This window comes from Pectobacterium sp. IFB5596, from assembly GCF_021432585.1.
GTDB lineage: Bacteria > Pseudomonadota > Gammaproteobacteria > Enterobacterales > Enterobacteriaceae > Pectobacterium > Pectobacterium punjabense.
In genome coordinates this window covers 57,482-102,522 of record NZ_LXFY01000008.1, presented here as the reverse complement: position 1 = coordinate 102,522, position 45,041 = coordinate 57,482, and the positions used below count along the sequence as shown (strand labels likewise).

The 45,041-nt window shown below is 50.7% G+C and carries 52 protein-coding genes (1 of these 52 cut by a window edge); 26 read left to right on the top strand and 26 right to left on the bottom strand.

Features of this window, described 5'->3' with window-relative positions:
* Positions 1-397: 397 nt before the first annotated feature.
* From A6301_RS08730 to A6301_RS08705, 6 genes are all read right to left on the bottom strand, one after another.
* Positions 398-1,159, bottom strand: a complete 762-nt coding sequence (locus tag A6301_RS08730; protein ID WP_304622714.1) for an amino acid ABC transporter ATP-binding protein — start codon at positions 1,157-1,159, stop codon at positions 398-400.
* An 8-nt stretch (positions 1,160-1,167) separates the two neighbouring features.
* Entirely contained in the window at positions 1,168-2,262 is a 1,095-nt protein-coding gene (locus A6301_RS08725; RefSeq protein ID WP_234257578.1) for an amino acid ABC transporter permease, read from the bottom strand.
* Between the two features lie 9 nt (positions 2,263-2,271).
* Positions 2,272-3,450 (bottom strand): amino acid ABC transporter permease, encoded by a 1,179-nt coding sequence (locus A6301_RS08720; protein WP_234257577.1) that lies wholly within the window; start codon positions 3,448-3,450, stop codon positions 2,272-2,274.
* Between the two features lie 66 nt (positions 3,451-3,516).
* Complete coding sequence (locus A6301_RS08715) at positions 3,517-4,542, bottom strand: amino acid ABC transporter substrate-binding protein (RefSeq protein WP_005975324.1); 1,026 nt, start codon at positions 4,540-4,542, stop codon at positions 3,517-3,519.
* A 344-nt stretch (positions 4,543-4,886) separates the two neighbouring features.
* Positions 4,887-5,552, bottom strand: coding sequence for an amino acid ABC transporter permease (locus A6301_RS08710; protein WP_039498201.1), 666 nt, complete (start codon positions 5,550-5,552; stop codon positions 4,887-4,889).
* A gap of 214 nt (positions 5,553-5,766) precedes the next feature.
* A complete protein-coding gene (locus tag A6301_RS08705; RefSeq protein WP_234257576.1) occupies positions 5,767-6,534 on the bottom strand; it encodes an amino acid ABC transporter substrate-binding protein in 768 nt (255 codons plus the stop codon).
* Positions 6,535-6,828: 294 nt separating this feature from the next.
* On the opposite strand from A6301_RS08705, the gene A6301_RS08700 reads away from it, so the two are divergent.
* Both A6301_RS08700 and A6301_RS08695 read left to right on the top strand, forming a co-directional pair.
* On the top strand, positions 6,829-7,974 hold the full coding sequence (locus tag A6301_RS08700) for an endonuclease/exonuclease/phosphatase family protein (protein WP_234257575.1): 1,146 nt from the start codon (positions 6,829-6,831) through the stop codon (positions 7,972-7,974).
* Between the two features lie 67 nt (positions 7,975-8,041).
* The gene (locus A6301_RS08695) at positions 8,042-8,443 is read left to right on the top strand and encodes an ASCH domain-containing protein (RefSeq protein ID WP_234257584.1); all 402 of its coding nucleotides are present in this window, start codon (positions 8,042-8,044) and stop codon (positions 8,441-8,443) included.
* A 236-nt stretch (positions 8,444-8,679) separates the two neighbouring features.
* Here A6301_RS08695 and A6301_RS08690 read toward each other — a convergent pair whose 3' ends face one another.
* From A6301_RS08690 to A6301_RS08680, 3 genes are read right to left on the bottom strand one after another with little or no spacing between them, the layout of a single operon-like run.
* Entirely contained in the window at positions 8,680-8,904 is a 225-nt protein-coding gene (locus tag A6301_RS08690; protein ID WP_234257574.1) for a hypothetical protein, read from the bottom strand.
* The gene (locus A6301_RS08685) at positions 8,904-9,131 is read right to left on the bottom strand and encodes a type II toxin-antitoxin system death-on-curing family toxin (protein WP_234257582.1); all 228 of its coding nucleotides are present in this window, start codon (positions 9,129-9,131) and stop codon (positions 8,904-8,906) included. Before A6301_RS08685 ends, A6301_RS08690 begins: the two co-directional genes overlap by 1 nt.
* A gap of 17 nt (positions 9,132-9,148) precedes the next feature.
* Entirely contained in the window at positions 9,149-9,544 is a 396-nt protein-coding gene (locus tag A6301_RS08680; protein WP_234257573.1) for a type II toxin-antitoxin system Phd/YefM family antitoxin, read from the bottom strand.
* A gap of 571 nt (positions 9,545-10,115) precedes the next feature.
* Between A6301_RS08680 and A6301_RS08670 the strand changes: the two genes are divergently transcribed.
* The 5 genes from A6301_RS08670 to A6301_RS08650 all read left to right on the top strand — a co-directional run bounded on the left by A6301_RS08670 (position 10,116) and on the right by A6301_RS08650 (position 13,377).
* Positions 10,116-11,339 carry a site-specific integrase gene (locus A6301_RS08670; RefSeq protein ID WP_234257572.1) on the top strand — a complete coding sequence of 408 codons (1,224 nt, stop codon included), beginning with the start codon at positions 10,116-10,118 and terminating at the stop codon, positions 11,337-11,339.
* Entirely contained in the window at positions 11,336-12,064 is a 729-nt protein-coding gene (locus tag A6301_RS08665) for a hypothetical protein (RefSeq protein WP_234257571.1), read from the top strand. Before A6301_RS08670 ends, A6301_RS08665 begins: the two co-directional genes overlap by 4 nt.
* A gap of 90 nt (positions 12,065-12,154) precedes the next feature.
* Positions 12,155-12,379 carry an AlpA family transcriptional regulator gene (locus A6301_RS08660; protein WP_234257569.1) on the top strand — a complete coding sequence of 75 codons (225 nt, stop codon included), beginning with the start codon at positions 12,155-12,157 and terminating at the stop codon, positions 12,377-12,379.
* Position 12,380: 1 nt separating this feature from the next.
* Positions 12,381-12,761, top strand: a complete 381-nt coding sequence (locus A6301_RS08655; RefSeq protein WP_234257567.1) for a hypothetical protein — start codon at positions 12,381-12,383, stop codon at positions 12,759-12,761.
* Positions 12,762-12,774: 13 nt separating this feature from the next.
* Positions 12,775-13,377 carry a BRO family protein gene (locus tag A6301_RS08650; RefSeq protein ID WP_234257566.1) on the top strand — a complete coding sequence of 201 codons (603 nt, stop codon included), beginning with the start codon at positions 12,775-12,777 and terminating at the stop codon, positions 13,375-13,377.
* Positions 13,378-13,464: 87 nt separating this feature from the next.
* Here A6301_RS08650 and A6301_RS08645 read toward each other — a convergent pair whose 3' ends face one another.
* Positions 13,465-13,638 carry a YlcI/YnfO family protein gene (locus A6301_RS08645; RefSeq protein ID WP_005971433.1) on the bottom strand — a complete coding sequence of 58 codons (174 nt, stop codon included), beginning with the start codon at positions 13,636-13,638 and terminating at the stop codon, positions 13,465-13,467.
* 192 nt (positions 13,639-13,830) lie between these two features.
* On the opposite strand from A6301_RS08645, the gene A6301_RS08640 reads away from it, so the two are divergent.
* The 7 genes from A6301_RS08640 to A6301_RS08610 are packed head-to-tail and all read left to right on the top strand — an operon-like array spanning position 13,831 to position 18,101.
* Positions 13,831-14,022 (top strand): host cell division inhibitor Icd-like protein, encoded by a 192-nt coding sequence (locus A6301_RS08640; RefSeq protein ID WP_233961267.1) that lies wholly within the window; start codon positions 13,831-13,833, stop codon positions 14,020-14,022.
* Positions 14,012-14,197 carry a hypothetical protein gene (locus A6301_RS08635; protein ID WP_234257565.1) on the top strand — a complete coding sequence of 62 codons (186 nt, stop codon included), beginning with the start codon at positions 14,012-14,014 and terminating at the stop codon, positions 14,195-14,197. Before A6301_RS08640 ends, A6301_RS08635 begins: the two co-directional genes overlap by 11 nt.
* A complete protein-coding gene (locus A6301_RS08630) occupies positions 14,187-14,387 on the top strand; it encodes a hypothetical protein (protein WP_033071111.1) in 201 nt (66 codons plus the stop codon). Before A6301_RS08635 ends, A6301_RS08630 begins: the two co-directional genes overlap by 11 nt.
* Positions 14,380-14,565, top strand: coding sequence for a hypothetical protein (locus tag A6301_RS08625; protein ID WP_234257563.1), 186 nt, complete (start codon positions 14,380-14,382; stop codon positions 14,563-14,565). Before A6301_RS08630 ends, A6301_RS08625 begins: the two co-directional genes overlap by 8 nt.
* Positions 14,562-14,762 (top strand): hypothetical protein, encoded by a 201-nt coding sequence (locus tag A6301_RS08620; RefSeq protein WP_234257562.1) that lies wholly within the window; start codon positions 14,562-14,564, stop codon positions 14,760-14,762. The genes A6301_RS08625 and A6301_RS08620 overlap by 4 nt, the downstream gene beginning before the upstream one ends.
* Positions 14,759-15,388: a hypothetical protein gene (locus tag A6301_RS08615; protein WP_234257560.1), complete on the top strand. Its 630-nt coding sequence runs from the start codon at positions 14,759-14,761 to the stop codon at positions 15,386-15,388. Before A6301_RS08620 ends, A6301_RS08615 begins: the two co-directional genes overlap by 4 nt.
* Positions 15,389-15,398: 10 nt before the next feature.
* A complete protein-coding gene (locus tag A6301_RS08610; protein ID WP_234257558.1) occupies positions 15,399-18,101 on the top strand; it encodes a TOPRIM and DUF927 domain-containing protein in 2,703 nt (900 codons plus the stop codon).
* A gap of 46 nt (positions 18,102-18,147) precedes the next feature.
* On the opposite strand, the gene A6301_RS08605 is transcribed toward A6301_RS08610, so the two are convergent.
* Genes A6301_RS08605 through A6301_RS08595 form a run of 3 tightly spaced genes read right to left on the bottom strand, consistent with a single transcriptional unit; the run spans position 18,148 to position 19,216 of the window.
* Positions 18,148-18,432 (bottom strand): hypothetical protein, encoded by a 285-nt coding sequence (locus A6301_RS08605; RefSeq protein WP_234257556.1) that lies wholly within the window; start codon positions 18,430-18,432, stop codon positions 18,148-18,150.
* Positions 18,433-18,462: 30 nt separating this feature from the next.
* Positions 18,463-18,846: a transcriptional regulator gene (locus A6301_RS08600; RefSeq protein WP_234257554.1), complete on the bottom strand. Its 384-nt coding sequence runs from the start codon at positions 18,844-18,846 to the stop codon at positions 18,463-18,465.
* Between the two features lie 4 nt (positions 18,847-18,850).
* Positions 18,851-19,216, bottom strand: coding sequence for a DUF6516 family protein (locus tag A6301_RS08595; RefSeq protein ID WP_234257553.1), 366 nt, complete (start codon positions 19,214-19,216; stop codon positions 18,851-18,853).
* Positions 19,217-19,450: 234 nt separating this feature from the next.
* Between A6301_RS08595 and A6301_RS08590 the strand changes: the two genes are divergently transcribed.
* The 4 genes from A6301_RS08590 to A6301_RS08575 are packed head-to-tail and all read left to right on the top strand — an operon-like array spanning position 19,451 to position 24,675.
* On the top strand, positions 19,451-19,975 hold the full coding sequence (locus tag A6301_RS08590; RefSeq protein WP_234257552.1) for a hypothetical protein: 525 nt from the start codon (positions 19,451-19,453) through the stop codon (positions 19,973-19,975).
* Positions 19,972-20,256, top strand: a complete 285-nt coding sequence (locus A6301_RS08585) for an AlpA family transcriptional regulator (RefSeq protein ID WP_234257551.1) — start codon at positions 19,972-19,974, stop codon at positions 20,254-20,256. Before A6301_RS08590 ends, A6301_RS08585 begins: the two co-directional genes overlap by 4 nt.
* A 5-nt stretch (positions 20,257-20,261) precedes the next feature.
* A complete protein-coding gene (locus A6301_RS08580) occupies positions 20,262-20,558 on the top strand; it encodes a bacteriocin (RefSeq protein ID WP_234257550.1) in 297 nt (98 codons plus the stop codon).
* Positions 20,559-20,571: 13 nt separating this feature from the next.
* Complete coding sequence (locus tag A6301_RS08575) at positions 20,572-24,675, top strand: hypothetical protein (protein ID WP_234257549.1); 4,104 nt, start codon at positions 20,572-20,574, stop codon at positions 24,673-24,675.
* A 21-nt stretch (positions 24,676-24,696) separates the two neighbouring features.
* On the opposite strand, the gene A6301_RS08570 is transcribed toward A6301_RS08575, so the two are convergent.
* Positions 24,697-25,356 (bottom strand): hypothetical protein, encoded by a 660-nt coding sequence (locus A6301_RS08570; RefSeq protein ID WP_234257548.1) that lies wholly within the window; start codon positions 25,354-25,356, stop codon positions 24,697-24,699.
* A 221-nt stretch (positions 25,357-25,577) separates the two neighbouring features.
* Between A6301_RS08570 and A6301_RS08565 the strand changes: the two genes are divergently transcribed.
* Positions 25,578-26,372, top strand: a complete 795-nt coding sequence (locus A6301_RS08565) for a TIGR02642 family protein (protein WP_234257547.1) — start codon at positions 25,578-25,580, stop codon at positions 26,370-26,372.
* Positions 26,373-26,666: 294 nt separating this feature from the next.
* Complete coding sequence (locus A6301_RS08560) at positions 26,667-26,867, top strand: hypothetical protein (RefSeq protein WP_234257546.1); 201 nt, start codon at positions 26,667-26,669, stop codon at positions 26,865-26,867.
* A gap of 374 nt (positions 26,868-27,241) precedes the next feature.
* On the opposite strand, the gene fis is transcribed toward A6301_RS08560, so the two are convergent.
* The 6 genes from fis to A6301_RS08530 all read right to left on the bottom strand — a co-directional run bounded on the left by fis (position 27,242) and on the right by A6301_RS08530 (position 32,383).
* Complete coding sequence (fis, locus tag A6301_RS08555) at positions 27,242-27,538, bottom strand: DNA-binding transcriptional regulator Fis (RefSeq protein WP_005975342.1); 297 nt, start codon at positions 27,536-27,538, stop codon at positions 27,242-27,244.
* Between the two features lie 23 nt (positions 27,539-27,561).
* Positions 27,562-28,527 (bottom strand): tRNA dihydrouridine synthase DusB, encoded by a 966-nt coding sequence (gene dusB, locus A6301_RS08550; RefSeq protein ID WP_234257545.1) that lies wholly within the window; start codon positions 28,525-28,527, stop codon positions 27,562-27,564.
* Between the two features lie 357 nt (positions 28,528-28,884).
* Positions 28,885-29,619, bottom strand: a complete 735-nt coding sequence (locus A6301_RS08545) for a carbonic anhydrase (RefSeq protein ID WP_234257544.1) — start codon at positions 29,617-29,619, stop codon at positions 28,885-28,887.
* Positions 29,620-29,794: 175 nt separating this feature from the next.
* Positions 29,795-30,682: a 50S ribosomal protein L11 methyltransferase gene (gene prmA, locus A6301_RS08540; protein ID WP_234257543.1), complete on the bottom strand. Its 888-nt coding sequence runs from the start codon at positions 30,680-30,682 to the stop codon at positions 29,795-29,797.
* Positions 30,683-30,699: 17 nt separating this feature from the next.
* Positions 30,700-32,151, bottom strand: a complete 1,452-nt coding sequence (gene panF, locus A6301_RS08535; protein WP_107170703.1) for a sodium/pantothenate symporter — start codon at positions 32,149-32,151, stop codon at positions 30,700-30,702.
* Positions 32,141-32,383, bottom strand: a complete 243-nt coding sequence (locus tag A6301_RS08530) for a YhdT family protein (protein ID WP_005975355.1) — start codon at positions 32,381-32,383, stop codon at positions 32,141-32,143. Before A6301_RS08530 ends, panF begins: the two co-directional genes overlap by 11 nt.
* 674 nt (positions 32,384-33,057) lie before the next feature.
* Between A6301_RS08530 and A6301_RS08525 the strand changes: the two genes are divergently transcribed.
* Complete coding sequence (locus tag A6301_RS08525; RefSeq protein ID WP_234257542.1) at positions 33,058-33,486, top strand: molybdopterin-binding protein; 429 nt, start codon at positions 33,058-33,060, stop codon at positions 33,484-33,486.
* Positions 33,487-33,769: 283 nt separating this feature from the next.
* Here the strand turns inward: A6301_RS08525 and accC are convergent, their stop codons facing one another.
* The 6 genes from accC to A6301_RS08495 form a co-directional block, all read right to left on the bottom strand.
* Positions 33,770-35,113, bottom strand: a complete 1,344-nt coding sequence (accC, locus tag A6301_RS08520; RefSeq protein WP_234257541.1) for an acetyl-CoA carboxylase biotin carboxylase subunit — start codon at positions 35,111-35,113, stop codon at positions 33,770-33,772.
* Between the two features lie 11 nt (positions 35,114-35,124).
* Positions 35,125-35,592 carry an acetyl-CoA carboxylase biotin carboxyl carrier protein gene (gene accB, locus A6301_RS08515; RefSeq protein ID WP_107170711.1) on the bottom strand — a complete coding sequence of 156 codons (468 nt, stop codon included), beginning with the start codon at positions 35,590-35,592 and terminating at the stop codon, positions 35,125-35,127.
* 24 nt (positions 35,593-35,616) lie between these two features.
* The gene (gene aroQ, locus A6301_RS08510; protein WP_107170712.1) at positions 35,617-36,069 is read right to left on the bottom strand and encodes a type II 3-dehydroquinate dehydratase; all 453 of its coding nucleotides are present in this window, start codon (positions 36,067-36,069) and stop codon (positions 35,617-35,619) included.
* Positions 36,070-36,323: 254 nt separating this feature from the next.
* A complete protein-coding gene (gene msrQ / locus A6301_RS08505; RefSeq protein WP_107170713.1) occupies positions 36,324-36,923 on the bottom strand; it encodes a protein-methionine-sulfoxide reductase heme-binding subunit MsrQ in 600 nt (199 codons plus the stop codon).
* 36 nt (positions 36,924-36,959) lie between these two features.
* Positions 36,960-37,961, bottom strand: a complete 1,002-nt coding sequence (gene msrP / locus A6301_RS08500) for a protein-methionine-sulfoxide reductase catalytic subunit MsrP (protein WP_234257540.1) — start codon at positions 37,959-37,961, stop codon at positions 36,960-36,962.
* Between the two features lie 428 nt (positions 37,962-38,389).
* Positions 38,390-39,367 carry an MDR family oxidoreductase gene (locus tag A6301_RS08495; RefSeq protein WP_107170715.1) on the bottom strand — a complete coding sequence of 326 codons (978 nt, stop codon included), beginning with the start codon at positions 39,365-39,367 and terminating at the stop codon, positions 38,390-38,392.
* A gap of 285 nt (positions 39,368-39,652) precedes the next feature.
* Between A6301_RS08495 and csrD the strand changes: the two genes are divergently transcribed.
* The 5 genes from csrD to A6301_RS08470 all read left to right on the top strand — a co-directional run.
* Entirely contained in the window at positions 39,653-41,590 is a 1,938-nt protein-coding gene (gene csrD, locus A6301_RS08490; RefSeq protein ID WP_234257539.1) for an RNase E specificity factor CsrD, read from the top strand.
* A 316-nt stretch (positions 41,591-41,906) separates the two neighbouring features.
* Positions 41,907-42,950 (top strand): rod shape-determining protein MreB, encoded by a 1,044-nt coding sequence (gene mreB, locus A6301_RS08485; RefSeq protein ID WP_107170717.1) that lies wholly within the window; start codon positions 41,907-41,909, stop codon positions 42,948-42,950.
* Between the two features lie 163 nt (positions 42,951-43,113).
* Positions 43,114-44,097 carry a rod shape-determining protein MreC gene (gene mreC, locus A6301_RS08480; protein ID WP_107170718.1) on the top strand — a complete coding sequence of 328 codons (984 nt, stop codon included), beginning with the start codon at positions 43,114-43,116 and terminating at the stop codon, positions 44,095-44,097.
* On the top strand, positions 44,094-44,582 hold the full coding sequence (gene mreD, locus A6301_RS08475; RefSeq protein ID WP_107170719.1) for a rod shape-determining protein MreD: 489 nt from the start codon (positions 44,094-44,096) through the stop codon (positions 44,580-44,582). The genes mreC and mreD overlap by 4 nt, the downstream gene beginning before the upstream one ends.
* Positions 44,583-44,590: 8 nt before the next feature.
* Positions 44,591-45,041, top strand: the 5' portion of a protein-coding gene (locus tag A6301_RS08470) for a nucleoside triphosphate pyrophosphatase (protein ID WP_215483751.1). It continues 143 nt past the right edge of the window; 451 of the gene's 594 nt are visible here — the first part of the coding sequence; its start codon is at positions 44,591-44,593; the stop codon falls past the right edge of the window.

Here is a 45,041-nt window from a genome sequence, read left to right as displayed (position 1 = left end):
CTGTTGTTTGTCGGTGAGGGCTCTCTGGAGTAGGACAAATCTGCCGGGAGCGGATTTGCACGTTGCGTGGCAACGGCCCGGAGGGTGGCGGGCAGGACGCCCGGCATAAACTGCCAGGCATCAAATAAGTGGAAAGCCCCTGTCGAAAGACAGGGGCTTTTTGCTATGGGAATTTGGGATGTTATCTGTAACGATTTGCTCACCGTTGTGGATTTATTAGGGTGTATCAGGCAGATAGCCGCAGCAAATACGGGACATAGGGCAGCTTTTTGGATGAAGAAACCTTCCTGCCTCATCCAGTTTGCGTTAGTTATGCGATAACGCGAACTTTGAGATCCATGATAATGGCGATGCTGGGGGAAGGCCTGCGTAGGACACGCAGGCTGATTGTTCTGCATTAGTGCAGGATCTGCGAGAGAAATGACTGTGTGCGTTCTGATCGAGGGCTAGAAAAGAAGATATCCGGCGGCGCTTGTTCCACGATCTCGCCCTGATCCATAAAGATCACCCGATCAGCGACAGTTTTTGCAAACCCCATTTCATGCGTGACGCAGAGCATCGTCATTCCATCTTGTGCCAGTCCCAGCATGGTATCTAGCACTTCTTTCACCATCTCAGGGTCCAGTGCGGACGTCGGTTCGTCGAACAGCATAATCTTGGGCTTCATGCATAGAGAACGCGCAATTGCCACGCGCTGCTGTTGGCCTCCAGATAGCTGTCCCGGAAATTTATGGGCATGCGCTGCGATGCGTACTCGTTCCAGATAGTGCATTGCCAGTTCTTCCGCTTCTTTCTTCGGCATATGTCGTACCCAGCATGGCGCCAGTGTGCAGTTCTGCAATACGGTTAAGTGTGGGAATAGATTAAAGTGCTGAAACACCATGCCGACTTCAGTACGAATTTTTTCGACATTGCGTAAATCGTTATTCAATTCAATACCATCAACAACAATCCGCCCTTGCTGATGTTCTTCGAGATGATTAATACAGCGTATGGTGGTTGATTTCCCCGAGCCGGAAGGACCGCACAGCACAATGCGTTCCCCCTGCCTGACCTGAAGATTAATGTCTTTAAGCACATGAAATTGCCCGTACCACTTATTCACATTTTCTAAGGTAATCATGTGATCGGTTGATTGAGTGAATGCAGTCTGATTCATGGATGGCCTCAGTGTGACTTGTGTCCGGTGTTAAAACGACTTTCCAGATGTTGGCTATAGCGCGACATACTGAAACAGAAAATCCAATAGACCATGGCGGCGAAGACATAGCCTTCCGTTGACATGCCCAGCCAGGTGGGGTCGACCGTCGCCTGTTGGATGCTGCTGAAGAGATCGAAAAGGCCGATGATGATCACCAGACTCGTGTCTTTAAAGAGCGAAATAATGGTATTCACCAGTCCTGGAATAACCATTTTCAGCGCTTGGGGAAGGATGACCAGCCCCTGCATACGCCAATAGCCTAAGCCCAGAGATTCAGCGGCTTCATACTGTCCTTTTGGCAGCGCCTGCAAGCCGCCGCGAACCACCTCGGCGACATAAGCAGATTGGAATAAAATCACGCCAACTAATGCCCTTAGCAGCTTGTCGATCGAGGTACCTTCCGTTAAAAACAGCGGCAGCATCACAGATGACATAAAAAGCACGGTGATTAACGGTACGCCACGCCAGAATTCGATGAACACGACGGAAAGCATACGGACAATCGGCAGTGTGGAACGGCGGCCTAATGCGAGCAAGATACCAAGCGGCAGCGCACCGGCGATACCCACGGCGGCGATGATCAACGTCAACGTTAAGCCGCCCCACTGATAGGTTTCTACTCTGCTGAGCCCACCAAAACCACCGTAAAGCAACCACCAGGCGATGAGCGGGTACACTACCGCCCAGAGAGCAATGTAACGCCCGCGATAGGGAATGGTTTTCAGGAACATCGGCAGGATACTGAGCAGCCCGATAGCGAGTGCAAAGTTAATGCGCCAGATTTCCGTTGCCGGATACAGCCCATACATGAAATGACCGAATCTGGCATGAATGAAGACCCAACAGGCCCCCTCACGCGTACAGTCATTGCGAGTTGTGCCAATCCAGTTAGCCTGAAAGATTGCCCAATTGAGCAGCGGCGGTATGGCAACCCACAATAGCCAGAGGCAAAACAGCGTTAACAGGCTATTGCCAATACTGGAGAAGAGATTATGCCGCGCCCAGTGCATCGCCCTGAACAGAGAAGACTGACGGTCTTGCGTATAATGGTTCATCGTCATTACGTCCTCTTAGCGTTCGACTAACGCGATTCTTCGGTTATATAGATTCATCAGCAGCGAAATCAGCAGGCTGATAATGAGGTAGACCGACATGGTAATGGCTATGGTCTCAATAGCCTGTCCGGTCTGATTCAGCACCGTTCCTGCGAACAGCGACACCATATCGGGATAACCAATCGCCGCAGCTAGCGAGGAGTTCTTCACAATATTCAGATACTGGCTGGTCAGCGGTGGAATGATGACGCGTAGCGCCTGTGGGAGGATCACTTTGCGCAGCGTCACGGGATTTGGTAAGCCGAGAGAACGCGCGGCCTCATGCTGGCCGTGAGAAACCGATTGGATACCAGAACGAATAATCTCGGCGATAAACGATGAGGTGTAGACCGACAGGGCGACAGTCAATGCGGCTAGTTCAGGGATCAACACCATACCGCCGCGGAAATTAAACCCTTTTAATTCCGGCACATTCCAGTGGAAAGCTGGGCCGAAAATCAGATGGCTGAGTGTACACAGGACAAGCAACAAACCCAACGTCAGCGGCCAGGTTCTACGCACCTGACCAGTTAACGCGTGATAGCGCTGATTACGCCGAAAGACAACCCATGTCACCACGAGCGTGAGCAACAGAGAAAGCAAAAACGCAGCGGTGCCTGGCCCCATCTCAGGGGATGGCAGATAAAAACCTCGGTTGCTGAGGAACGCGATATCAAATGCACTGATGGACTGGCGCGGGCCCGGTAGATTTCGCAGTACGGCAAAATACCAGAAGAAGATTTGCAATAGCGGCGGGATATTACGAAATATCTCGATGTAAATGTTGGATATTTTCCGTAGTAGCCAGTTGTCGGATAGTCGTGCGAGACCAATGGTAAAGCCGAGAATAGAAGCGAATACGATGCACAATGCCGAAACCAAAAGCGTGTTGAATAGACCGACAAGAAACACGCGGGCGTAGGTATCGCCTTGTTGATAGTCAATCAGGTGTTGGACGATGCCAAAGCCCGCGCTTTTATTCAGAAAATCGAAGCCAGAGGTGATGCCCCTCTGTGCCAGATTGGTCACGGTGTTGTGCAGCAGGTAGGCTGCGACAGCCAATACCGCGATAACAACGATAATTTGATACAGCCAGGCGCGCACCGCTGGATTAGTCAGTGATAAATCACCTTTTACGGTTGGGCGTTGTAGCATGCTGAAACCTCGAAACGGGGGTACTGAGGGGCGCAGCGATCCACTGCGCCCGGTTTTTTCTGATAATTAACGTACCGCTGGCGCGTACTGAATCCCGCCTTTGTTCCACAGTTCGTTCAGGCCGCGCTTAATTTTCAGCTCGCTGCCCATACCGACATTACGCTCGAAGATTTCTCCGTAGTTGCCAACCTGTTTGATAATTTTGAACGCCCAATCGTTCGGTAATTTGAGATCTTTGCCGTAGCTGCCTTCATGACCCAGTAGATGAGACATATCTGGCGTGGTAGGTTTTGCTGCCAACTGGTCGACGTTTTTCGAGGTCACACCCATTTCTTCGGCATTCAACATAGCGAACAGCGTCCAGCGGACGATAGAGAACCACTCTTCATCGCCACGGCGTACTACCGGACCCAGAGGCTCTTTAGAGATGACTTCTGGCAGGACGATGAATTCGGCAGGTTTGCTCAGCTTGATGCGTAGTGCATACAGCTGTGACTGATCTGATGCCAGCGTATCGCAACGGCCAGACTCCAGCGCTTTGGCACTTTCATCAGAGCGATCGAACGTGACGGGGGTGTACTGCATCTTATGAGTCTTGAAGTAGTCTGCGACGTTCAGCTCGGTATCGGTACCCGCCTGAATACAAACGGTTGCACCATCCAGTTCTTTGGCGCTGGTTAAGCCCGCTTTGTTATGCGTCAGGAAGCCAATGCCGTCGTAGTAGGTGACGCCAGTAAAGAGCATACCCATGCCGCCGTCACGGGAAGAGGTCCAGGTGGTGTTGCGCGACAGCACATCCACTTCACCGGATTGCAGCGCGGTGAAGCGTTCTTTCGCCGTCAGCGGCGTGTATTTAACTTTATTGGCATCACCGAATACGGCGGCAGCAAGGCCGCGGCACACGTCAACATCAATACCGGAGTATTTGCCGCTGGCGTCTGCATAGGAAAAGCCGGGTAAGCCATCACTGATACCGCATTGTACAAATCCTTTCTTCTGAATCGCGTCTAGCGTTGCACCAGCATGGGCTTGATTGATTGCGGCAAAGAGCGACGCGCCAGCAACCAGAGTAGAAATCACTATTCTTTTCATAATCATCCTAGCGTCTAAAGTTATTTGCTGTTTTTGAAGTACACAATAAAGGTGCACCTTACCTGTCTGTCGGGATGCCGACGTGAGCAGAGCGAAGCAAATAAAATGCCAATTTTTTATTTGCTTGATAATGAAGACGAAAAGGAAGGGTTATTGATCTAAGTGGGTAATTCTAATTGGGTATGTGCGCACCGTAATAAATGCAAAGAGGCCGGTGCGCCCTCTTTTAGTGCGTCAAAATGGAGATCGTGAAGCGTCTTCAGGTTTGCCTGTTGAGCAGGGAGAGTCTGGGAACACGGTAATGTCATCAGCCCAGCGGATGGCGTGGGCTGATGCGGGAGGTGTTAGTGCGTGATGTGGCGCTGATAATACTTTTCGAGCTTAACCTGCAATTGGCTCAAGACAGTACTGAACATCAGATAAATCAGCGCAGCCTCGACATACAGAATCAGAGGTTCATAGGTCACAGAAACGATGCGCTGAGCGGATAAGAACATCTCCGGCACGGTAATGACAGCGGCCAGCGACGTATCTTTGATTAAGGAAATAAACGTATTGGAAAGCGGCGGCAGTGAAACGAAAACGGACTGCGGGAAGATGACCCAGCGAATCGCCTGTCTGCCATTCATGCCGAGAGAATAGGCGGCATTCCATTGGCCTTTCGGGACAGACAAGATTGCCCCGCGCACGATCTCTGAACTATAGGCACCCACGCTGATGGTGAAGCCAATGAGTGCAGCAGGGAAGGCATCCAGCGTAATCCCCGCACTGGGCAGCCCATAAAAAATCAGGAAAAGCTGCACCAGCAACGGTGTGCCACGGATAACCCAAACGTAGAAATCACCCAGCCATTTCAGCGGCTTGGGGCCATAGAGGCGAACCAGCGCGATGAGAATGCCGAGAGCTAGGCCAAAGATAAAAGACAGGATAGCCAGAGGGACGGTAAATTTCAGTCCCGCAGAGAGCAGGCTCCAAAAGGAGTCTGCCATGAGTTGTAGCCAAGGCGGCATGAAAACGAGCTCCGATAACGGTATGCGCTAATCACAGAGCGCGCTGATACCCGTCATACTTCAAGCTGCTTGTGCGTTGGCTGCCCTTACTCACCCCTGTCACTTACTTTTGTAAGCTCCTGGGGACTCGTGCGGTTGCCGCCTTCACGCAACTTGAATTATTTAGGGTATATAACAGTCCTGTTTATAACAACGCGCTCTGATAACAGTGCGATTATTGAGAAACATCCTCCCCGAAGTATCGCACAGATATCGTTTTATAGGTGCCGTCTGCTTTGATTTCATCCAGAGCTTTATTCAATGCTTCCACCAGTGGTGCCTGATTTTTACGAACCAGAATCGCGGAAGGTTCGCCGTCTTTTGAGGTCGCGGCAATCTTCACGTTGGCATCCGGCTTATGCTTTTTGAAATCCAGGAATGATAGATTGTCGTTCAATGTGGCGTCGGCGCGGCCGCTAAGAACCAGATCCAGCGACTGGTTAAAGCCGTCCGTTGGTACAATTTCAGCACCGTAGCTGGTGGCTTGTTTAGAGTAATTACTGGTCAGGCTTTGGGCTGATTTTTTGCCTTTCAGATCGCTGAAATCCTTGATGGCGGTATTGTCACCACGGACAACCAGCACGGCTTTGGAGTCAATATAAGGCTTGGAGAAATCATACTTAACCTGACGTTCTTTGGTTACGCCAACCTGATTGATGACCGCATCGTAGCGTTTGGCATCAATACCGGCGATTAAACCGTCCCAACGACCTTCAATAAACTGGGCTTTTACGCCGAGCTTTTCTGCCACTGCACGGCCAATATCCACATCGAAACCAACCAACTGGCCTGACTTATCATGATAGGTGTAAGGCGCATAGGTACCTTCTGTGCCGATCTTGAGAACGCCTGCGGACTTGATGTCGCTAAGGTCATCGGCATGAGCGAATACGCTGGTAGCAAGCAGGGCGCTGGTCAGTAAAGCAAAACGTATTTTTTTCATTATGAATTCCTGTGAGTGGAGTGCAGCGATGTGCTTATAACTTTTGTTAATAATGAATCTACGCGACAACACATCTGTTTATAAATCACGTTGTGTGATGATTTATATCAGAAGTGAATATAGTCTTGAACGTAGTTTGTAGTGAATATAGTGCTCTTGCTCGGTTTTAACCATCTTGTGCGAAAGAACGATAGAAAAAGTCTGCTGCTGCCGTAAATGTTACCCTGCTGTCACAATCGGCTTCTATCCTCAAAGGACATCATTGCTTTTGCCACTACCCAGCAGGAGACAACAATGAAGATCCGTATCGCCAGCTATAACGTCGAGAACCTGTTCCACCGTAGCGCGATTCTCAACCTCCCCGATTCCAAGCAGATTGACGCCTTGTTGCGGCAGATCAGGCAGCTTCAGCATCTTCTTGAACAGCCCCAATACGACGATGCCCTGAAAGATCAGGTGTTCCGCCTTTCTATCGCACTGCGCCCTTATATTGATATTCGCACCGACGCGGGCACGCTGGGGCGATGGAAAAAGGAGGACGCTGGCACTGGCTTCCGAATTAATAAAAGCTGCCGGGGACGCGGGGATTGGATCGGCGAAATCGTGTTTAAGGCACAGGAGTTCAGCAGTCAGCAGCGTAAGAATACGGGCAAGATTATCACCCTGCTTAACGCCGACATCCTGTGCGCCGTTGAAGTTGAAAACATGGATGTACTAAGGGATTTCAACAGTCAGGTACTCGGGAAAAAGAAATTTAGTCAGTTCGTTATGATAGACAGCCCAAATGACCCGCGCGGCATTGATGTGGCCTGCCTGACGCGCTATCGGATCGCTCAATTACGCACTCATATTTTCGATGCCGGAAAGCGTTTCGATCCCGTATTTAGTCGTGATTGTCTCGAAGTGACGCTGGATGCCGGTCTCAAACAGCCTATTTATATTCTATGTAACCATTTCAAAAGCCAGAGCGGTCAAACGGAAGAAGAGCGGCAGCGTGGAGCGGAGAAGCGCCGCGATCAGGCCGAACGCGTCGCGGAGATTGTGCAACAGACTTACGATCTCAAGAAGGATTACGTGGTCATTCTCGGTGATTTGAACGAGGATTCGTCAAACCCCTGGCACAGTTTGGCTCCGCTGTTTTCCCTGTCAGATTTGCATCCCGTTATTGACCCTGAACGCCCGGAAAAAGAGCGCTACACCTACTATTTCGCTGGCGGAAAGAAGGGCGCGCGGTTAAACCAACTGGACTACATATTTTTGTCTGCACCGCTGCATCAGGCGGTGGTGGAGTGGGACGTCGAGCGTCGGGGGATTTATAATATCGATAAGATTGCCGCCAAAGAGGGCGCGGAACCCGTTACGCCGCTACCGGAAGTCACCTCATGGGACACGGCGGCGTCCGACCATGCCGCGCTCTGGGTAGAAGTGGATATTACCTGATGGCCGCTTTATGGCTATCATGGTGTGAGAAAACAGAGCAATCATAGCCGTATAACAGAGGAAGATGATGAGCAAGCAAGGATTAGAGCAATACCCAGACGCGCTACGCTGGTCATTTGGCGACAGCCCCGCGCTGGCGGATGAGCTGCTGCAACTGGTACTCGAAGGGCATAAAACCGCAACCTGTAGCTCGTATCACGCGTTTAAAAACGAGGAAACGCCACAGGTCGGCGATTACAACATCGTTCTGGACGGTGCCGGAAAGCCCTCCTGCGTCATTCGCACGCGCTCGTTAACGCTGGTGCGCTACTGCGACGTTACTGCTGAGATGGCAGCGAAAGAAGGCGAAGGCGACAAAAGCCTGGCTTTCTGGCGTGAAGGCCATCAGACATTCTTCGAACGAGAAGGCACCTTCGCCCCAGATATGCTGCTGGTGTTTGAAGAATTTGAGCTGATTGAGGTGTTTTGATTCTGGGTCGGCGACTGCTTAGTCTGGCTGTGTTTTATTGATACATCTAGACTACCCGTGACAAACGACATATTAGGGGCGGTTCAGGCGTTTAATGGGTTAGCTAGCCAACATTGTATCAATCAAACGAAGTGTCTTTACACGCTTCGCTGCAACGTTCAAACAGAGAAGTACGCCGACTCAACAAACCGCCTAGGGGTAGTTGAGTCGGTGTGTTTCGTGAATTTTTGCGTACACTATTCTTCAGATAGTGGAGACTGTAAGGGAAGCAGGTAGTCAGAATCATAATCATCCATGAGATCATTTCTATAGGACGATAATAATCGTAATGCGAAACTGGTCTGTTCAAGGTTTGCTTCATCCATCGCGGCAAATACCGTGAGTTTTACCAGTTCATAAGACTGATTCAGATCGTACGATCTGGCTTCAGGATCGTCAGCAATTTCAGGATCTATGTTCATCAGCAAAAAAATAGCTGCGGCCTGAAATGCGTCCTTTTGTTTGCATCATTAAAAGCATGAGCTTTAGCAATGGCTATTAGGTAAAGAGCCGCAAGTTTAAAAATATCGTTGCATGACTCGTAGAAATGTAAGTTCTCGACTCTTGAAAGTGCTCCACCCAACCTGTTTCTGTCAGGAGGACCGCTACTAGCAAATGTATCTTGTTGAATTTCAATTACCTGGTCCATAGTGAGAAATTCAAACATTATTTATCTCCGAGTATTTTTATGACACCCGCATGTCGTTTTTGTGTTCTCGTTTTTGCCTCGACAAAACTTAATTTTTTGGGCTGCGATACTGTTTGTCTTTTTTCATAATGCTCAGTACTGCTACCTCGGCGGGTACTTCCACTTGTAGATACAAAGAGAGTCCTGGGCGTTGGGAATACCGGCACCTCTTCGCCAGTCTTAACTCGGCTACTCCCTCTGGGAGTAGAAGAATACGCACCAGCGCTTTCCTCTGGGAAGCCTGCGATCTGGTTCCCCTGCAACTTGAGATCAGGTTTACCTCGCTGAGTAACAATAAAATCTACACCATTACGAAGTTCATCAAGAACCTCGGTCAGATGTTCACGCATGTAGGTATAGGTTATCGATTTCATAAAAATTCCGACGCAGCAAATTTGTACATGTACAGATTAGCAAAAGGAATGCTCTTGCATAAGCTTGTGCCACCCAAAACGCACATTTACTACATTGAAATGGCCGCTGGCTTACGCCATTGTTGAATTGAACAACCCAGAATCAAAAGAGATTTTAACGTTCGTGTTAGCGGAACGGCTAGATAACCTGCACCGACTCTTTCATGAGTCGGAAACCGATAAAGCAGAAGGGATGAGTCATTAACAACGAATTTCTCATCTCGCAGACGCAATGGCTCAGACCGCCACGCTAAGGCTGCTGCTGCCCTGAAAAATGGCAAAGAAAAAGGCGCTTAACCAAAAGAGGTAAAGCGCCTTTTTTCAAATGCTTAACTGATTAGTATCAGTTCATGCCGTATTTTCAAAACCTACGTTTTTTATGGTTCGTGGTTTTTCATAACTGTCCATTCATGATTATGATATAAAACGATAATTATGTTTTATTGTTTGTCTTTGTTCGTTGCCATTCATGGAGTAACATTGATATGTGTAGTTAGTGGTGTAGTCAGTTATGGATATTAATTGAGGTTTTATGGCTGGTGGGACAAACAAATTAAGCGACACTGCGCTGCGCAAGATGATGGGAAGGGAAAGCCCTGGTGATAGCTTCTACGCTGATGGCGATGGGTTAAGTATCAAAGTCTCTAAAATTGGTGTAATGACATGGTATTTCACATTCCGGATCGGTGGCCGTTCTGCTACACCACAGCGAATAAAGTTGGGCAACTATCCTGAGTTATCCCTTAAAGCTGTTAGGGAAAAGCGGGAGCAGTGCCGCGCATGGCTTGCTGAAGGTAAGAACCCCAAGCACCAGTTAAGCATCGCTACCCAAGAAAGCCTCAAGCCGGTTACTGTCAAAGAGGCGCTGGAATACTGGATCAGAGAGTACGCGACCCATAAGCGAGCTAATGTTGGTAAGCACATTGAGCAACTAAAAAAGCATATTTACCCCTACATAGGTGATTATCCGCTTTCAATGTGTGAAACCCGCCACTGGTTGGAATGTTTCAGCCGTGTCAGATCTGAGGCGCCCGTTGCTGCCGGCTACCTTCTCCAGATGTGCAAACAAGCGCTTAAATTCTGCCGTGTGCATCGTTATGCAGAAAGTAACGCTCTTAGTGATTTGACTATTGACGATGTAGGCAGAAAACAGAATAAGCGTGATAGGGAGCATACGAGGCAGGAGCTTGCTGATATCTGGCGTGAGAGTACAGGACAAAAATTTAAGCCTTACTATGCTTCATTGTTACACCTGCTGGTGGTGTTTGGTTGTAGAACTCAGGAATTGCGTTTTTCTCGGATCAGCGAATGGGATTTGGAAGATTGGATTTGGACAGTACCGAGGGAGCACAGCAAGGGTGGAGAAAAGATACTACGCCCCATCCCTGAAGCTATTCGCCCATTTGTAGTGACGTTGCTCAATCAGAATAAAGACAGTGGTCTGCTGCTGGGTGAGATAAAGACGCCGGAAGCTGTCAGCCAGTGGGGAAGAGGTATCTACAAACGCCTAGGGCATTCAGAGCCGTGGACACTTCACGATCTACGCCGCACGTTCGCTACCACGCTAAACAATATGGGGATCGCTCCCCACGTTGTTGAACAACTGCTTGGGCATACGTTGGGTGGTGTTATGGCTGTATATAATCGTAGCCAGTATCTACCGGAAAAGATGGACGCGCTGAATAAATGGATGGATAGATTAACCCTGTTATCTGAAAACCACAAAAATGTGGTTTTGATGAAGGTGGCTAAATGAATTTCCCTAAACGAAAATATTATAACATAAGAGATGCGGCTAATTTATTATCGTGTGATGTAAACGATATCATTCATTTTGGTGCAAAAGAATGGCTAGATATTTATGCATATATAAATCACAAAAACCTCACAAACTATTTTCATTTTCAAATCAATATGCCTAGTTACACAGTTGATGAGATTGACTGCTTTGATAGTTTGTTTTTTGATGACTGGTGTGCAGATGGTGTTCAATTTCACGAAAAGACTGATTTTTTACCTTTCAATGGATACTATGCAAAGGAAGTAAAAGGCTTATTTTTCATTGATTCTTATGTGCTTACAGACTTGGAGTTTTCATCTGAAAAAAAAGCAACAATTGATTTCTTCTCTGATGTAAATAGTGTTAAAAATGAATTTGCAATAGAGTTCAACACGTTAGGGTTTAAGGTTGAAATTAATACTGATGCTTTATACATAAAGTATGAAGATCTTGATGAGTTAAATGAATTATGTTCTTCCCAAATTGGTGAGTCAGATAAAACATTAGCAAAAAAAGAAAATATCATAAGAGCTTTGCTTGAGCTTATTCCTGAACTTTCTGGGGTTAATGTTGATTCAACTCCGGTAAAAAAATTGAAGGAAATAATTGAAGCAACCGCATTAGATCGTGGCGTTGAATTTCCCAAAACAGATTTAGGCACATGGTCAAAGTACCTTGAAAGAGGAAGGCATAAAAAGTGATATCGCCTCACATGCAAAGTGATATCACCCAAATCAGACTCAAATTAACTTTAAATGCTCTCGAACATTAACGAACGAGAGCATTTTTTTATGAGCATAATTAAACAGTCTACAACACTGACAGATCGGATGATTCGAGAAGCTGAATGCCACCAACTCACAGGCATTTGTCGCACCACACGCTACATGATGGAGAAAGAAGGGGCATTTCCTGCACGCAGAAAACTTGGTGGTCGCTCTGTGGGGTGGATACTGTCTGAAATCTTGGAATGGCAACGCATGCAGCCAAAAGTTATTTATGAAAAAGTGGGTTGATATGAAAAATAACTCATCTGATCATACCGCCAGCACATCCATTAAAGCAGTACCGAAAAAACACCGCGCACGAATTTTCATGCTGCGTTCCGGTACTGGCGGCTTTACTGAGAATGACATTCTCCTACATTGCCGCCTTTCTTCTGGACGTAATTACGCCACCGAATTAGAGCGCCTGCTTGATATTCGGTTGGAGCGTATTGACGAACCAAACACGGACGGGATCGGCAGTCATTACCGCTATCGTTTTGCAAAGCGTGATGATATCTCCCGCGTCATTCGACTAGTAAATACCAATGCCGATATTAACGGCCACCAGCCGCTTACCCAGCAAGAAATTAACCATATCATGAGCCTGTACCCGGACTACGCCGCCAGCTAACGGAGCCTGATTTATGACATCAAAAAATAATGGCCGTAACGGTCAGAGACTCGCTCACCCTGAAAACAGCCAGAGCGATATTTTCAAAGCCAGCGAACAGGATATTTCTGTTATCAACTTTGAGGGCGTGAAGGTTCGGATCGTGAATATTTCTGGTGAACCGTGGTTTGTGGCTAAAGATGTTTGCCAGGCATTGCAGATAACCGATCACAAGGTTCCACTACGGCGGCTTGGTGAGCATGAAAAGTTGGGGTACTCAGTACCCACCCTTGGCGGTATCCAGAAGATGGCGATTATTTCAGAATCAGGCTTCTACAAACTTATTGCTCGCAGTCGTAAGGCTTCCGTTGAGGGAACGGCAGCCTATCGCTTTAGTGAATGGGTATTTGGTGAGGTTATCCCGTCTATTCGTAAAACAGGCTCTTACGGTGTGCCGTGGGCATTCCTGCATGACTTCACGCAACGTAAACAATCCTACCTCAAGCAAGCCAGTAAAAAAGGCCGTGATCTGCAAGCCTGCAAACAGCAGAAGCAACGCTTAAACGCAGAAGAAGAACAGCTATGGCGTGATTACCAACCGGATTTACCACTGGCGGGAGGTAGCGATCATGATTAATCGCCAGTATCTCATTGGCTCTGCACACACCGTATGTGAAAAACGCCCGTGTTATTTACTTGGCGCAATTGTGCGTGCGCTGGCTGGCTATTCTTTTGACTTCTTGCGTTGCCGGTATTTCACCTCACGCTGTAAAGCAGAAACAACGAATTGCCCAGTTGTTTCACCCTCTTCCTTCAGTGCTTCAACCTCTTTAACCACTTCATGTGGAACACGGGCGGCAATAGTTTGCGACCGGCCATTAACTGCTTTCGTTGCCATATCAGTGTTTCTCCGTTTTAGGTGTTCAACAGTATGGCATGAAAAAAGTGATTGTAAACGCTTGACGTGTTCAACACCTTACAATAGGCTGGTGTTCAACACCTTATCCACAGGTGTTACACAAATAACGAAGCCCAGCAGTGCGGGAACACTTACTGAGCTTCTCACCACACCGTTATTAGGAGTAACGCTATGGCTGATTCACAGTCTACCCAAACTCACCCCAAATTTATATGGCGCTTTCTGGCTCTGGGTATGTCGTCTCACCGCATTATTCGCATTGTTGCCACCACCGAGCGCGAAGCACGGGAAAAATCACCTGCTGGCTGTGTCATGGTTTTTGCTGGCCGCCTGCCCGTTCAGGAGGTGCGCTATGTTCGATAACACTCCGTTAGCACTGGAAGAAATCATTGACCAATGCCGCGCACTGGCCTACGCCGCTGTTAACACCGATGAGCCGCAAGCGCGTGAAATCCTGTTATTCATCCTGCAAGAGCGCATCGATCACTTGTACCGCGCCAGCCAGATAGAAACGGATGAGGTGAAACATGGCGCATAACCATTCACTGACACAGGCAGCCCAGCAGGCCGACAAGTTGGGCGTTCTGCTGATGATGCTCGAAATGACACACAGAGAGCTGGATGACGGCGATTTATCGACAGCGTTAGCACTGGCCTGCGATTTATCCGGCACCTCATCCTCATGGCTACTGGAAGAGCAAAAACAGCGAGGTCAAGACCATGAATAACGCTATTCCGCTGGATTTGGCGGCGTTTCGTGCAGGGCAAATTTCTGTCCTGTTTCACGTCATTCAGGAAATGGTGGAGAAAGAACACCTTTCCCCTCAGCTATCCGGCCTTATCGGGATCGCCAGCGATATGCACGCCGAAGTCCGCGAATCACTGGAACAGGAGGCGGGAAAATGAAGGGGGGGATCGAAACAAAACTGACCATGCTCAGCGGCATTCTTGACCTGATGACCTGCTGCGACGATTCAACCGAACTTGACACCCTCCGCAATGTCGCCTTAACCGCGCTGGTAGTGGTTGCCGAAATCAATGATGAGTATTGCCGTGCGCATTGCGGTGATAAACGTAACAAAGCCAAGAGAACCGCAGCATGAACAACATCATTTCTTTACCCCAGTCACCGGAACAAGAACGCGCCCCGTATATCGATGTTTCCCCTGATGGTGTCTGCCTGATGGCGCTGGACGATGAAGGCGAATATGAAGTAGCAACGTGCCACCCGTTTGATTATGCACTTTCCAGCCTGAATCGCGGCCATTATGACCATGACCCGTTAAATGGGGTGCGAGTGATCCATGCGCTGGCACAGGCTCAGGAAAAGGGCTATTTCCAGCCTAATGATCAGCAAAATTTGGAGATGTGGCGCTGGCTGGTGGCTTACGAATTCATGAAAGAGCAGCAGCGCAACGGTGCGCAAAGTACCACAGAGAACGGCGGCCATAGTGAGGTTATCTACCGAGGAAAACACGGCACGATGCGCATTTATCCCGATACGGAACGTTTTGCAATAGCGAACAATATCGAAGGCGCATTGATTGGGAAATTTGGCCGTGAACAAGGCACACGTAATGCCATTTTGTTTTATCAGGGAATGCTCGATCATCAAAGCACAGTGCCTGGACTGTCCGAAATGGGGCGGCAAACGCTGGCAGATATGCACGATGAATTTATTCAGATGTGTAATGCCAATGAATTACCACCCACACCAACAGCGCACTGAGGGCAAGTGAATGCGTAATATCGATTTTATCCGCAAGGTATCCGCCGCTGCTACTGGTCGCTGGCCTGATGTACTTTCTCAATTGGGGATCGAGGTTCCCCGTCACCCGACAACGCTAACCCCTTGCCCGGCCTGTGGCGGTACCGATCGCTTTCAGTTCGATAATCTGGAAGGGCGCGGAACATGGCATTGCCGCCACTGTGAGCCGGAAGCTGGTGACGGGCTGGCGCTGGTGATGAACGTTCGCCAGTGTGCCGCGATGGATGCGGCGCAACTGGTGGCGGAGGTGCTAGGTATCGATGCCCGGACATGGGAACAACCCACCCGCCAGAGTGAACCGCCAGCGGAAAATAACGGGCGTTCTCCTGCCGTTGACGAAAAAGCCCAACGCTTTACCCCGCGTCTGGCGAAGTTAACCACGCAGGCACAGTCGGGAGAGTCTGCATATCTGGCCGGAAAAGGGTTAATCGGCTTTTCGTATCCGCTACTGTCTGATGGCACCCTGCTGCTGACGTTACAGGACGCGAACGGTACCACCACCGCCGCACAGACGATAAAACCCGATGGCAGCAAGCGACTGGTGACCGATTCCGCTAAGCGTGGGGCGTATCACGCGGTTAACGCCCCTGAACAGCCCGACACAGTGATTATCGGTGAAGGGCTGGCGACGGCGTTAAGCACTCACCTGATGCGTCCTGAGGCGCTGACCATCGCGGCTATCGATGCGGGCAACATGGTGCCGGTAGCAAAGGCGATGCGCACGCAGTATCCCTACGCGCAAATCATCCTTGCTGCGGATAACGATATCGTGGCAGGTAAGCCGAACGCGGGGAAGGACTGGGCAGAGAAAGCCGCCCGTGAGGTGAACGGCTGGATAGCCCTGCCGCCTACCGATGAAAAAGCCGACTGGGACGATTACCGTCAGCAATTCGGATTAGATGCCGCGACACAGGCGTTTGCCGATTCGCTGTATCAGCGACAGGCCGATGTGTCGGCTGACGACAAACAGAATGGTGATGACCCGTTAAAGCCACGTGTCGAGAGCCGCAAAGATGGCGTTTTCTGGATCACGCCCAAAGTGGATAAGGTCAGCGGTGAGGTGATCAACAACGAAAGCTGGCTATGCTCACCGCTAGACGTGATCGGCAGTGGCCGTGACGACAGCGATCAGTTTTTGATACTGCGTTGGCATGTGGCTGGGCGTAAAACGCCTGTCACCGCTGGGTTACCACTGGCCGATGTTGGTGAACGGGAAGGATGGCGCACACTGAAAGCAGGTGGCGTGACCGTGACAACAAAAACCTTTCTACGCGCTATTCTGGCCGACTGGCTACAGAATCAGGGAAAGGCCGAACTCTGGCAGATCAGCCACACCACGGGCTGGCAATGTGGCGCTTACATCATGCCAGATGGGGATATTATCGGTTCACCGTTTCAACCCGTCTTGTTTCGGGGACGTAGTGCTGCCGCTGGCGGCTATGCGGTTAAAGGATCGGTGGCAAGCTGGCAGGACGGCGTAGCCAAACTGGCACAGGGTAACCCTTCCATGATGACCGCGATCGCCGCCGCCTTAGCCGCCCCCCTAATCGGCCTGTCTGAATCAGACGGTTTCGGCCTGCATTTCTATGAACAGTCCAGCGCAGGGAAAACGACTACCGCCAATGTCGCGACCAGCCTTTACGGTGATCCAGATGTGTTAAAACTCACCTGGTACGGCACAGCGTTGGGGATTGCTAACGAAGCTGAAGCGCACAATGACGGCCTGCTGCCACTCGATGAGGTGGGACAAGGCAGTGATGCGCGTTCTGTCTCCACCTCTGCCTATACGCTGTTTAACGGTGTCGGGAAGTTGCAAGGCGCACGGGAAGGCGGCAACCGTGAGCTAAAACGCTGGCGCACCGTAGCGATCAGCACAGGAGAAATGGACATGGAAACCTTTCTGACCAGTGCAGGTATAAAATCCAAAGCCGGTCAGTTGGTTCGCTTGCTTAATTTACCACTGGAAAAAGCACAACAGTTCCACGGATATAAAAGCGGTAAAGATCATGCCGATGCGCTGAAAGCGGCTTATCGCGTCAATCATGGCGCGGCTGGCCGTGAATGGATACGTTACCTTGCGCATCACCAGAAAGAGGCGATTCAGGCTGTCAGAGAGGCTGAAAGCCGCTGGCGATCGCTTATCCCTTCCAACTACGGTGAACAGGTTCACCGTGTAGCGGAGCGTTTCGCCATTCTCGAAGCGGCGTTGCTGGTGGGGAGAACGATCACGGGATGGAATGAGCAGGAATGCCGTGATGCCATACAGCACAGCTTTAACGCCTGGCTGCGAGAGTTTGGCACAGGCAACAAAGAGCATCGGCAAATTGTCGAACAGTGTGAAGCATTCCTGAATGCACATGGCCGGAGCCGGTTCGCCCCATACCCTTACGACCCTACCAGCCTGCCTATTCGGGATTTGGCCGGATACCGTGACGACAGAGGCAAGCACGAGGATGCGCCGATGATTTTCTATACCTTCCCCGCGGCGTTTGAGGGCGAGATCGCCAAAGGGTTTAATGCGAAGCAATTCGCAGAGGTATTAAAAACCACGGGGATGTTGACCCCGCCCACCAGCGGCAGAGGGTTTCAGCGTAAATCCCCCCGCATTGATGGACGGCAGTTTAACGTGTACGTGATCCACTACATGCCAGAGGAAGAAGCCACGCAGGAATAATCCCCTACGTGCGATAAAGTATGTTGGTTCAGTCAGTTCAGTTGGTTCAATCTGTTAGGTTCTTTGTTTTATAAGGGAAATATTTTCTGTTTTGAACCAACACTGAACCAACAAACGGGCAATTTGAACCAACACGGCGATGTATCCAATCATTTTCTGGCTGGATGGGTGAACCAACAAAAATCACGGCTGAACCAACGTAATAAGGGGTGTGTTGGTTCACATAAATCCAGTGCTGGCGAGGCTTAGAAGCCCGTGAACCAACTGAACCAACCGAACTAACACCTTTCTGCTGATCTATAAGGAAATTGGGCAGGAATAAAAAAGACAAGGAGCAGTAGCCCAGCTCGCTGGGCTACGTTCAGGCGGCTTTCGGTGAAAACTTCTCAATAAACTCTTGCTTCACTTGAATATCAAAATCTGTAAACATCGCGACTGGCTTAACACTTCTCCCTACTTTTTCAAGCTTTACAAAGCCATGCGAGTTCAATGTTTTGAGCGTCACGGATAAATTACTTTTCTGACGACCAGACATTCCCGCCAGTTCAGTGAGGGTTTCCGGCTTTTGTTCATCCATAAGCCGCAGCAAAGCGATATTTTCATTACTGAGAACCTGAGCCAGTGCGTTCATGGAGGTAAACCAGACTTTAGGTTCCCCTTCTTCCGGCTTATACTGACCTTTAACGATGGCAAGCATTCTCGCGCGGATCACGGCTTCTGGCATGACGCCAATCAGGGCTTTCATCGTATTAACCTCTCTTTTCACGTTCTGCGATAACTTCATCTATTTTGGTAAAGAAATCTTCAAGTAACTGTGCGACAGACACAAACTCATACGGATAACCTTTATCCGCAGGTGTTCGGTGTACATGGTCATATACCAGACGACCCGAAAACTTCCCTTTCTTGGGGGGCTTGATGGCGTGGGCGTTATCCATTCCGAATACCCGCGTATTGTGCTTATCATGCAGCGTCAGCGCATATCGGATGCCGTGGGGGATGGAAGCCGTCTGTTTAACCATCCAGGCATCCACTTTCCACCAATACCCATCTTCCCGATATACTGTCTCACCATGCAATGAAAGCAGATAATCCAAAGCACTATCACGTTCCATATGTAATCCTGTAAATGTTATGACCCAATCATAACAATAAACATGCTCATGTCAAATCCAGTTAGACAATAATCAACATCCTTCTTGCCCCATTCATCAATACGCGCTAGATTCGCGAAAGATACCGGAGTATGCCCAAAAAGCAGCTCCGGTATTTTTATGCCTAAAATCTGCCATAGTCCCCCTCTAAGCCTGCATGGTTCGCCCAGCAGGCTTTTTTCATGGATACATACGATGGAAGCTCACGAATTAGTTGAAGCATTACGCGAAGAAGAAAAGCACCAGGAAGAACAAGAAACCACGTTTGGCGGCACTGACCTAAGAATTGTCTACATCGGCGATAAGCCGGAAAAACGCATTGATTACAAAGGGCGTAAGTTTTTGTTTCGCCAGTCTACCCCCTCCGATGTTCCCCCCGTTGTTGCTGGATATTTGCTGGATAACTTCCCTCAAATGTTTGCCACACCGGAAAACGCCAAACGCAAGGCCGCGCAGGTGGAAGAAGCCGAACGCCAGCGGCAGATTATTGCTGACTATCGCCGTCAACAGGAACTGGTACAACAGCAAGCGGACGCGGCAGCAAACAGCTACGTGGTGAAAATCGGCAATGATGCTATCGATCTGGCAAAGCTCACCAGTCACCAGCTACGTGAATTAGCGGAAGAAAATGGCGTAAATCCTTACTCACTTCCCCCGAATCCCAACGATATGCGGCGCTATCTGGTCGATCACTTCAATCAACGGAAGATGCAGGCATGAGCGAAAAAATATTACGTGAAAAAGCGGTATGCGAAAAAGTGTCTCTTGATCGTGGAACCGTGCGCGTGATGTGGGAAAGCGGCCAATTCCCTGCACCATTCAGCATCACGGGAGGCCGCGCCGTTGGCTGGCGCGAAGCTGATATCGACGAGTGGATCGTTAAACAGTCCAGAGCGAAACGCCGTGCAGCCGTTATCGCCCGTCAAGTTTGTGAAAAACCAGAGCCGACCATGCCAGAAGCAATCAGCATGTTGGCACAGCCTCTTTTTGAGCAGGAGTAAACACGGTGGGATACGGCTTAATTGATATTGCGGCACAAACACGCCAGCAAGGGTTACAAGGTATGCAACAGGCAGCAGAGCTGGAGCAGCAGCGGGAATCGGCTAACGAACAACTCAAAACCCAGCAGAAAATGGCCGCCAACCAGATGAAAGGCACGATGGCGGGAATGGGCGCGGCTGGCGGTGCGGCTATTGGTGCCTCATCTGCCGCGATGGGTGCAACGTATGGTTCATGGGCTGGTCCGGTTGGCATGGGCGTAGGCGCAGCAGTTGGCTTGATTGCAGGCTCACTATTTTCATAATTTGGGGATTATTATGGCTGATGTAAGAGGATTAGCGGACGGCTTCCTTGCCGGATTCAATACGATGGATAACGCGCTACAGCGTCGTGAAGAATCAGAACTACGGCGCTTTATGTTGGATCAGCAGCAGAAAAATGCCGACAGAAACTATGACATGGCGGTCAATACCCAGAACTGGCAGAAGTCTACCGATGAGCGCGATTACAATAATCGGGTTCAACAACAGAAAATCGAGCAGGAAAATAAGGTTCAGGATCTCGCACTGGACAAACGCCGCGTCGATATCTCAGCGGGGAGTCTGGCCGTTTCTCAGGCGAGTGAGAAACGACAGCAGCGGCAGCAGCAACTACAGGAGATGACCACACGCTATGGGAATCTGGTTGAGGGCATTACGCTATCTGCCCGTGCCGGAGACAAAGACAGCGCCACCCGCCTGTGGTCACAGCTTCCCCCTGATGCGCAACAGTTTTACACCGCGTTGAATCCTGACTTCCTGACCAATTCCAACGCCGCACAGAGCGCCCTATACCTTAAATCACGTGCACCGGCGCTGATGTCCGGGCAAATCAACCCAGATGACCCGAAGGTGATTGCCGCCACAAACAGCATTCTTCAGCCGGAATTAACGATACGACCTGGTGAACTCGCCGACGATGGCAAGCCAATGAAAGCGCGGGAACTGACGCACATCATGCCCGATCCGCGCGGTGGTGATAATTTTTACTTTGGCGTGACCGTAACACGGGAAGATGGCTCCACGTATCAGGCTCCGATCACACGTAACCGCTCTACCGATCCCAACGACCCACCGTTACCGCTGTCCAGCGAACAAATCATGAGGACGTTATCACAGCGCTCCCATCTGCTGGGGATGGCACACCCCAATCTTGAAGAAACCGATCCTTATACCGAGCCAGACCCGAACGCGCCTTTTATGCCGGTACAAGACTACATGCAAGTGCCGCAACATATCCGTTTCCAGCAAATTACCGCAGGGAAAACGCCCGCTGATATTGTTAATGACTACAACGCTTCCGGTATGGAGCGGCAAAAGTATCTGGGCGAAGTGAAAAAACAGCAGCAAGCGTCTACTGATGGCAAGTTGCAAAGGCAAGACGTGGTTGAAACATATGACCAGCAAATCAAGACTATTGACGGCCTGCTTACCGATCCGGGCTTTAGTACCTCAGTCGGTGCCGGATTGGGTGTGGTTACCAAACATATTCCAGGCACCGAAGCAGCAAGCTGGGATACACGTTTTAAACAGTTTGGTGGGCAAAATTTTCTCAGCGCCATTCAGGCATTGCGTGGTATGGGGGCGCTGTCTAACGCTGAAGGGGAACAAGCTCGTATTGCCGTGTCGGGATTAAGTGCTAGCCAGTCCGAAGAAGAATTTATCCGCCGCGCCAATGACCTAAAAACCTTTCTGACGGATAAGCGAGATCGTTATGCGACTGCTTACGGGATGAACACCCATCAAGGGCAGGAGCAAGGCGAGCTGAAAACATTCGGCGGCAAACCCTTTTCTAATGAGCGTGTGGCCAACGCCAGCAAATGGGCGAAAATGCCAGGCGCGACGGTGGAAAAAGTGGAAGGTGGTTATGCTGTTCGCCTGCCGTCTGCTGGTGGTCAGCAACAACCTATTCCACCAAACCAGCCTGATAACACAACGGTAGCCGGCGCATCTGCACAACCCAACAATCCAGCAATACCGCAAACGGCGATCGACATGCTGCGCCAGCGACCAGATACCGCCCACCTGTTCGATCAGACCTTTGGACAAGGTGCCAGTCAGCACTATCTTGGAGGGCAACCTTCCCCAAAAGATGAAGGGCTGATCGGTGGTGGTCAGCCCGAATTTACCCCAGACGTGCCGCAATATGCCCAGAGTATGAAAAAATCCCCACAGCAGCCCATTCCCCCCACAGCAGAGCCGACCATTCAGGAACGCATCATGACGCAGGCCAGACAGTCGGGCATTCATCCTGAAATGGGCGCGGCCAGAGAATTCAGTACGGTTGACTGGAATTCGATGAAATCCAATCTGAAGCACCTGAGACCGGAGCAGCAACAGCAGATCGCCCAGCAGATAGCGAACAAGTTTGGCGGCAGCACCAGACAGGACGAGCAAGGGCGGCTCTTTGTGACTGTCCCTAGCGGGGAATACCTGCTTAACGGCGACGGTATGACGAGGGAGGCTGTAGAAGGGTTCGCCAGCACGTTACAGCCACAGCCACAGCCACAGCCAGCGAGTGTTGGCGATCCGGCAGAGGAAGCCAACCCTTACGCACAGTTTGTTACCCCTTCTTCTCCGCAAGACATACCAACCACCAGCCAAGAGGAAAATCCCTACGCGCAGTTTGTCCAGCAGACGCCAGAACCACGCAGCTTACTGCAAGAGGGCTTACTTGGTGTGTCTGAAGCGGGTGGCGCGATTGCACAGGCTGGCGTTAACGTTGCCAACATCATCCCTATGGCTGGCGATGCGGTACAAAGTGCGGCTGCATGGGCAGGTGAAAAAATAGGGATCGGCGACGGCACTTACACCCCTGCTGCCCGTTTCTCGCTCCCTGAGTCCATGCAGCCACAGACTGAAGCGGGACGAGTCGCCGCCGATGTGCTGCCCTATTTTATCAACCCTGCGTCACGCGCTCCGGCCGTAGCTGGTGGAGTGATGAAAAAAGCAGGGGATTTTGTCGCCCGAACAGCGGCAGAGAATGCCGTTGGCGCAATGGCAGAAAATAGCGGTAAAAATGATGTGGACGCGATACCGGAAGATTTAGCCATTGCAACTGCGATTGGTGGAACAGTCAAAATGGCAGGTAACGCGATTGGCGCTGGCTACAGGGCGGTGAAAGGCACAATCGCCCCAGAAGCACAGGCGGCTATCGATTATGCGAAACAAAATAACGCCCCGTTGATGACCAGCGACGTGATGCCGCCGCAAACCTTTGTCGGTCGCTCAATTCAGGCCAACGCAGAAAAAATCCCTGCCGTGGGTACAGGACAGATGCGTGCGGATCAGCAAATGGCACGCTCCCGACTAGTGGATGAGTTTTCACAGCGATACGGCGTTTACTCCGCTGCCGATGTGGTTCAGAGCATTAAAGGGCAGAATACGGCTCTTAAGCGTGCTGCTGGCGATCGCTTTAACGAAATCAGAAACAAGATGGATGGTGTTGGCAATGTTCAGCCTCAACGTGCAATTGATGCGATCGACCGAGAAATTACGCAGTTATCACGACTGGGAAAAACCAGCGATGAAGCGACTATTAGCCGTCTGAAAGATTATCGGAGCGAACTAGCAGGGGGAAACGTCAATTTTAGCCTGCTGGATGACTTGCGTACTCAATTCCGTATGGATGTGAAAGGGGAGCGCATGGCGATGCCGGATCGTTCCACAGTATCCGTTAACCGTGTCTATGAAGCCATGACCAAAGATCTTAATAGCGCAGTGAATGGCGCTCTGGGGGAACGGGAGGCATTTCGTTGGGTGCACGCCAAAGCGGTTTATGCCCAGGAAGCGGATAAGGTAAAAGGAACAAAACTAAAAGGCATTCTGGAGAAGGGACACATCACACCGGAAAGCGTCAACTCGATGTTATTTGACAGTAGAAAAAGCCAGATAGAAGCATTGTACAGTTCACTCAACAACAAGGGCAGGCAAGCCGCCCGCGCTGGACTAATCGCCAAAGCGTTAGAAGGCGAGGCTTCTCCTGATCGTTTCTTGCTAAGGCTTACCAAATACTCCGCGAATACAGGCATATTCTTTAAAGGTGAAGAGCGGCAATATCTTACTGGCCTGCAACGTTATTTGGAGAGTACACAACGTGCTTCTCAGGCGTCAGTGACCTTGCCTAATGGGCAGGTGGTGGCGCAAGCTGGTTCCGTTATGGGACCGGGGTTAGCGGGTGTGTTTGGTGGTCCCGTACTCGCCGCAAAGGTAATAGGCACAATGGGAGCCTATGGCGCGGTTGGGCGAATATACGAAAGCCAACCGGTACGGGATGCGCTACTAAGACTGGCGAACACACCCAAAGGAAGCACGGTATTTGAGCGCAACCTTGAAGCGGTAAACCGTGCGATTACGGCTACCGCTCAAGGGATGGTGGAATAACGGTTACAAGCCACGGATGGCTCAGAATATCGTTTTAAGGGAAAAACCAACTATGCAGGCGGCTATTATCGTCAACGCGGTTAATATCTTCTTTGATAACTCTGTTAATTCGTTCAGTTTCTTGTCTATTTCAGTGGGTTCGGCTTCATTATCAAACTCTGTAGGTGTATCTTCTATAACCTCAACTGGTTCAATCGTGAAATTATTTTTCTCTATATTCAGAGAGGAAATAAACGAAAGTCTTTTCTCCTCACTATTTGGATCAATAATAACATCTGGCAGCTCACGATATATAGGATGGCAAGGTATCCATAGACCGATAATTGCAGAGTTGTATCCCTTATCGACTTTATCAACAAGAAGGGAGAAATCTTTTTCTGGAATGTAGAAATTAAATCCAAGTATAAGGTGGTTCTCTGTGGATGAGCCCACATAGCTCATAGGTTGAAAATAACCAGAAAATTCATCGAAGTAACACCCTTTCTCTATGGGGAATATGCTAAACTCTATTTTTTCAATGAATTGCACGGAAAATCTATCTTCAGGAGAGTTGCTGTCTTGGTTATCAGTATAGATATTACAGTTAAAATCTTTACTATCCGCCTCTATTTTTATACAGCGTTCAGATTTTCCCCTAAGAGTCATTAGGTTATTGCTTTTTTCGCCAGCATCTAAATTCAATGTTTTTATTATCTTATTGCAATCATATGCTGATAAACCAGATACAGCCGTTAATTTTAATGAAGTTGCACGGAAATGAAATAGTTCACAAGCAAGAGGAACGCCTTTGTCGTCTAGTTCAGTAGTTATAATTGAGGCTGTTTTTCTATAAAAACGTCTCCATTGAAAGTCATTTTCATTCCTTATTGTTGAATAATATATCCAATAAAAATGAGGTCTTAATGTCCAGCATAATCGAACACACCTTACGTTTACACGAAGCCAGAAGCGCCAGCGCGTTTACCTCATCCTGCCGTGGTGGCGGTAAAATAGGCCGCGATCAGTATCTGGGAGCGTTATCTACCGCCAGCTTACACAATCCCGTAGGCTATGACCTGTTCATGCTCCGATACAAATCTGATACCCCAGCCAATGAAAGATTGCAAGCAGCGGTTAAAGAGTGGGTACATTTACAACGGAACACACCGGATCACGCTGTAGCAGCCTGCCTACTGGCTATCAATCTGGCAGTCTACCGCCCATTACCTCCACAACTCGCCCGACGCGCCAGCTTGTTACGCCGCTATGGTGCCAAAGCTGTTCGCACCAAGAACCTGATCGGCGGCCTCAGCGCAGAGAAAAAACGCCTTGAGAACAAAACCAGCAGCAAGATAGCGCAGGAACGCGCCGCCACGCTCGACAATCAGATAGTGTTGGAGAAGGCTTCACTCCGGCAGTGGTCAGAACAGGAAGCCGGTAATAGCGATGTATGCCCATGTTGTAAAGGTTCAGGCGAACAAGCAAAAAAGCCGGGCAGTCTCTGTCCTGAATGTGGTGGCGCTGGCCGACTGGTATCTACAATCGACGATATCAGAAAATCGCTATCTGTAACTGGCGTGAAAATTAATGAAGAAAGCTGGCGGGTTGACTATGTGCCGTTGGTCAATAGCTGCCTTCACTGGCTGGATGTGGAATATCACCAGGCTATCGAACAGTTGAAGAGAAAAATCCGGCAAGAAGAAAATGCGCTGGTGTAACTGCGAAAAAAACTGCGCAGCTCTGCGAATTGTGCGATTCGCAAAACGGAACGCACTGGAATTCGCAAACGGCCTGTAACCCTTGCCATGTCTGCATCTATCCATAACATGCAATTCGCCGTTGCGTAGGCGTTCGCAGATCTTTTCGTATTGATCATGGGGGAAAATTGCGAAACCGAACACGGCGTTACACCACATCACTTCCTTTCATTGAGCACGATACCCTCACCCTCCTGAAAGACGTTTCCGTTAACCTTCACATACCCATCATCCCCGCAACCTTCACACGGTGTGATGACGGTTTTACTGTTACCCTCAACGGAAACACGTTCCCCCTCTTTCTCGTCACTACACAAGCGAGTTACGGCACACGCTATTGGTATCAATGCCCCCAATGCGGAAAGCGTTCGACCAAGCTGTACGTTGATTCAGATAGGCTCACCTGCCGAACGTGCTCCGGCCTTTGCTATGCCAGCCAAAGTGAAAGCCAGTTAAAACGCTGGCGGCGGTTGGTACACATGGAAAATATGGCAAAGCTGGAACTGTGGCCGGATTACTGGAATCAGATAGCACGGGTGGGGTTTAGCATGTCCAGACTTCCAAAACCCGCAGGTATGCGAGGCGACACGTTCCGCAGGAAATATCTGGAACTGATCCGGCTCAGGGTTAAGTGTCTGGAAGCCCACCAGCGTTTAGTACATGGAAAGCGCTGATGTCGCTCCGAGTAGCAGCATAAAAGTAGCGTGTCTTATACGTGCCATATCCGCAGGTAACAATTGGTGGTGTAGTCAACGGTGTAGTCAGTTTAAATAAAAAACGCCCGTCATTTCTGACGAGCGCCTTATAAAACAATGCGATACAAACTGTTATCAGTTCATGCCGTATTTTTTCAATTTCTTACGCAGAGTACCGCGGTTGATGCCCATCATCAGGGCAGCGCGGGTTTGGTTACCGCGGGTGTATTGCATCACCATGTCCAACAGTGGCTGTTCAACTTCAGCCAATACCAGCTCATACAGGTCACTTACATCCTGACCGTTCAATTGAGCAAAATAGTTCTTCAGTGCCTGTTTAACCGAGTCGCGCAGGGGTTTTTGGGTTACCTGAGCCTGAGAGTTTACAGTGGAAACGGTCAGTACGTCAGAATTCACGCGTTGTTCGAACATAGTTCTGTCAGCTCTTTTTCTGTTTACGCAAGATTTTCAAAATATGCCTTCAACGCCTCCAGCTGCTCGCTGGCATCCTCAATGGCGTTGAATGTGCGCCTAAACTGGTCGTTTGGGGCATGCTCCTGGAGATACCAGGATACGTGCTTACGAGCAATACGAAATCCCTTGCCTGGACCATAAAAGTCGTGCAATTCCCGTATATGCTCGATCAACAAGCGCTTGACCTCTACCAACGGCAGTGGTGCCAGCAACTCCCCTGTGTCCAGATAATGCTGGATTTCCCGAAAGATCCAGGGTCTTCCCTGAGCGGCTCGTCCTATCATCAGGGCGTCAGCCCCGGTGTAGTCAAGAACCGCTCTGGCTTTATGCGGGTCTGTAATGTCGCCATTCGCAATAATAGGAATGGAAACGGCCTGCTTAACTGCCCGAATGCTGTCGTATTCCGCGGAACCATTGAACAGGCACGCACGGGTGCGTCCGTGAATGGTTAACGCCTGAATGCCACAGTCTTCAGCCAGTTTGGCAATTTCTACACAGTTACGATGCTCTGGTGCCCAGCCGGTACGGATCTTCAGTGTCACCGGTACGTCTACCGCTTTCACTACCGAAGAGAGGATCTGTTTGACCAAATCCGGATACTGCAATAACGCAGATCCTGCCATCTTGCGGTTCACCTTCTTCGCCGGGCAGCCCATATTGATGTCAATGATCTGCGCGCCGGAATCAGCGTTGATTCCCGCTGCCGCCGCCATCTCATCGGGGTCACAACCGGCAATCTGCACGGCCCTGATACCCGGTTCATCGCTATGAACCATTCGCAAACGCGACTTGTCTGAACGCCACACTTCCGGGTTGGAAGAAAGCATTTCAGACACGGTCATTCCAGCGCCCATCGCGTGACAGAGTGCTCTAAATGGGCGATCGCTAATACCAGCCATTGGGGCTGCTATCAAACGATTGGTAAGCTGAAATTGTCCAATGTGCATAGACAAAAATTGACCATACTGTGCCTGCAAGGGCGCGTATATTACGCATTTTTTACGTCAGATGAAAGGCCAAACTTTGACCAATTTACGGCTATCGATCAATGAAAATGCAGTTCGTAGAAGCATATGAAAATATTATTCATATTTAACAGTATGTTATGTTTTTGTGTCGATTTTTTGCTCTGTAAAATATTCATCTGCTTACAGAATTTTATCTGTAAGCGTGGTCGTTTTTACTGGAGATACAACAGGCTAGCAATGCTTTATCAGTGAAATACGTTGGTGAATGCGGCAAAAAAGGGCATCAATTTAACCGAGGCTGGCCAGTAGATGCTCTGACCAGCCTCGCGGAATCGTTTAATGGATGATGATTCGGCCATTAAGCGGCTGTATGGGGCGGTTATTGGCGTGATGCATGACTGAGCTGAACTGATTTATTTGTTCAGCAGAGGCGGTGACGGGATTCTCCAGCACCAGCCAGCGGATGCCTTCTGAGCACGGTGGCGTAGTGAGTGACCCACTGAACCGATAGTAGTTTAATGAGGTCGGTAACAGGGCCTGAATTGCAATCGGCGTTCGTACGTCCTCTACCTGATCGACGCGAGCCGGAATCTGCTGCCATGCCGTGGCTAGCGGTAGATTGGCTGCTCCTTCCTGAAACATCAGCGCAATAACGGTGAGTGCGCCATCTGCGTTTTTATAGACAAAATGGCCTTCCAGTGGAAATTGCTTACCATCAATTTCATTTTCACTCGGTGCGTGAAAGTGGAATTGCTGCAAGGTGAATGTCTCGTTATCCAGTAGCAGCGTATTCCCCGGACCGACGTTCACCTGAATGGTGTGCCCGTTGTTGATAATCTGCTGGGTTCCAGACTGGAAAGCCAGCTGTAGGGGATCGTGTTGGGCGTTGAGCGCTTGCCGGATATTGATAGGAGATTGATTTTTCCCCGTCTCACACAGCGAGAAGTCTGGGGAAAGTTTTCCCCAGTGCGCCGGATCGCCGTCGCCTTCGTAGCCCCAGTGAACCGGATCGGCCGCCAAGGCGGAAAAGCTGGCGGATAGCATCAATACGACAGAGAGTTTACCTTTCATTTTTCATCCCTTGAAAATAATGATATGGCATCGTTGAGCGCCGGGCGCAGGTGACGTCCAGTCGCTTGCCGAGCTGAATAATACGCCTGTTTATGGGGATCAATCGTGGGATATAGCAGGAAGAAGTGTGCCCACCGTTGTATAGACGGTGGGCGGGACTCGCGGGATAATGTTATTACGAGGCGCGGCGTTGGCCGGTAATGCGGCACCACTCTTCGCGTTCAGCAACCGGATCGAGTGTGAACTTGTCTGCGTACGCTTCTGCGACGCCTTCAGCTTGCGTTGCCAGCACGCCAGACAGGCCGAGGTGACCGCCTGCTTTTGGTAAATCGCTAATCAGCGGTGCCAGTTCGCGTAGCGGGCCTGCAAGGATGTTGGCGACGACGACATCGGCAGACAGGTCGGCAGGCTGGTCTTTCGGCAGATAAAGCTCAAGACGTTCGGAAACGCCGTTGCGCTGTGCGTTGTCGCGGCTGGCCTGAATCGCCTGCGGATCGATATCAATCCCGATAGCGCGTGCTGCACCCAGTTTCAGAGCGGCAATCGCCAGAATGCCGGAACCGCAGCCGAAATCGATGATGGTTTTCCCTTCCAGATCCAGCCCGTCGAGCCATTGCAGGCACAGCGCGGTCGTTGGATGGGTACCAGTGCCAAATGCCAGACCGGGATCGAGCATGACGTTGACGGCAGTTGGGTCAGGAATGTCACGCCAGCTTGGGCAAATCCACAAACGTTTGCCGAACTGCATCGGGTGGAAGTTGTCCATCCACTCGCGTTCCCAGTCTTTATCTTCCAGTTGTTCGATTTTGTGTTTAAAACCGACGCCCAGCAGCGGTTCTTGCTCTAGCATGGCGACAACGTCATTCATGTCGGTTTCGGCATCGTACAGGGCAATCGCGTCGGTATCGCCCCACAGACGGGTCTCGCCCGGCAGCGGTTCAAACACGGGAGTATCGTGCGTATCCTGAAACGTAACGGATACCGCACCGCTTTCCATCATGGTGTCACCCAGTTGTTCAGCAACTTTTCCTGAGGTGTTTATTTTTAATTGAATCCACGGCATAGCAGTCTCTATTACATTTAAAGTGAAGATGAAGCGGCAACCGGCGCGGGTGGGTTATGACCAAAGCGGTTGCCAATAATAAACGCCATCAGGCTGAGTAACAGCGATGGCACAATCGGGTGATACCCGGCCAGATGAAGATTGAAGCTGGCCAGTAAGGTATAGCAAATAGCGCCGGTGAACATGGCGCTAAGCGCACCCGCAGCGTTCGCGCGTTCCCAATACAGGCCCAGCACCAGCGGCCACAGGAACACCGCTTCCAGCCCGCCAAACGCCAGCAGGTTCAGCCAGATAATCATCTCCGGCGGCCGTAAGGAGGCCAACAGCACCAGTAGCCCCAATAACAAGGTTGTCATGCTGGACAGGATCTTGATGCGACGTTCGTTATGGATCTGCTCAGGACGGACGCTGAGATAGAGATCCTTGATGATCGTGGCAGACGCCTGAAGCAAATGCGCATTAATGTTCGACATGATAGCGGCCATTGGCGCAGCGAGAAAGATCCCAGCGGCCAGCGGCGGCAGTACCGTGACCATCAGTGCGGGCAAAACCTGATCGGGAATCGTCAGGTTTGGCATCACGGCACGCCCCAGCGCCCCGGCCAGATGCATGCCGAGCATCAGGATGCCAATGACGATGGTACCGATAATAATCCCGCGGTGCAGCGCTTTGCTGTCGCGATAAGAGATACAGCGCACAGCGGTGTTCGGCAGGCCAATAACACCGAAGCAAACTAGCACCCAGAATGAAGCCATAAACGGCATCGACAGAATGCCGCCGCTGCCCTGTGGCGAGACCAGCATTGGGTCGATCTGTTGCAGTTTATCCACCGCGCTGTGTAAGCCGCCAGCGGCATAAATCACGCCGACCAGCAGGATGACCGTACCGATCAACATCACGATGCCCTGCATCGCATCATTGAGCACGCTGGCGCGGAAGCCGCCAAACGTGGTGTACAGCGCGATGGTGACGCCGAAAATCAGCAGGCCGATGTCATAAGGAATGTTCGCTGCGGTTTCCAGCAGGCGTGCGCCGCCGATGAACTGCACGGCCATCGCGCCGATAAACGCTACCAGAAGACTGATGCTCGCGAACCACACCAGCAGCGGGCTGTTGTAGCGGGCGTACAGCATGTCATTCAGCGTAATGGCGTTGTAGCGCCGCGCCAGAATGGCGAACTTTTTCCCCAGAATGCCCAGCGACAGCAGCATGGTGGGAAGCTGGATCATCGAAAGCAGCACCCAGCCCAGCCCGTATTTATAGGCGGCACCCGGTCCGCCGATAAAGGAGCTGGCGCTGACGTAAGTACCGATCAACGTCATTGCCAGAACAAACCCACCCATTGAACGGCCGCCGAGGAAGTATTCGTTAAGAAAGTTGCCCGCCTGACGGCGACGGTATGCATAGACCGACAGTCCGAAGACCAGCAGTAAATAGCCAATCAGCGGCAATAAAATTTCAATTTGCATCATCACTCTCCAGTGAGATATCGCGGAAAATGACGCGCACCATTAGCCAGCACAGCAGCGTAAACACGAGCGGCAGCAGCAGGCAGGCCATCTCAAACCAGTGTGGAAGGCCGGTTATCCCTTGTGTGTTATCAGGCAAATAGGCGGCAAGCGCCCAGGCCACTAAATAAACCAGCGTCAGGCCGAAAGCCCATCGGGCCTCTTTGTGCGCCTGAGGAAAGCGTGTATCCATGTTCTTCTCCACCGTAAATGGGAGCATAGGTATTGTTATGAGCGTCGTGATGACGAAAGCGGGAATTTTACGGCATGTAGGCCAATTGACTAGTAAGAATTACGCCATACGCGTAAAAGTCAGTTGCAGAGTACTCAGCATTTGGTGAAAAAAATGCTTTATCAGGATGAGCCAAAAAGCAGTGCGGCATGGCATATCATCGTTTAAGCATTGAGATGCACGGGGTGACCACAGGGGTGAGGCGACCTCCCCTGTGTTTCCCCTAACAACGGACTTGAGTGACTCATATTAGGAATACCGCTTCCTTATTTCGGCAATATCACCGATCGATAAGAGCGGAAATAGAAGATGTCTCGCCACAAAATAATACTAAGGGAGTATGTGATTTGTTGATATTGAGGTAATTGGCGAATGATGGAAGTAGCATCGCATAATTTTCTCAGGGGAAAGCATACTATGCCGCTATTATTTCCCCTTCTGGTACGACAACGCTGAATATTGGTGATGTGAAAGCGAAATAATAGCCGAATCAACCCCATCGGCGATGCTGCCCATTATGTTGCTTATGTATCGGTGGATATAAAAATCAGGTGATTCATCATGTCGTGGCTTCCCGCTATCTGTGCGGTATGGTGTCTGCCGTCTATGTTAAAGATGAACCAAAAGGAGTCGTTATGTCAGTTTCAGCAAGAAATCAGCTTTCGGGTGTTGTGTCTTCTATTGTTGAAGGTGCAGTAAACAATGAAGTCGCATTGACGCTGGAGAGCGGAGATAAGTTAACGACAGTCATTACACGGACCAGCTGTGATTCGATGGCGTTGGCTGTCGGCAAGCCCGCCATTGCGTTGGTGAAAGCGCCTTGGGTTATTTTGGCATCAGCCGAATGTGGCTTGAATTTTTCTGCTCGCAACCAGTTTCACGGTAAGGTGAGTTCTGTCACTAAAGGTGCTGTAAACTCAACGGTACAACTGGTTACCGGTGGTGGTTTGACGCTGACCTCAACCGTGACCAATGAAAGTCTGGAAGAGATGAACATTGAGGTGGGCAGTGAATTGATCGCATTGGTGAAGGCTTCCAGCATTATTCTGGCTACCCGGAAATAATTACTGCTTTCTTTAGCGAAGCATATCGTGCTTAGCCGATAAACAACCGACGGATACGGATTTATCGGCTTATTCTTCCCCTCAGATTATTTACCCCTTCTTGCCTGTTCCCTTTATATCTTGATAAAACGCGCCGTATTTATCGTTCTGATTATCAACATTGGGTAGCGCTGGAAATGTGATCCGGGTGATTGACCCTGAATGAGATTATTTAAGGTATATACATACGCATTAATAACAAAAGGCCAGCATAAGCTGACCTTTTGACTCGATTGCGCAGTATTTACTGCAAGCCGAGTTTCTTCTCCAGATAGTGGATGTTCGTGCCACCTCTCTGGAAGTTTTCGTCGCTCATGATCTTCATCTGAAGTTCGATGTTGGTTTTGATGCCATCGATGATCAGTTCAGCCAGCGCGTTCTTCATACGGGAAATTGCGATTTCGCGCGTTTCACCGTAGGTGATCAGCTTGCCGATCATGGAATCGTAATACGGCGGTACGGTATAACCGGCATAAATATGCGATTCCCAACGGACACCAAAGCCACCCGGCGCGTGGAAACGCGTGATTTTACCCGGGCTTGGCAGGAACGTATTCGGGTCTTCCGCGTTGATACGGCATTCTACCGCATGGCCGCGAACCTTAACGTCTTTCTGCTTGATCGACAGCGGCTGACCGGCAGCAATACGCAACTGCTCTTTGATCAGATCCACGCCGGTAATCATTTCGGTGACCGGATGCTCTACCTGAATACGGGTGTTCATTTCAATGAAGTAGAACTCACCGTTTTCGTACAGGAACTCAAACGTACCCGCACCGCGATAGTTGATATCGATACAGGCTTTGGCACAGCGATCGCCGATATTGCGGCGCAGCTCGTCCGTAATGCCCGGTGCTGGCGCTTCTTCCACCACTTTCTGGTGGCGACGTTGCATGGAGCAGTCACGTTCGGCCAGATAGACGGCGTGTCCCTGACCATCGGCCAGAATCTGAATTTCCACGTGACGTGGGTTTTCCAGATATTTTTCCATGTAGACCATGTCGTTGTTGAAAGCCGCTTTGGCTTCCGCACGGGTCATGTTGATGGATTGTTCCAGCTCTTTGTCGCTGCGCACTACACGCATACCACGACCGCCGCCGCCGCCAGAGGCTTTGATGATGACCGGATAGCCGATGCGTTTTGCATGAACACGGTTAGCGTCCATGTCGTCGGTCAGAGGGCCATCAGAACCGGGTACGGTTGGAACACCCGCTTTTTTCATGGCGGTGATGGCTGACACTTTGTCGCCCATCAGGCGAATGGTTTCTGCGCGTGGGCCGATGAAGATAAAGCCAGAGCGTTCAACCTGCTCGGCAAAATCCGCATTTTCGGACAGGAAGCCGTAGCCTGGGTGAATCGCGACGGCACCCGTGATTTCCGCAGCGGAAATAATCGCTGGGATATTCAGATAGCTTTTTGTTGACGGTGCCGGGCCGATACACACGGTTTCGTCCGCCAGCAATACGTGTTTCAAATCGCGATCCGCACTGGAGTGAACGGCGACGGTTTTGATGCCCAGTTCTTTACAGGCACGCAAAATACGCAGCGCAATCTCTCCGCGGTTAGCGATAACGATTTTATCTAGCATGATAAGCCTCGTTATTCGATGACAACCAGTGGCTCGTCAAATTCAACCGGCTGACCGCTTTCGACCAGGATGGCTTTAACCACGCCTGATTTGTCGGCTTCGATCTGGTTCATCATTTTCATGGCTTCGACGATGCACAGGGTATCGCCAACGTTGACGTGCTGACCCACTTCCACAAATGCTTTAGCATCCGGGCTTGGGGTGCGATAGAAGGTTCCAACCATTGGAGAACGAACGATGTGTCCACTGATGGCAGCCGGTGCGGCAACAGCTTCCACTGGCGCTGGTGCAACGGCGGCGGCCAGAGCAGGCTGTGGCTGCATCATTGGCGTAGCATAGGCCTGTTGCATCATCGGGTAGTTAACCGCTGCTGGGGCACGACTGATACGTACTGATTCTTCACCTTCAGAAATTTCCAGTTCGGCGATGCCGGACTCTTCAACCAGTTCGATCAGTTTTTTGATTTTACGAATATCCATGGATGTGGTTCCGTACTCTTTTGTTTAATTGGAAGTTGACAGGCGTTTTACCGCCGTCTGTAAAGCATACTGATAACCATCTGCCCCCAGGCCACATATCACGCCGACCGCAACATCAGAAAGATAGGAGTGATGACGAAAAGGCTCACGTGCATGCACGTTGGACAGATGAATTTCGATAAACGGAATCGAGACCGCCAGCAAGGCATCACGCAGCGCAACGCTGGTGTGGGTGAATGCCGCCGGGTTAATCAGAATGAAGTCTGTGTTTCCTCTGGCCTGATGGATGGTATCGATCAGAACATGTTCCGCGTTGGATTGCAGATGGGAAAACTTCACGTTCAATGCCTGCGCCTGAGTTTCCAGTTCGCGGACAATGTCTGCTAGCGTCGTCTTACCGTATTTGTCGGGCTCTCGGGTTCCTAGCAGATTCAGGTTTGGACCGTTCAAGAGCAAAATGTGAAACTTTTCTGCCATTGTGCTGCTATCTCCCGCGATTGACCAAGATTGCCAAAACCGTGTCGCACAAAATAGCGCGAAGCTATTCGTTTGTCACCTTTCGTGATGCAAATTGTCCGACCCGAGAAAGTAAAGTCGTGCATTATAACCATATCGTGGCAATTCGCAGCTAAATACTGGTCTTATCTGCGGAGATATTCCTGCACCAAGGCGTAAAACAGCGTCAGTTTTACTGCGGCTCACAATCGGCTTTTCCTGTGCTAGCGCGGCGTTTAGCGCCACCATTGGCGAAATTTCTTATAACGGAACAGCAGCAATATCAGCGCCGCGAGCGCATACAAAATAGGCTGCGGTGAGAGCGTTTTAACTGACCAAAGATAGTGGATAGGCGCAAGGATGGCGACTAAATAGACGCAATTATGCAATTTTTGCCATTGCGATCCCAACTTGCGCATCATTATCTGTGGCGACGTCACGGCCAGCGCCAGCAAAATCAGCCAGCTTATGACCCCCAGTGTTAAATACGGGCGGGATATCAGTTCTTTACCCAACAACGCCAGATGGTTCAGACCCAGTTCCAGCAACGCATAACTTACCAGATGTAACGTCGCCCAGAAAAAACACCATAGTCCGAGGAGACGGCGGCAGCGAATGAGCAGTGGCTGTTTGCCGTAGCGCGCTAATGGTGTAACCAGCAGCGTCGCCAGCAGCAACTTTAGCGCCATTCTGCCGGTAAAGTGCTGGATATCTTTGGCAGGGTCGGCGCTGAACCACCCCTGATCGACCGACAATATCAACCACAGCAGCGGCAGAAAACCTGCCAGATGGAGTAGCACTTTTAGCCGATTAATATGTTGTAAAGTCAGTCTCATACTGAGGTGAGTTCCTATCCCGGCAGGATGTTATGGCTAAAAATTGTCGCGCAAATTCAGGCCGCGATACAGCGAAGCGACCTGTTCTGCGTAGCCGTTAAACAGCAGCGTGGGTTGACGCTCAACGTTAAGTAAGCCACCGGAACCGATGACGCGCTCTGTGGCCTGCGACCAGCGCGGGTGATCCACATGGGGGTTAACGTTGGCATAGAAACCATATTCGTCCGAGGCCGCCAGATTCCATGTGCAAGGGGGGCGCTCACGAGTGAACCGGATATGTACGATGGATTTGATGTTTTTGAAGCCGTATTTCCACGGTGTGACTAAGCGGATGGGGGCACCGTTTTGCGGCGGCAGTGTCTTGCCATAAACCCCAACGGCCAGCAGCGCCAAGGGGTTCATGGCCTCATCCAGCCGCAGCCCTTCTACATAGGGATAATCCAGCCCGCCGCCCATGAAGCGATCTTTTTGCCCTGGCATCTGTTCCGGGTCGTAAAGCGTCTGAAACGCCACGTAGCGCGCATTGCTGGTGGGGTCGGCGAATTTAATCAGCTTAGCCAGCTCAAACCCAACCCATGGAATAACCATTGACCACGCTTCTACGCAGCGAAAACGGTAGATTCGCTCTTCCAGCGGGAAGCGTTTTAGCAAATCGTCGATATCCAACGTGAGTGGTTTGGCGACATCGCCGTCTATTTTGATGGTCCAGCCTTCTGTTTTTAGCCCGCCAGCATTGGCTGCGGGATCGGCTTTATCCAAGCCGAATTCATAGAAGTTGTTATAGCCCGTGACCTTATCTTCCGGTGTGAGCGGCAGATCGAGTTTCCAGTCAGCAGGTTGGCTAAATGTGAGCGGTTTACCCGGCGGTGCTTTGGGTTTATCACTGCCTTTAAACCAGGCCAGCAGGTCAGCCTGTGCGGAAAGCGGCAATGCGAGCGCTGCCGCAGAAATACCCAGCGCTTTTAAGACGCGCCGACGCTGATAGAAGAGGGCTTCCGGGGTAACGTCGGCTTCCGTGAACTTGCGATGTTTTTGCATGTGAACTCCCGCCAGTCATTATTATTGTTGACGCAAAGTGGCGTTTTTACTGCTTGCCGTTCACTTAGTTACATACTCTAAATAATTCGAGTTGCAGGAAGGCGGCAAGCGAGGGAATCCCGATGAGCTTACTTAAGTAAGTGATTCGGGTGAGTGAACGCAGCCAACGCACATGCAGCTTGAAGTATGACGAGTATAGATGAATTGCGGTAGAAACCGCGGTAGGAGAGAGGAAATACTTTTTTGCAGGGTGTAACAGCGCTCGAGATTACTGATAATGCGTTGAGCGATGATAATGGATAGATCGTAAAGACGCTGTAAATACATCCATGTACGCTCGAGCCGCGACATCCCTGTCGCGGACGCTTTACTCTTCTATTCCATTATCACCGTTTTCGTTCCGCAAATTAATACGTCAACGAAATGCGTTAGCTGATTTTCACCAGCGTGCGGCCAGTGACTTTGTTTTCCAGCAGCGCAGCGGCGGTGGCTGGTACGTCTTCCAGCCCGATTTCCTGCGTGACTTGCTGATAAAACGACTCAGGCAGGATGGTAGCCAGACGCTCCCACGCTTGCTGGCGGCGAGCAAGCGGTGCCATTACGGAATCCACGCCTTGCAGGCGAACATTGCGTAAAATAAATGGCATCACGGTCGTTGGCAGCGCAATACCGCCAGCCAGACCACATGCAGCAACTGTTGCGTTGTAGTCCATCTGTGCCAGCAGCGTTGCCAGCACGTTGTCGCCGACGGTATCAATTGCGCCAGCCCAGCGTTGTTTTTCCAATGGGCGAGGCGTTCCACTGAATTCACTGCGATCCAGTACCTGTTTGGCGCCCAGTTTTTTCAGATAATCGGTATTATCAGCACGGCCGCTGACGGCGGTTACCTGATAACCTAGCTCTGCAAGCAGGGCGACAGCGGTACTGCCAACGCCACCGCTGGCACCCGTCACAATAATGTCGCCGCTTTCTGGTGTCACGCCGCCATCTTCTAGCGCCATCACGCACAGCATCGCGGTAAAGCCTGCTGTGCCAAGGATCATGGCATTACGCGCATCCAGAGAAGCAGGGAGCGGCACCAGCCAATCACTTTTCACACGTGCTTGCTGTGCCAAACCACCCCAGTGGTTTTCACCCACGCCCCAACCGGTCAGGATGACAGGCTGGCCGACGGTAAACCGATCGCTGTCGCTGTGCCCTACCGTACCGACAAAATCGATCCCTGGAACCATCGGGAAATTACGAATAATTTTGCCTTTGCCGGTAATGGCAAGCGCATCTTTATAATTAATGCTGGACCAACTTATATCGACCGTCACGTCCCCGGCGGGAAGCTGCTCTGCGTCAATCTCGCGAATCTGAGCGTGGGTCAGTCCGTCTGACTGTTCAAGAACTAAAGCCTGCATGGGCTATCTCCTGTGGCAGGATTAAAATGGGGAAGTCATTAACGACTATATACCCGTCATACTTCAAGCTGCATGTGCGTTGGCGTCGCTTAGTTACCCGAATCACTTACTTGAGTAAGCTTATCGGGATGCCCTCGCTCGCCGCCTTCCTGCAACTCGAATTATTTAGGGTATAGTTATTACAGGTACTCTTTGTTAATAAAGGTACTATGTTGCTTGCCTATGCGAACTGATAAAAAACAACAAACTCGCAGAAATGACAATTATTTGGAATAGGACGCAGGGATGGGATTTACGACCAGATTCTCGATACTCGTGGTATTGCTGACGGCGCTCGCCATTTTTCTTATGCTTTTCAGTAGCATATTTAGCCTCTGTTACTATAGCCAGTCGCGAACGGAGCAACAACTGCGTGAGGTCACGGCCAGTATCGATCAGGCGTTATTAGTGCAATCGCCTGAAAATATCCAGTATTGGTTGCCGGGGATGATGAAAACGGCGGGTATTGTCGTGCTGGAGATCCAGGATAACGACGCTACCCTCTATTCAATACAGTTGCCTGAGGCCAGTTGGGAACGCACGCATCTCTATCATGAAGTCGAATTCCCGCTGATGCATCATTTGAACATGACGATCGCCTTAAAATATGTCGACCCACTGATTGGTTTACCGCGTTTTGTAGTGTCTACCCTGTCGGTTTTGCTGGCCGCTGGCGTGATGCTCCTGATGCTGTACTTCTCCATCCGCTGGCTCCGCCAGCAGACTGCCGGACAGGAAGAGTTGGAAAAGCGTGCGCAGCGTATTCTCAAAGGCGAACGTGAATCAGTGATGCAGGGATCGGTACGTGAATGGCCCGTCAATACTAGCGGGGCACTCGATCAACTGTTGTCCGATTTAGTGGAAGCGCGTGAGGAACGCGGGCGGGTCGATACCTTAATCCGCGCCTTTGCCGCACAGGATGCTGAAACCGGACTGAATAATCGTCTGTTTTTTGACAACCAACTGACCACGCAGTTGGAAGATGGTGAAGAAGTGGGGACTCACGGTATTGTAATGATGATCCGCGTGCCAGATTTTGAAACGTTGCAGGAGACGCATGGTGATAACAATCTCCTTCAGGAATACCGCTTTACGTTAGTCAACCTGCTGTCGACGTTTGTCATGCGTTATCCCTCCGCACTGCTGGCACGTTATTTCAGCAGCGATTTCACCGTATTACTCCCTCACAGTACGTTAAAGGAAGCCAATGCGATTGCCACGCAACTGGTGAAAGCTATTGATATTCTCCCTGCTTGTCCACTTATCGATCGGGAGGAGATTCTTCACATTGGTATTTGCGCCTATCGCGGTGGGCAAAGCGCTGAGCAGGTCATGGAAAGTGTGGAGGACGCGACGCGTAATGCGGTATTGCAGGGCGGTAACAGCTGGTGCGTGTTTGACAGGCAGGTGCCGGATAAAGGGCGTGGCAGCGTGAAATGGCGAACCTTGCTGGAACAAACGTTGGCGCGTGGCGGGCCGCGGCTGTATCAGAAGCCTGCCGTCACCAAAGAAGGGGTTGTGCATCATCGTGAAATGATGAGCCGGATTTATGACGGAGAACAGGAACTGCTCGCCGCAGAGTACATGCCTTTGGTTCAACAGTTGGGGTTGGCGACCAGCTATGATCGCCAACTTGTCGCTCGTATTGTTGATTTGTCGGCGAACTGGCCCGGAGAAACGCTGGCTTTACCGGTAAGTGTGGACTCACTTTTGCAAAAGCCTTTCTTGCGCTGGCTGAAAGAAATATTGCTGCAATGTCCGAAAACGCAGCGGCAGCGCATTTTATTTGAACTTGCTGAGGCTGATGTTTGTCAATATATCGGTCGCCTGCGCCCGGTTCTTACTGTCATCCTGGGATTAGGCTGTCGCCTGGCGGTAACGCAGGCGGGTCTGACACTGGTTAGCACGACGTATATTAAGTCGCTGCCCGTGGAGGTCATCAAGCTTCATCCCGGTTTGGTACGCAGTCTTGAGCGTCGCCCGGAAAATCAGCTTTTTGTGCAAAGTTTGACCGAGGCCTGTAAAGGCACGCAAACCCGTGTGTTTGCTGCTGGTGTGCGTACCAAAGAGGAGTGGCGGGTGCTGCTGGGCAAGGGGGTTTATGGCGGGCAAGGCGATTTTTTTGCCGCATCAGTCCCCGTAACGGATGAGCTGAAAAAATATTCACCGCAGCATCGTGTTTAGTATAAACGTCCTGTTCAAATTGACGTAGAATGAGGCGTTTGTTAAATCGGTTAGTGTGTGCTTACGTTAGCGCCAATCCGATTAAATGTTAGATTTTATGTCCTGTGTTAGTGCAATTCTGTCGGGTGGACAGGGGTAAAATGCCTTGCTGCCTGAGGAGACGGCATTCTGTGTCTTCTCCCTGATGCCGACGTGCGCAACGCAGACTTATTTTTCACCGAAGCAGAGCCTTTTCGTGCCTTGTCGCTGCTTCGTGTGGTTGGTAAAGTAGGCGGATTTATTTTTCGCCCCCAGCTTGCAGGATTATCCTTTAGTTATGTTTAAGAAATTTCGTGGCATGTTTTCCAACGACTTGTCCATCGACCTGGGTACCGCCAATACCCTAATTTATGTTAAAGGGCAGGGCATCATACTGAATGAACCCTCTGTGGTTGCGATCCGTCAGGATCGTGCTGGTTCCCAAAAAAGCGTGGCAGCAGTAGGCCATGATGCCAAGCAGATGCTGGGCAGAACACCTGGGAATATCGTGGCGATTCGCCCGATGAAAGATGGCGTTATTGCCGATTTCCAGGTCACGGAAAAAATGTTGCAGCACTTCATCAAGCAAGTGCATAACGACAGCTTTATGCGTCCAAGCCCGCGTGTATTGGTGTGTGTGCCGGTCGGTGCGACACAGGTTGAGCGCCGCGCCATTCGCGAATCTGCGCTGGGTGCAGGTGCCCGTGAAGTGTTCCTGATCGAAGAGCCGATGGCGGCTGCGATCGGTGCTGGTATGCCAGTATCTGAAGCGACGGGTTCCATGGTAGTGGATATTGGTGGTGGTACGACGGAAGTTGCGGTGATCTCGCTGAACGGCGTGGTGTACTCCTCTTCAGTGCGTATTGGCGGTGACCGCTTTGATGAAGCGATCATCAACTACGTTCGTCGTAACTATGGTTCACTGATCGGTGAAGCGACGGCAGAACGTATCAAGCATGAAATTGGCTCTGCTTATCCGGGCGACGAAGTGCTTGAGATTGAAGTGCGCGGCCGTAACCTTGCAGAAGGTGTTCCACGTGGGTTCACGCTGAACTCCAATGAAATTCTGGAAGCGTTGCAAGAGCCGTTGACGGGTATCGTCAGCGCAGTCATGGCAGCGTTGGAACAGTGCCCGCCAGAACTGGCTTCCGACATTTCCGAGCGCGGTATGGTGTTAACCGGCGGCGGTGCGCTACTGCGTAACCTGGATCGTTTGCTGATGGAAGAAACTGGCATTCCGGTTGTGGTGGCTGAAGATCCGCTGACCTGTGTTGCCCGTGGTGGCGGCAAGGCGCTGGAAATGATCGACATGCACGGTGGCGATTTGTTCAGCGAGGAGTAATCCTGTCTGGAAAAAGGGGGGACCGGATGGATGAACGCCTGCGTTTTTCATCTCTCGTGGTTACCCCTTTTTTATTTGCCTGTAGCCCTATGGGGCGCTGCTTTGTGACGTTAAAAATCGCCAGGAGCGATTTGAGGTTGCTGTCGAGGAATACGCAAACTTTATGAAGCCGCTTTTTAGCAGGGGACCTTCCCTGCAATTACGACTTTTTCTTACTGTCGTTACCGCGATTGTCGTGATCGTTGCGGACAGTCGGCTCGGTTCGTTCGCCAAAATCAGAACGTACATGGATACCGCCGTCAGCCCATTCTACTTTCTGGCAAATGGGCCGCGCCAGGCTCTGGACAATATGTCTGCGTCGCTGGCCACTCGTGAGCAATTAGGCCTTGAAAATACCGCGCTGCGTCAGGAACTGTTGATGAAAAACAGTGACCTTTTGCTGCTAGGTCAGCTCAAGCAGGAAAATGCACGGCTACGCGAACTGCTGGGCTCTCCGCTGCGTCAGGATGAGCAGAAGATGGTCACGCAGGTGATGTCCGCCGGAACCGACCCTTACAGCGATCAGGTCGTGATTGATAAAGGTCAGACGAACGGCGTGTATGAAGGGCAACCGGTCATTAGCGATAAAGGCGTGGTGGGGCAGGTTGTGGCGGTTGGCCAGTTTACCAGCCGGGTTTTATTGATTTGTGATGTTTCCCACGCGTTGCCGATTCAGGTGCTACGCAATGATATCCGCGTGATTGCCGCTGGTAATGGTTGTACCGACGATCTGCAACTGGAGCATCTGCCTAATAATACCGATATCCGAGTGGGTGACGTGTTAGTCACATCGGGTCTGGGCGGGCGTTTCCCTGAAGGGTATCCGGTCGCGGTAGTGTCATCGGTCAAAGCGGATACGCAGCGCGCTTATACGATAATTCAGGCTCGCCCGACGGCAGGGTTACAACGTCTACGTTATCTATTGCTGCTGTGGGGCGTGGAAAATAACGCCAATACGTCGCTGCCGCCAGCGGAAGTACATCGGGTTGCCAATGAGCGCCTGATGCAGATGATGCCGCAGGTGTTACCTTCACCTGATGAAATGGGGCCGCCGCTTCCACCTGATATCGCTGCGCCCACTGCCGAGTCGCCGAGAGGTCGCCAATGAACCGTTATCGCAGGCATGGCAACTGGATTATCTGGCTGTCTTTTCTGATCGCTATGGTGTTGCAGATTATGCCGTGGCCGGATGAAATCTACATGTTTCGCCCCTCTTGGCTGACGCTGTTTCTTATTTACTGGGTGATGGCATTGCCGCATCGGGTCAATGTCGGGACAGGATTTATATTGGGTCTGATTATGGACCTGATTCTTGGGTCTACACTGGGAGTACGGGCGCTGGCGTTGAGCATTGTTGCTTATCTGGTGGCCTTTAAATTCCAGCTGTTCCGTAATATGGCGTTATGGCAGCAGGCATTAATTGTCATGCTACTGTCGCTGTTGATGGATCTCACGGTGTTCTGGGCGGAATTTTTAGTTATTAATGTCTCTTTCCGACCGGAAACGCTCTGGAACAGCGTCGTTGATGGGGTACTCTGGCCGTGGCTGTTCCTGCTGATGCGTAAAATTCGTCGTCAGTTTACTGTGCAATAAGGTGATTCATGACCCTGCTTTATCTGGCTTCCGCTTCTCCCCGTCGTCGCGAACTGCTTACACAGCTCGACATTCCTTTTGCTGTGCTGAATGCGGCGGTGGAAGAACAGCGTTTACCGGAGGAAGCGGCGGACGTTTACGTTCGGCGTCTGGCGCATGAGAAAGCGGCCGCAGGCGTCGCGATTGCACCGTTAGATTTGCCCGTGCTGGGGGCAGATACCATCGTAGTGCTGAACGGTCAGGTATTGGAAAAACCGCACGACGAAACCCACGCGGCAGAGATGCTGAGCCAACTGTCTGGGAAACAACATCAGGTGATGACTGCCGTCGCGCTGGCAGATAAAGACGATCTCTTGAGTTGTCTGGTGATAACCGATGTCACCTTCCGTCCGCTTTCGTCGCAGGATATCGAGCGATACATTGCCAGCGGTGAGCCGATGGATAAAGCCGGGGCTTACG

Coding starts and splice junctions, on each gene's coding strand:
- A6301_RS08525 (WP_234257542.1), top strand. CDS start 33,058: ATGTCAGTTTCAGCAAGAAATCAGCTTTCGGGTGTTGTGTCTTCTATT.
- A6301_RS08595 (WP_234257553.1), bottom strand. CDS start 19,216: ATGGAACGTGATAGTGCTTTGGATTATCTGCTTTCATTGCATGGTGAG.
- mreB (WP_107170717.1), top strand. CDS start 41,907: ATGTTTAAGAAATTTCGTGGCATGTTTTCCAACGACTTGTCCATCGAC.
- A6301_RS08670 (WP_234257572.1), top strand. CDS start 10,116: ATGGCTGGTGGGACAAACAAATTAAGCGACACTGCGCTGCGCAAGATG.
- A6301_RS08665 (WP_234257571.1), top strand. CDS start 11,336: ATGAATTTCCCTAAACGAAAATATTATAACATAAGAGATGCGGCTAAT.
- accB (WP_107170711.1), bottom strand. CDS start 35,592: ATGGATATTCGTAAAATCAAAAAACTGATCGAACTGGTTGAAGAGTCC.
- A6301_RS08680 (WP_234257573.1), bottom strand. CDS start 9,544: ATGAAATCGATAACCTATACCTACATGCGTGAACATCTGACCGAGGTT.
- A6301_RS08610 (WP_234257558.1), top strand. CDS start 15,399: ATGCGTAATATCGATTTTATCCGCAAGGTATCCGCCGCTGCTACTGGT.
- A6301_RS08695 (WP_234257584.1), top strand. CDS start 8,042: ATGAGCAAGCAAGGATTAGAGCAATACCCAGACGCGCTACGCTGGTCA.
- A6301_RS08625 (WP_234257563.1), top strand. CDS start 14,380: ATGAATAACGCTATTCCGCTGGATTTGGCGGCGTTTCGTGCAGGGCAA.
- A6301_RS08645 (WP_005971433.1), bottom strand. CDS start 13,638: ATGGCAACGAAAGCAGTTAATGGCCGGTCGCAAACTATTGCCGCCCGT.
- prmA (WP_234257543.1), bottom strand. CDS start 30,682: ATGCCGTGGATTCAATTAAAAATAAACACCTCAGGAAAAGTTGCTGAA.
- A6301_RS08650 (WP_234257566.1), top strand. CDS start 12,775: ATGACATCAAAAAATAATGGCCGTAACGGTCAGAGACTCGCTCACCCT.
- A6301_RS08590 (WP_234257552.1), top strand. CDS start 19,451: ATGGAAGCTCACGAATTAGTTGAAGCATTACGCGAAGAAGAAAAGCAC.
- aroQ (WP_107170712.1), bottom strand. CDS start 36,069: ATGGCAGAAAAGTTTCACATTTTGCTCTTGAACGGTCCAAACCTGAAT.
- msrP (WP_234257540.1), bottom strand. CDS start 37,961: ATGCAAAAACATCGCAAGTTCACGGAAGCCGACGTTACCCCGGAAGCC.
- A6301_RS08715 (WP_005975324.1), bottom strand. CDS start 4,542: ATGAAAAGAATAGTGATTTCTACTCTGGTTGCTGGCGCGTCGCTCTTT.
- A6301_RS08725 (WP_234257578.1), bottom strand. CDS start 2,262: ATGACGATGAACCATTATACGCAAGACCGTCAGTCTTCTCTGTTCAGG.
- A6301_RS08630 (WP_033071111.1), top strand. CDS start 14,187: ATGGCGCATAACCATTCACTGACACAGGCAGCCCAGCAGGCCGACAAG.
- A6301_RS08685 (WP_234257582.1), bottom strand. CDS start 9,131: ATGGACCAGGTAATTGAAATTCAACAAGATACATTTGCTAGTAGCGGT.
- A6301_RS08700 (WP_234257575.1), top strand. CDS start 6,829: ATGAAGATCCGTATCGCCAGCTATAACGTCGAGAACCTGTTCCACCGT.
- A6301_RS08585 (WP_234257551.1), top strand. CDS start 19,972: ATGAGCGAAAAAATATTACGTGAAAAAGCGGTATGCGAAAAAGTGTCT.
- A6301_RS08615 (WP_234257560.1), top strand. CDS start 14,759: ATGAACAACATCATTTCTTTACCCCAGTCACCGGAACAAGAACGCGCC.
- msrQ (WP_107170713.1), bottom strand. CDS start 36,923: ATGAGACTGACTTTACAACATATTAATCGGCTAAAAGTGCTACTCCAT.
- dusB (WP_234257545.1), bottom strand. CDS start 28,527: ATGCACATTGGACAATTTCAGCTTACCAATCGTTTGATAGCAGCCCCA.
- mreC (WP_107170718.1), top strand. CDS start 43,114: ATGAAGCCGCTTTTTAGCAGGGGACCTTCCCTGCAATTACGACTTTTT.
- panF (WP_107170703.1), bottom strand. CDS start 32,151: ATGCAAATTGAAATTTTATTGCCGCTGATTGGCTATTTACTGCTGGTC.
- A6301_RS08560 (WP_234257546.1), top strand. CDS start 26,667: ATGACGGTTTTACTGTTACCCTCAACGGAAACACGTTCCCCCTCTTTC.
- A6301_RS08575 (WP_234257549.1), top strand. CDS start 20,572: ATGGCTGATGTAAGAGGATTAGCGGACGGCTTCCTTGCCGGATTCAAT.
- A6301_RS08710 (WP_039498201.1), bottom strand. CDS start 5,552: ATGCCGCCTTGGCTACAACTCATGGCAGACTCCTTTTGGAGCCTGCTC.
- A6301_RS08660 (WP_234257569.1), top strand. CDS start 12,155: ATGAGCATAATTAAACAGTCTACAACACTGACAGATCGGATGATTCGA.
- mreD (WP_107170719.1), top strand. CDS start 44,094: ATGAACCGTTATCGCAGGCATGGCAACTGGATTATCTGGCTGTCTTTT.
- A6301_RS08720 (WP_234257577.1), bottom strand. CDS start 3,450: ATGCTACAACGCCCAACCGTAAAAGGTGATTTATCACTGACTAATCCA.
- A6301_RS08565 (WP_234257547.1), top strand. CDS start 25,578: ATGTCCAGCATAATCGAACACACCTTACGTTTACACGAAGCCAGAAGC.
- fis (WP_005975342.1), bottom strand. CDS start 27,538: ATGTTCGAACAACGCGTGAATTCTGACGTACTGACCGTTTCCACTGTA.
- A6301_RS08705 (WP_234257576.1), bottom strand. CDS start 6,534: ATGAAAAAAATACGTTTTGCTTTACTGACCAGCGCCCTGCTTGCTACC.
- accC (WP_234257541.1), bottom strand. CDS start 35,113: ATGCTAGATAAAATCGTTATCGCTAACCGCGGAGAGATTGCGCTGCGT.
- A6301_RS08545 (WP_234257544.1), bottom strand. CDS start 29,619: ATGAAAGGTAAACTCTCTGTCGTATTGATGCTATCCGCCAGCTTTTCC.
- A6301_RS08495 (WP_107170715.1), bottom strand. CDS start 39,367: ATGCAGGCTTTAGTTCTTGAACAGTCAGACGGACTGACCCACGCTCAG.
- A6301_RS08620 (WP_234257562.1), top strand. CDS start 14,562: ATGAAGGGGGGGATCGAAACAAAACTGACCATGCTCAGCGGCATTCTT.
- csrD (WP_234257539.1), top strand. CDS start 39,653: ATGGGATTTACGACCAGATTCTCGATACTCGTGGTATTGCTGACGGCG.
- A6301_RS08530 (WP_005975355.1), bottom strand. CDS start 32,383: ATGGATACACGCTTTCCTCAGGCGCACAAAGAGGCCCGATGGGCTTTC.
- A6301_RS08640 (WP_233961267.1), top strand. CDS start 13,831: ATGGCTGATTCACAGTCTACCCAAACTCACCCCAAATTTATATGGCGC.
- A6301_RS08635 (WP_234257565.1), top strand. CDS start 14,012: ATGTTCGATAACACTCCGTTAGCACTGGAAGAAATCATTGACCAATGC.
- A6301_RS08730 (WP_304622714.1), bottom strand. CDS start 1,159: ATGAATCAGACTGCATTCACTCAATCAACCGATCACATGATTACCTTA.
- A6301_RS08600 (WP_234257554.1), bottom strand. CDS start 18,846: ATGAAAGCCCTGATTGGCGTCATGCCAGAAGCCGTGATCCGCGCGAGA.
- A6301_RS08690 (WP_234257574.1), bottom strand. CDS start 8,904: ATGAACATAGATCCTGAAATTGCTGACGATCCTGAAGCCAGATCGTAC.
- A6301_RS08655 (WP_234257567.1), top strand. CDS start 12,381: ATGAAAAATAACTCATCTGATCATACCGCCAGCACATCCATTAAAGCA.